At 40.0% G+C, this 48428-nt stretch carries 37 protein-coding genes and 1 pseudogene (1 of these 38 only partly in view); 12 read left to right on the top strand and 26 right to left on the bottom strand.

The window, feature by feature from the left end; translation table 11 throughout:
• Positions 1 to 305 carry the final stretch of a HEPN domain-containing protein gene (locus tag BQ7314_RS05240; protein ID WP_174482657.1) on the top strand. It extends 379 nt beyond the left edge of the window, so only the last 305 of its 684 coding nucleotides appear in the window; the start codon falls outside the window, past its left edge; its stop codon occupies positions 303 to 305.
• A 321-nt stretch (positions 306 to 626) separates the two neighbouring features.
• Here BQ7314_RS05240 and BQ7314_RS05245 read toward each other — a convergent pair whose 3' ends face one another.
• The 16 genes and pseudogenes from BQ7314_RS05245 to nirB all read right to left on the bottom strand — a co-directional run bounded on the left by BQ7314_RS05245 (position 627) and on the right by nirB (position 21038).
• Entirely contained in the window at positions 627 to 1727 is a 1101-nt protein-coding gene (locus tag BQ7314_RS05245) for an IS91 family transposase (protein WP_174482658.1), read from the bottom strand.
• Positions 1724 to 2631: pseudogene (locus BQ7314_RS05255) on the bottom strand (tyrosine-type recombinase/integrase). The gene BQ7314_RS05245 and the pseudogene BQ7314_RS05255 overlap by 4 nt, the downstream one beginning before the upstream one ends.
• 254 nt (positions 2632 to 2885) lie before the next feature.
• Complete coding sequence (locus BQ7314_RS05260; RefSeq protein ID WP_174482660.1) at positions 2886 to 3740, bottom strand: HDOD domain-containing protein; 855 nt, start codon at positions 3738 to 3740, stop codon at positions 2886 to 2888.
• A gap of 96 nt (positions 3741 to 3836) precedes the next feature.
• On the bottom strand, positions 3837 to 4679 hold the full coding sequence (locus BQ7314_RS05265) for a PA4780 family RIO1-like protein kinase (protein ID WP_174482697.1): 843 nt from the start codon (positions 4677 to 4679) through the stop codon (positions 3837 to 3839).
• Between the two features lie 240 nt (positions 4680 to 4919).
• Complete coding sequence (efpL, locus tag BQ7314_RS05270) at positions 4920 to 5489, bottom strand: elongation factor P-like protein EfpL (RefSeq protein WP_174482661.1); 570 nt, start codon at positions 5487 to 5489, stop codon at positions 4920 to 4922.
• Positions 5490 to 5544: 55 nt separating this feature from the next.
• The gene (locus tag BQ7314_RS05275) at positions 5545 to 7260 is read right to left on the bottom strand and encodes a proline--tRNA ligase (RefSeq protein ID WP_174482662.1); all 1716 of its coding nucleotides are present in this window, start codon (positions 7258 to 7260) and stop codon (positions 5545 to 5547) included.
• A 141-nt stretch (positions 7261 to 7401) separates the two neighbouring features.
• A complete protein-coding gene (locus BQ7314_RS05280) occupies positions 7402 to 8121 on the bottom strand; it encodes a dienelactone hydrolase family protein (protein WP_174482663.1) in 720 nt (239 codons plus the stop codon).
• 9 nt (positions 8122 to 8130) lie between these two features.
• On the bottom strand, positions 8131 to 8514 hold the full coding sequence (locus BQ7314_RS05285; protein ID WP_174482664.1) for a Dabb family protein: 384 nt from the start codon (positions 8512 to 8514) through the stop codon (positions 8131 to 8133).
• A complete protein-coding gene (locus BQ7314_RS05290) occupies positions 8515 to 9006 on the bottom strand; it encodes a low molecular weight protein-tyrosine-phosphatase (protein ID WP_245394919.1) in 492 nt (163 codons plus the stop codon). It abuts the gene before it with no gap.
• A 324-nt stretch (positions 9007 to 9330) separates the two neighbouring features.
• On the bottom strand, positions 9331 to 11019 hold the full coding sequence (locus tag BQ7314_RS05295) for a VWA domain-containing protein (RefSeq protein WP_174482665.1): 1689 nt from the start codon (positions 11017 to 11019) through the stop codon (positions 9331 to 9333).
• Positions 11019 to 12536, bottom strand: a complete 1518-nt coding sequence (locus tag BQ7314_RS05300; protein WP_174482666.1) for an AAA family ATPase — start codon at positions 12534 to 12536, stop codon at positions 11019 to 11021. Before BQ7314_RS05300 ends, BQ7314_RS05295 begins: the two co-directional genes overlap by 1 nt.
• A gap of 136 nt (positions 12537 to 12672) precedes the next feature.
• Complete coding sequence (locus BQ7314_RS05305) at positions 12673 to 14580, bottom strand: DmsC/YnfH family molybdoenzyme membrane anchor subunit (protein WP_174482667.1); 1908 nt, start codon at positions 14578 to 14580, stop codon at positions 12673 to 12675.
• Between the two features lie 266 nt (positions 14581 to 14846).
• Positions 14847 to 17048: a molybdopterin oxidoreductase family protein gene (locus BQ7314_RS05310; protein WP_174482668.1), complete on the bottom strand. Its 2202-nt coding sequence runs from the start codon at positions 17046 to 17048 to the stop codon at positions 14847 to 14849.
• Between the two features lie 195 nt (positions 17049 to 17243).
• Positions 17244 to 18164: a PhzF family phenazine biosynthesis protein gene (locus BQ7314_RS05315; RefSeq protein ID WP_174482669.1), complete on the bottom strand. Its 921-nt coding sequence runs from the start codon at positions 18162 to 18164 to the stop codon at positions 17244 to 17246.
• A gap of 4 nt (positions 18165 to 18168) precedes the next feature.
• Positions 18169 to 18501, bottom strand: coding sequence for a nitrite reductase small subunit NirD (nirD, locus tag BQ7314_RS05320; protein ID WP_174482670.1), 333 nt, complete (start codon positions 18499 to 18501; stop codon positions 18169 to 18171).
• The gene (gene nirB, locus BQ7314_RS05325; protein WP_174482671.1) at positions 18501 to 21038 is read right to left on the bottom strand and encodes a nitrite reductase large subunit NirB; all 2538 of its coding nucleotides are present in this window, start codon (positions 21036 to 21038) and stop codon (positions 18501 to 18503) included. The genes nirD and nirB overlap by 1 nt, the downstream gene beginning before the upstream one ends.
• Before the next feature lie 303 nt (positions 21039 to 21341).
• Between nirB and BQ7314_RS05330 the strand changes: the two genes are divergently transcribed.
• The 4 genes from BQ7314_RS05330 (at position 21342) to BQ7314_RS05345 (ending at position 26254) form a co-directional block, all read left to right on the top strand.
• Positions 21342 to 22820, top strand: coding sequence for a NarK family nitrate/nitrite MFS transporter (locus BQ7314_RS05330; RefSeq protein WP_174482672.1), 1479 nt, complete (start codon positions 21342 to 21344; stop codon positions 22818 to 22820).
• Positions 22821 to 22926: 106 nt separating this feature from the next.
• Positions 22927 to 24657 (top strand): bifunctional protein-serine/threonine kinase/phosphatase, encoded by a 1731-nt coding sequence (locus BQ7314_RS05335; RefSeq protein WP_174482673.1) that lies wholly within the window; start codon positions 22927 to 22929, stop codon positions 24655 to 24657.
• Positions 24658 to 25011: 354 nt separating this feature from the next.
• Positions 25012 to 25491, top strand: a complete 480-nt coding sequence (locus BQ7314_RS05340; protein ID WP_174482674.1) for a DnaJ domain-containing protein — start codon at positions 25012 to 25014, stop codon at positions 25489 to 25491.
• 7 nt (positions 25492 to 25498) lie between these two features.
• Positions 25499 to 26254 carry a peptidoglycan DD-metalloendopeptidase family protein gene (locus tag BQ7314_RS05345; RefSeq protein WP_174482675.1) on the top strand — a complete coding sequence of 252 codons (756 nt, stop codon included), beginning with the start codon at positions 25499 to 25501 and terminating at the stop codon, positions 26252 to 26254.
• A gap of 293 nt (positions 26255 to 26547) precedes the next feature.
• Here BQ7314_RS05345 and BQ7314_RS05350 read toward each other — a convergent pair whose 3' ends face one another.
• On the bottom strand, positions 26548 to 26784 hold the full coding sequence (locus BQ7314_RS05350) for an SDR family NAD(P)-dependent oxidoreductase (protein ID WP_174482676.1): 237 nt from the start codon (positions 26782 to 26784) through the stop codon (positions 26548 to 26550).
• A gap of 400 nt (positions 26785 to 27184) precedes the next feature.
• Here BQ7314_RS05350 and clpB point away from each other — a divergent pair, with 400 nt between their 5' ends.
• Positions 27185 to 29761, top strand: coding sequence for an ATP-dependent chaperone ClpB (gene clpB / locus BQ7314_RS05355; protein WP_174482677.1), 2577 nt, complete (start codon positions 27185 to 27187; stop codon positions 29759 to 29761).
• Between the two features lie 27 nt (positions 29762 to 29788).
• Here clpB and BQ7314_RS05360 read toward each other — a convergent pair whose 3' ends face one another.
• From BQ7314_RS05360 to BQ7314_RS05385, 6 genes are all read right to left on the bottom strand, one after another.
• Entirely contained in the window at positions 29789 to 29977 is a 189-nt protein-coding gene (locus BQ7314_RS05360; RefSeq protein WP_174482678.1) for a hypothetical protein, read from the bottom strand.
• A 102-nt stretch (positions 29978 to 30079) separates the two neighbouring features.
• Positions 30080 to 31417: an IS701 family transposase gene (locus BQ7314_RS05365; protein WP_174482679.1), complete on the bottom strand. Its 1338-nt coding sequence runs from the start codon at positions 31415 to 31417 to the stop codon at positions 30080 to 30082.
• Between the two features lie 306 nt (positions 31418 to 31723).
• Positions 31724 to 34822, bottom strand: coding sequence for an efflux RND transporter permease subunit (locus BQ7314_RS05370; RefSeq protein WP_174482680.1), 3099 nt, complete (start codon positions 34820 to 34822; stop codon positions 31724 to 31726).
• A 1-nt stretch (position 34823) separates the two neighbouring features.
• A complete protein-coding gene (locus BQ7314_RS05375; RefSeq protein WP_174482681.1) occupies positions 34824 to 36191 on the bottom strand; it encodes an efflux RND transporter periplasmic adaptor subunit in 1368 nt (455 codons plus the stop codon).
• Between the two features lie 202 nt (positions 36192 to 36393).
• A complete protein-coding gene (locus tag BQ7314_RS05380) occupies positions 36394 to 37059 on the bottom strand; it encodes an alpha/beta hydrolase (RefSeq protein WP_174482682.1) in 666 nt (221 codons plus the stop codon).
• Between the two features lie 17 nt (positions 37060 to 37076).
• Positions 37077 to 37895 carry a DsbA family protein gene (locus BQ7314_RS05385; RefSeq protein ID WP_174482683.1) on the bottom strand — a complete coding sequence of 273 codons (819 nt, stop codon included), beginning with the start codon at positions 37893 to 37895 and terminating at the stop codon, positions 37077 to 37079.
• Positions 37896 to 37982: 87 nt separating this feature from the next.
• Between BQ7314_RS05385 and BQ7314_RS05390 the strand changes: the two genes are divergently transcribed.
• Together BQ7314_RS05390 and BQ7314_RS05395 are read left to right on the top strand one after the other, a co-directional pair.
• Positions 37983 to 38588, top strand: a complete 606-nt coding sequence (locus BQ7314_RS05390) for a DUF5610 domain-containing protein (protein WP_174482684.1) — start codon at positions 37983 to 37985, stop codon at positions 38586 to 38588.
• A 304-nt stretch (positions 38589 to 38892) separates the two neighbouring features.
• Positions 38893 to 39675 carry a GlcG/HbpS family heme-binding protein gene (locus BQ7314_RS05395; RefSeq protein ID WP_174482685.1) on the top strand — a complete coding sequence of 261 codons (783 nt, stop codon included), beginning with the start codon at positions 38893 to 38895 and terminating at the stop codon, positions 39673 to 39675.
• Positions 39676 to 39868: 193 nt separating this feature from the next.
• Here BQ7314_RS05395 and BQ7314_RS05400 read toward each other — a convergent pair whose 3' ends face one another.
• Together BQ7314_RS05400 and rnt are read right to left on the bottom strand one after the other, a co-directional pair.
• Positions 39869 to 41833: a TIGR00341 family protein gene (locus BQ7314_RS05400; protein WP_174482686.1), complete on the bottom strand. Its 1965-nt coding sequence runs from the start codon at positions 41831 to 41833 to the stop codon at positions 39869 to 39871.
• 52 nt (positions 41834 to 41885) lie between these two features.
• Positions 41886 to 42512 (bottom strand): ribonuclease T, encoded by a 627-nt coding sequence (gene rnt / locus BQ7314_RS05405; RefSeq protein ID WP_174482687.1) that lies wholly within the window; start codon positions 42510 to 42512, stop codon positions 41886 to 41888.
• A gap of 256 nt (positions 42513 to 42768) precedes the next feature.
• Here rnt and BQ7314_RS05410 point away from each other — a divergent pair, with 256 nt between their 5' ends.
• A complete protein-coding gene (locus BQ7314_RS05410; protein WP_174482688.1) occupies positions 42769 to 43533 on the top strand; it encodes an MlaA family lipoprotein in 765 nt (254 codons plus the stop codon).
• Between the two features lie 54 nt (positions 43534 to 43587).
• On the opposite strand, the gene pyrC is transcribed toward BQ7314_RS05410, so the two are convergent.
• Positions 43588 to 44625 carry a dihydroorotase gene (pyrC, locus tag BQ7314_RS05415; RefSeq protein ID WP_174482689.1) on the bottom strand — a complete coding sequence of 346 codons (1038 nt, stop codon included), beginning with the start codon at positions 44623 to 44625 and terminating at the stop codon, positions 43588 to 43590.
• Positions 44626 to 44774: 149 nt separating this feature from the next.
• Between pyrC and BQ7314_RS05420 the strand changes: the two genes are divergently transcribed.
• From BQ7314_RS05420 to nadA, 3 genes are all read left to right on the top strand, one after another.
• Positions 44775 to 45020 (top strand): FmdB family zinc ribbon protein, encoded by a 246-nt coding sequence (locus tag BQ7314_RS05420; RefSeq protein ID WP_174482690.1) that lies wholly within the window; start codon positions 44775 to 44777, stop codon positions 45018 to 45020.
• Between the two features lie 83 nt (positions 45021 to 45103).
• The gene (gene aspS, locus BQ7314_RS05425) at positions 45104 to 46894 is read left to right on the top strand and encodes an aspartate--tRNA ligase (protein WP_174482691.1); all 1791 of its coding nucleotides are present in this window, start codon (positions 45104 to 45106) and stop codon (positions 46892 to 46894) included.
• Positions 46895 to 46963: 69 nt separating this feature from the next.
• Entirely contained in the window at positions 46964 to 48055 is a 1092-nt protein-coding gene (gene nadA / locus BQ7314_RS05430) for a quinolinate synthase NadA (protein WP_174482692.1), read from the top strand.
• Positions 48056 to 48428: the final 373 nt, after the last annotated feature.

Raw genomic sequence — 48428 nt, forward strand, 5'->3', positions numbered from 1 at the left:
TATTTAATATGGAGTTTCAGCTGAATTTTCAGCACGCCGAAGGGCATGAAATTTATTCTATGTATCGTAGTGCATATAAAGCAGGGGATACAAGGTTGTTTTCAGATAATTATTTGCTATTAAAGCAAGATAAACAGATGTTTTTATCAAATCCAGATGTAGCATATGGAATGAGAAATAGACCAAATAAAGGAATACTGGAAGTGGAATTTAAAGTATTTGAAAGTATTAAGGATGGTAAGTTTTGTCGTGAAGCCGTAGTACCTGTACAAACAGAGCAACATGAGAATAAACCTAACGAATAAGGTTAGATTGTGATCGCGAAGCGAGCCACAATCTGAACCGTTTGTTGGACAAGCCCGGTTTACCCTTTGAGATGAATTCCGCTATTGCAAATAGCTTTTTGCTGAACAGCCCGAATAATGCATTGAGCTTCTATTTTTTAACCCTTTTACCGAAAACGGATGGATTTTCATTGCGATCATCCATAAAGCCCCTTTTTTTACTCATTTTCACCTATTATCCCTGTTTTTAGAGCAGACAATTGCCTTGGCTCAAGATAGGCCACTTTTCCCCTTTACCGGTGAGTGATTGAAGATTACATAATCAATAAATGCCTCCAGTGCTTAAGTCGGCACCAAGACTTGTCCGTTCATTTTTACCCTGAATACTTCGGCAATGGGAATCCGAGTTCGGCCCACCTGCATCTTTCCACCACAGCAAGTACAGGTCATCTGGGGACGCTGTCGCAGGCCTATTTTTTCCAGCATCTTTTTGGGGGTCAGTTTACCTAAGGTAAGTAGAATGTTGATCATTTTCTTGCTATTAGGGTGCAAAAAGCCATAGTTTCTGGCACGGCGAAATCCCGTTGGCAGAACATGCTGTAATACCCGCCATAAGAATTTTGCGCCTGTTTCTGTTCGGGTTTCCCAACGCTTGGTCTCACTGTTCTGATAGCGGAAGGTGACCTTGCCATCCTGGACAGACAGAATATCCTGCTCGCGGATGACACCACGATAAAGATAGCGCCCCAGATAGACCAGCGCTTTGCCGCCTGAACCGACTTTTTTACAATTAACAATCCATTTTTGGGGCACGGATTGAGGCAAAACTAAGTTTTCCTTGGCCAGTTTTGACAATAGTTTACCGCGAAAAACTTTGGCGAGCGCTTTATGGTTAAACAAATATTTCCCGTGTTTGGTACGCACAAGCTTATTGAGCTTATCAACCGCAATAGCAGGCATGACGGTATGGATATGCGGGTGATAGTCCAGATTCCTAGCATGGGTATGTAAAACGGCAATCAACCCCGGATCTCCCCTTAATTTTTTGTCATTGCGACTGAAGGATTGCAAGGTCTCCCAAACACAGTCAAACATGAATTGATAAACACGTTTCTGGTGGTTTTTAGCCAAAGGCCTCAGCTGTGCAGGTAAGGTAAACGTGATCATAAAGTAGTCGCCCGCCACCTGTTTCTTCAGCTGATTCTCAATCCACAACTGAGATTCATGATGTTGGCAATGCGGACAGTTGCGATGACCGCAGGAATGCGGAACAAAAGATTGATGGTCACAGTCGATACAGCTGACCTGCATAACAGGGCTGAATTTTGTTCGGCAGATTTTAAGCGCATTCAACGCTTTTCGCTGAACTGGCAGAACCTGCCCTTGATAGCTGTTAAGGAAATCCGCCTCAAACTGATCAATGATAGAGGAAAGTAAAATCATCTAATCGCCCCCCACGACACGTTAAAACCACCGATCAGCTGATTGATACGCTGTTCAGAATGATCGCAGCTCACATCGGTCAGATGCGCATAGCGTGCCGTTGTCAACAGAGAACTATGCCCCAAGAACTGCTGGAGTTCCAGTAATCCAACGCCGGATTCTAAAAGATGTGTGGCATAGCTGTGACGTAGCGAGTGACAGGAAATCTTTTTTTTAGTCCCATTTCCTTAGTCACAAGTCCAATTGTCTTCTGCACACCTCCACGATCAAGCGGTGATTCAGCCAGATGCGCACCTTTTAGCCCCCGCGTCCGATTGGGGAACATCAATATGGGGTGCCGATGCAGCGCCCAAAATTGACGTAGCACCTGCAAGGTAGCGAGGGGCAAAGGGACAAGACGATCCTTGTTGCCTTTTGCATTGCGGATATGCACCCGCATTCGCGTGGCATCAATATCCCCTACCTTCAGGTTTAAGCCCTCGCCCAGACGCAAGCCCATACTGTAAACCGTAAAATAGAATACGCGGTAGCTTAACTGACGTGTCGACATAAACAGCTGCTGTGCCTCTGCAACCGTCACGATATCGGGAATACGCGTACAGCGTGGTGGTTTTATCATCGGAATATCGACCCAAGGCTTAGCAAGGACATGAGTGTAGAAAAACTTCAATCCATAGAGGTCTAGCTTAACGGCACTCCAGGAAAGGCGGCCAAGCAGATCATGAAAGTAATCCAGCAGCTGATCTTGAGACAGATTATCCAGATGCCCGTTAAAATAGGTTGCAATACGACGAATAGCCCGTGAATACGCCTCAATCGTTTTAGGTTGTAAGCCCTGAAGTTTTAAATGCTTGCAGTGGAGAGAATAATAATGGTTGTATTTTGATTCAAGAGATGGTTTCATAACGACGTAACCTCATTGTTAGTTTAATGAGCTTGCAGGTTACCTTCCTATGCGAATAGAAGGAAGTGAGGTTACAACTTTAATTACCGGCGTGGTGGTTCTTTTCTCCGCGTTAGCGGCTTCGTCCAACAAGGCAAATCCAGCGGATAGTTTAAAGGGGCGATGATTTGGTCGTTAGAATCTTTTGCCATTTTAAAAGCATAAGTCACGATAAGTTTCGGGGCTTATGCTTTTTTATACTGAGATTGCTAACTTTATCCGTGATAAAAAACTTTAAAAATTTGTTCAAATTTTTCATGTGTTGTATCAAGGATCATACTTATTTCATCAATCGACATACCTAGGTTGTTTTGCCCTAAGTTACTCCAGTCTAAGTCTATTCGGCTATAAGTGTCTGCGACACGAATGATAGAGGCTAGCTTATGGTAAATACCTGTATTATCTGGATATGCGTGTAATCTTATAGAATCCGTAATTAGGTCTGGAAGGTTCCATAGTTTGGTCAGTGCCGCCCCCGTTTGAAAGTGGTCGAAGCCAATTAAGCTTTTTTCAATATCTATCTCAGTGAGGGCTGATTGTTGTCCCTCTTGTGCCTGAAACGCTAAAAAAGACTTTCTTGCTAGCTCAGGAATACGTAGAAGAAACACCAATTGACCAATGTTATGCACGAGTCCACAAAGAAAAGCGGAGTCAGAGAATTCATTACTCAAGTGCTTGTCCAGCTCTTGAGCGATAAGTGCGCAGCGTAAGCTTCGTGCCCAGAAATCATGCATATTTATCATGTCTCCTGGCAAATTAGAGAATTTATCTATAATCACAGTACTAAGAACGATACTACGTAGTTCTTTAATGCCAATCATAGTTATTGCTCTGCTAATTGAAGTGATTTGTGCAGGAAACCCATAAAATGCACTGTTCACTATCTTAAGCAGTTTTAGCGATAAGGCTGCATCTTGTTCAATAATAAAAGCTGCATCCGCTAATGACTTATTAGGGTCTTCAGATACTTTTTGTAGTTCAAAGTAAATGTTAGGAGGTGAGGCTAGTTGTACGTCACCTTGTAATAAGTCGGCAATGGTTAAGCCGCTATGTAGTAAAGTGCTAGGCATAGGTTATTAATCAATTAAGGGGCAGAAGACAACTTAGTATAAGGTGAATTTTTCTGTATGGATGAGGCAACTGTCATTTATTTTGTATAAATAGTGCTAATTATTTTGTTCATATTTACGTCTAATGGCCTCATCTCGGGCATCATCGATTTCACGCATAATACTTTTGACATTAGCTTTTTTATTGCTTGTTTGAAAAATTCCCGTCAACTTTGTATCAGGGCTTAGCTTGCCAGTTTGATAAATTTTCCAGATTTCTTTGGCATATTGAGTGTTTAATAGCTCTGGGGCAAATCGACCAAAATAGCTTGCTAGATTATTAACATCTCGTTCTAGCATTTTAGCGGCATTATTATTCGCAGCAGCATCAACAGCTTGAGGTAAATCAATAATAACGGGGCCGAGTTCATCAATTAATATATTGAATTCAGATAAATCACCGTGAACGAGCCCAGCACATAGCATTCTGACCACTTCGGTTATTAATAAGCCATGATATTCAAGTGCTTGTTCTTGATTCAAAACAAGATCATTCAGTCTAGGCGCGGCAGCTCCATGTCCATCGGTCACAAGCTCCATAAGTAATACGCCTTCGACAAAGTTATAAGGCTGCGGTACGCGTACGCCAGCTGCTGCAAGTCTATATAAAGCATCTACTTCGGCATTTTGCCAAACTTCTTCTTGTTGTTTACGCCCAAACTGGGATTTTTTTTGCATTGCACGTGCTTGTCGGCTATTGCGTACCTTGCGGCCTTCTTGATACAAAGCTTGCTTATGAAAACCGCGTTTATTGGCGGCTTTATATACTTTGGCGCAGCGAATTTCACCTTCAGAAAGCACCACATAAACAGCTGCTTCTTTGCCGCTTTTTAGTGGGTGAATGACTTCCTCAATAAAGCCATCGGCTATCAGTGACTCAAGACTTTTTGGGGGTTTCATTGCCATTTTTTATTACCTATCTTAAAAATTTGGAGGTAGAGCTTTTAGTTTACTCGCTTCAGTCAAGAAAAAACAAATCATAGAGAGTATAAAGAAATGACGTTTAGATATTTCTTTTCCATATCTAAATTATTTATCTTTATGGGGCATTCCCTAGCTCTTTTATCAAGAGTTTTCTTTTCTACAGGAGGTTTCTGTTAGAGCGTGCAGAGAAATGAGGATATATAGTATTGAGCTATATTACGACGCACGCGACATATATTTCCCCGTCGTCGTATTGATTTTTATAATTTCACCAGTTTCTAGATACTCAGGTACTTGAACTTCCAATCCTGTAGGTAAAATTGCAACTTTAGTTCTTGCGGTTGCTGAGGAGCCTTTAATACCAGGCGCTGTTTCTATGATTTCTAAATCAACAGAAGCTGGAAGTTCAATACCTAGAATATTATCCTCCATAATAAGAGCAGTAATCCCCTCTAAGCCTTCAGTAATATATTCTTTTTGGCCTTCAAGGTCATCATCATTTAAGTTGTACTGGCTGTAATCATTCATATTCATAAACACATAGCTTTCGCCATCATTGTAAGAATATTGCACCTTTACTTGAATACAGTCTGCTTCTTTTAGAAAATCGTCTCCCTTGTAGACTTCGTCTAATTTTTGGCCAGTTTTTAAATTGGTATAACGTACTTTGTAGGCTGTTCCTGCTCCACGTGAAGAAGGGCTACGGGCTTCAAGTTGTTTTATGGCATGAGGGACATCATTAATATCAATGATCATTCCGCGTTTTAAGTCTGTCGCTTTAGGCATGGTTATTCCTGGTTATGTAAAATGCCGATTTTGTCACCGGCATCTCATGTGGTATTTATTCAGCTGTTTTTTCTCTTATAAAAGCAACAATCTCATCTAATGAAATATCACGGTTTTCACTATCAGTACGCGCACGATATTCAACGCTATTATTATCTAAACCACGATCACCTAAAACAATTCGATGCGGAATACCGATCAGCTCCATATCAGAAAACATGAAACCTGCGCGTACTTTACGATCATCAAATAAGACATCAACCCCCGCCTCTAATAAATCCTGATACAGTTGATTAGCTGCAACACGTAAGCGTTCTGATTTGTGCATATTCATTGGACATAGAGCGACGGTAAAGGGCGCGAGTTTAGCAGGCCAAATAATGCCGTTATCGTCATGGCTTTGCTCTACTGCCGCAGCAACAATACGAGAAATTCCGATACCATAGCATCCCATCGTCATCACTTCGCTTTTACCGCCTTCGTTAATCACAGTCGCATTCATCGCAGAGCTGTATTTAGTACCTAATTGAAATATATGTCCGACTTCGATACCGCGCACTATATTTAGTACGCCTTTGCCATCTGGACTAGGGTCACCAGCAACAACCGAACGTAAGTCAGCAATTTCAGCAGGGGGAGCTAAATCCCTTTCCCAATTAACGCCGGTATAATGTTTACCTTCTTGATTTGCACCACATATAAAATCAGACAAAACCGTCACGCTACGATCAGCGATAGTACGAATACTTAGACCAATAGGGCCTATTGAGCCAGGCTTACATTGACAAGCAGCTGCCACTTCTTCATCACTAGCAAATGCTAATGGCGTTAGAATGCCGTCAATTTTTTCTACTTTGATGTCATTAAGTTCGTGGTCTCCTCTTAATAACAAGGCAACTAAACTACCTTCCTCTTCACCTTTAACTATCAGCGTTTTAAGGCATTGCTCAGCAGAAACATTTAAGAATTGAGTCAGCTCTTCGATACTATGTTGGTTTGGCGTGTCAATCAATGTTAAATCTTGTGTTGCTGCACTGCGTGAAGCTGTAGGCATCAGTGCTTCTGCTTTTTCAACATTGGCTGCGTAACTGCTTTCTGTAGAAACCGCAATGGCATCTTCACCACTCTCAGCCAGTACATGAAATTCATGTGAAACAGCACCGCCAATGGAGCCCGAATCAGCAATAACCGCACGAAAGTCTAAACCAAAGTTATTAAAAATAGCATGGTAGGCTGTGTGCATAATATCATAGGTTGCTTGTAGTGATTCTTGGCTTAAATGAAAAGAATAAGCATCTTTCATAAGAAATTCACGCGCACGCATAATCCCAAAGCGTGGGCGAATTTCATCACGAATTTTAGTTTGTATTTGAAAATAAGTGATGGGTAACTGTTTGTAACTTTTTAGTTCATTACGCGCTAAATCAGTGACAATTTCTTCAGCAGTAGGCCCTAAACAAAATTCTCTATTATGGCGATCTGTTAAGCGAGCTAATTCAGGACCATATTGTTCCCAGCGTCCCGTTTCTTGCCATAATTCAGCGGGTTGTAAAGATGGCATTAATACTTCCAGCGCCCCTGTTTTTTCTATTTCTTTGCGCGTAATCTGTTCAACTTTACGCAGTACGCGCAAACCTAAAGGCAACCAAGTATAAAGACCTGAGGCAAGCTTACGAATAAGCCCCGCACGAATCATAAGTTTATGGCTGGCAATTTCTGCATCGGCTGGCGTTTCTTTAACGGTATTAAGGGGGAATTGTGAGGTACGCATGTATATTTAAGAAAGTGAAATAAAAGAAAACAACTATTTTACCTAGCCTAATCCTATTTAGTCATGTTTTGTTGTATTTTTGTTTGCTGGCTGGGCTTTATAGGTGGGAGTTTATGCTTACCGACTAAAGTAGCAGCATTGCTAAGCAAAAATCTCTTCAAGAAAATTCTGCATACTTTTCCAAGCGCGTTTAGCGGCAACTTCATTATAAAGCATGCCTAAATCAGGAGCATTAGCTTGTGGGTTAGTGAAAGCATGTACGGTATGCCCATAACTGTGTAATTGCCAGTCAACGTTTAAATCGGTCATTTCTTGCATAAAAGCATTGCATTGTTCCGGTGAGGCCAAAGGATCATCATGCCCGTGTAAAGCTAATACTTTAGCAAGGACGGGTTTGTCTGTGGTATGAATAGGGGGATTTAATAAGCCATGAAAACTGACTACGCCTTGCAGGTTAGCGCCCATACGCGCTAGATCTAATACGCAGAGACCACCAAAACAAAAACCGAGTGCAGCAACTTTATCGTCATTAACCCAAGGTAATAATTTAACAGCATATAAAGCAGCATGAATACGTTGCTGTAATAGCTTACGATTATCCATAAAAGGCTGCATAAGCTGTGCATTTTCTTCCGGAGTAGTGCCTATTTTGCCCTGACCATACATGTCTAAGGCAAAAGCAACATAACCCAATTCAGCAAGTTCTTTTGCCTTTGCATCAACAAAAGCATCTCGCCCGCTCCAAGTATGGCTGATTAATACCGCGGGGCGCCTGTCTGAATTGCTATCGTCATATGCGAAAAAACCTTCTAATAAAGTATCGCCATCTAAATAGTTAATTGTATTAGATACTATTGCCATTTTAGTAGCCTATTGATTACCGAAATTATAAACAACCACTCTATTAACTAAAGGTTTTAGTTGGTCTTTGAGCATTTGTTTATGTTTTTTACTTTTCATATAATTTTTAAACGCTTTTGTATTTTCAAAAGTTACCGTTACCGCAACATCAAAAGTATCATCGACTTTTGGACGATTACTTGGGATAACTGCACTAACATGGCGTGATAAAACGCCCGGTAATGCTTCTAATGCACGACTTGCTTTAATAAATTGCTCACGCATTTGTAAATTTCCAGGTTCTTTTAACCAAACGACAATAACATGACTAACGCGTTGATCTGCTTGAGCATGTGCAATGTTAGCGCTAAAAAATGAACTGATAAATAATAAGCTAATGAATAATTTTTTCATTTATATTTCTCCTGATGCTCTTAAATAGGCTAAAAAGCCGGTTGAGGCTTCTTCGATTAAATCTAATACGTTTTCAAAACCATAAGCTCCCCCATAATAAGGATCGGGGACTTCGCGCGTTTTTAAGTGGGGCGCATAATCTAAAAATAACTTCAATTTATATTGGTGTTCTTCAGGACAGGCTTCGCGCATAATACTAAGGTTATCTTCATCCATGGCAAGTAAATGATCATAATATTCAAAATCACCCATAATCACTTTACGAGCACGTAGTTTACTTAAATCGATCCCTCGTTCTTTAGCTACTTTTTGTGAACGCAAGTCAGGGGCTTCGTTAGTATGGTAGGCATGGGTTCCTGCAGAGTCTATAGAAAATCTATCATGCAGTTGTTCATCTAATAATAACTTATTAAATACACCTTCTGCGCTGGGAGAGCGACAAATATTGCCCATACAAACAAATAGTACATTTATCTGTTTTTTGCTATTCATAACTATCTGATTCCTTTAGGTGTTTATATGTTGTTATTTATATTAGTATTGAGTTGTTTACATCTGGCTTGGACACAAATACTTAACATGAATCCTTATTCTAATGATTAAAAAATAAATTGAAAGCCTTAGTTATTGTGGGCATGATAAAGGTGATGGTCTTAATTATGGTTATATGGTCGCGTTCGTAAAGCGGAGCTTCAAAGGTCTAGATTTATTGCGGCATCCTACAGGGTAAATGACTGAGTACAGCAAGAGTTCACCCTGAAGATATTTAAAGTAATGATTACTTTAATGATGCTTATAAACGGCATTGTACATGTCTTAATTTGACACTTGAATTTGCTTATTCGTATCCCATGCAGAATAATAATGTAGTGGCTCACATAATTGATGAATAGCATCACTTTTCCAGTTACCTAATAACAAGCCATGCAAACGCAAACCCTGTTGTTTTTTTAATTTTTCTACCCGATTAAATAATAAGGTTTGCACGGGAAAGCGGCCATCAGAGATTAGTAAAATATCGGCATCTTGCCAGCCTTCCGTTTTTTGTTTCTCTAAAGCCATCAATAAAGGATGCACGACATCAGTACCACCATTAAAAGACTGTTGTAAAAATTTTAATAATTTTGTTAATCCACCTTGCGTTAAGTCCAGCTCATGCTCAAGGACTTGCTCTAATCCCCCAAAAGCATAGACAAAACAATGCCGCTGCTCATTAAAGGCAATGCGTAACCCTTCTAGAATAAGAGCTTTAGCAATCGTCTCTGGCATACCTTGCATAGAAGCTGAAGTATCTAGGCAAATAATAATGGGTCCATAGGCCTTACTGCTTCGATCCTCTTTGGGTGGTCCATTAATATCTAGCTCTTGCTCAACGAGCATGGGGTCAGGCATTAAGCCACAATGACAGTAGGTCAGTAATTTTCTTTCAGCACGCTTGGCATACCAGAGCATTTTTAATTTAGGGTGCCCGAGCATCGCAAGTTCACTTGGGAGTAGGCGGCTCAGGTCATCACTTAACACAATACCGCCAGTCTCCATTGCCGCTCTATCTGTCCAAGTCTCTTGTTCGACTGTCACTTCTCTGATGATAGGATTAAATACCTGTTCACTAAGCGAGTTTATTGCATCTTCACCAGCAACATGACGTAAACGCCCTAAAGTTGCCATCAGCTTTTGTAATTCGGGGAGTTCTTGCAGTAGCTTTCGGTAACGGATAATATCGCGCCAGCCTTGCGCAGATAATATCCCCTGGCTTAAGTCCCAGCCTTTGCCTAATAACTCACCAAATTCAGTATAAACAGTAGAAAGTTCATGCCAGCTATCGGCCAGTTCCTGCCAGTTTTTATCTAACTGTTCCGTGATGATAATATTTGCTTGTATGTCATCATCTGCTGTGGAAGCTGCGTTATGAGAAGAAGCTGGGCTTTGTTGGTTTACAAAAGGCGAGGTTAGTTCTGACTCACTATCGTTGGAAGTTATCGGCTTTGTAAGATTTATTCCTTGTGTAGCACTTTGGTTTATTTGAGTTGATGCGCTTTGGCTTTGCGGTTGCGCTGAAGGTTTGGGCTTATTATTGCTTGGTGGTATATGGTCGGCTAGACCTTCTTTATCTTTAAAAGATGAGTCTTTATTGTTGATTTTTTGCCGTTGCGCTAATTTATCAACAAAACCACCGGGCTTTAATGCGAAGTAATCTTCGGCACTGCTAATACCGCCTAAAATATCCTTTAATACGCTGTCTGTGAGTGTTTCCTGTTCTCGACAAAAGGGGGCAATATCTAAGGTTTCTAAACGCATTAAAATAGTACGTTTAATAAACCCCTCGGGCCAATCTAAGTCGCTTTCTTCTGGTAAAATTCCCTTTAACAAGCATTGCCGCCAGTGTAAGATCGCTTTAACTCTTGGCATAAGGTCGCCATGAGTATGGGTAACAATATCTGTATAAAGCGCATCAGGAATATCATCAAGAAGCGCAAATTTAGCCTCGATTTCCTGAAAAAACATTATAATCTAGGCAGTTGCTGATAGCTGTTCATAACGGCTTGCAAACGAGACAATAACGTTTCAGTTTGTGCTATCGCTTTATTTAAACTCGATGAGGCTAGCTTAGCAAAGTCATCTAATAGCCATAAATGTTGGCCGATAACTTGTTCAAGTGTCGCGTGCTGCTGGTGTAAATTTTGTTGTAATTGCACTATATCTTCAGCTAAGTTACCGGTTTCTTTTAGACGTCCTTCAATAAAGGCGATACTGTGCTTTTTTGCCATCATACAAGGTTCATTCGTGTATTCTTCTATATAGCAATTTTCTGGATCCGCGATATACTGATTGAAATGTACCCATTGGCCGTTAATATGAGTTTGCTGGTAACGATCATCAAAGAACTGGTGTTTTAATTCTTCTGGTGTATAGCCTAAACTATTATTACTTCGATCTTCTTGGTCCGGCGGCGCTAAGTAGAGAGGATCCCCGTCACGTGTTCGTTTGACTTGAGTTATTTTATCGGTACTGATTTCCCCTTGCCGATTAATAAAAAGTAGTCGGTTCTTATTATCAACTTGTTGAACTTTGCTATCTTGGTCTTGTTGCAAAACATGCTCCCAAGTCAGGGTTAGCTTATCCAGCGTCTTTAAATTGACCGTACCATTCATGCCAACTTGCGTGTGATACCAATCAATAATTAATTGCCGTTGCTCGGGAGTTTGCCATAAGCAATGCTGTAATAAATAACAATCCCAAATAGAAACAGAGGACTGAGCATTAGTGAAAGCAGCCACTTTTAATAGCTTGATCACTTTACGCCAGCGGCGGTCAGACACATAAATCTGCTTCTGTTGCATAAAATCTCGTAAATCCGCTAAAAAGGTTAACACCTCATCCGGGAGGTTTATTTTCTCTGCCTGCGTTTGAATATGTTTTAATTCTAGTTTAGTAAATAACTGATTATCCGCTAGCATTACGGGCTTATCTTGTAACTGTAATAGGCTAGAGAAATGTTGTGCTGAAACTGGCTCGACCTGATAACGGCACAGAAACCGGTCGTATAATGCAGCTAAACCTTCATCACTGGGTAACTCATTACTCGCAGCTATAACGGAAACGAGAGGCACTTTGACACGCGCATCTCCATTATCAAATTCACGCTCATTCAGTATCGTTAATAAGGCATTAAGAATAGCACTATTCGCTTTAAAAATTTCATCGATAAAAGCAATACTGGCAGCGGGTAGATAACGATCTGTTAAACGTAAATAACTATCATTTTCTAAGGCTTTAATGGATAAAGGCCCAAATAATTCTTCGGGAACAGAAAATTTAGTCAATAAACGTTCAAAGTACTCACCGTCTTTGAAGGCTAAATGTAGCTTTCTGGCAAGCACACTTTTAGCAGTACCGGGCTCACCGATCAATAATAAATGCTCGCCCGATAAAGCCGATAATAAAGCTAAACGAATAGGTTCTTCTCTTTCGATTAAGCCTGTATTAAGTTGTTCAAGAATAGTTTGAATGCGTTGTTTCATATGACTTAGGATAAACCTTGTTCTCATGCCCTTAGGCTATAACAGTATTTATTATGCGTAGGAATACTGTTTGTGAGGCTGAGGTTTTAGTTTGATTGCCCCACGGAGGCCGTGGGGCTAGAAGAGGGGGGGGGGGTTATTTCTTGCCAAAAATCCACTTAACATGCTCAAGCATATCATGCAGTGAGTTTTCTTTAATAGTTTGTATAAGTTCATCGACTTTAAAGGCGTGATGCCGCTCATAAACAACACCAACTTGTGGAGATTCGGCTAAACCTGTTTCACGAGCATGATCGACAAAGCCATCATTTTTCCAGAAAAAAGCGCCTGGCATCGTGGTTGGAATAACCAGTACAAAAAATAATGAACGCCCAAAAGCAGACATAATTATCATACTGACCGTTAATAAACTCGCTGCAATCAGCCCCAACATGCCAGATAAACCGGTTATTATAATGACACCAGCTAACACGATGCTAAAGGCCAATAAAGCATTACGTAATAGGTAAGATTTACCATATTGTGTTGTTTGACGGTAATAAGATACGGCACCTTCATTATCAATAGCGCTCATATCACGGGCGTGCACTATATGACCAATAGCCTCAATAGTAAGACCTAGGGTCATTAACATCGCCAATGATGGAATCAATTCAGATAATGCTGATAAAGGTAGCATCACTAAACTGACTATGGCAATGATTAATGCCCCTAAACTCAACATAGAACCGACAAAAGCAGTCCCCGTTTGTAAATGATCCCAAAAAGGACGGGCGGGAATACGGTAAAGTTTGTACATAAAGAATAAGCCAATCGGACCACTGATCACCGCTAAATAAGCAAAGATATCGGCGAAAAAACTCATAAAGGTATTATCAAAAAAAGCAAAAAAGACATAACCAAGCAGCCCCGTGTAAAACATGGAAACGCCTGCTATTTCACGACTAACAGGTGATAATCTCAAGTTATTAAAACCCCGATAAAAACGATGCGGTTTACCTAGGTGCATATTCAATTTATACAAGCCAATGGTGCTTAGAACAAAAATTGTCACAACCAGACTCATATGTAAGTTGTATTCTTGTAATAAGTCAAAACCTGCTAAGCCAAACAACGGCCCTAATATAAGCATTAAAAAAGCACCTACGGTCGCTTGAGTAAACAGGGTGAAAATGACGTGAGCACTTTCATGACTGGTTAACAGGTGGCGCAAATTCCAGTGTTTTTTCTGGCCCATTTTTTCGTCAACAACAGGCTTATATTTTCCTTCTTTATCATCTTTATGATATTTCAGTGGCATTGAATCAGGACGTGTCATTTCACGATGATTCTGCTTTTTTTGCTGAAAACGAATATTCGGGTGGGTAATATCGGTAGTCGGAAAACCAGGAATTTCTGTAATGGCCTGATCGCGTTTTTCAGGGATGTTTTCAATCACTCCAAAATCCAGTGCATTGCCTAAACAAGCTGCTACACATGAAGGTTTTAAACCAACTTCTAAGCGGTCAACACACATATTACATTTACTTACTTCACCTTTTACTGGATCAAGTTGTGGTGCGTTATAGGGACAAACCCAAGTACAATAACCACAACCAAAACAAATATCAGGGTCTTGCAAAACTGCACCGTATTCGGTGAATTTAGTATATGCACGTGTTGGACAACCTGTTAAACAAACCGGATCATCACAGTGATTACAGGCCATAGAGATATTCAGACGCTGGTAATCAGGGTAGGTTCCCCCTTCGACATAACCAACCGAACGAAAGGCGATATGTGCAGGGTTATCATTTTTCTCACTACAGGCTGCCTCACAGGCATGACAGCCTATACAGTTATCTGCATTAAGAAAAAAGCCATGCTGTTTATTGCGATTAGGGTTGTCGCCTATGCCATCATCACCATTGATATTGAGGCTTTTATTTCTGCGCTCATCCCCTTCTTGGGTTAGCTCAATATCTTTACCATAACGATTTTTTTCTTTGGTTTCTTTATCCCAAAGGTAGGCATATTCCGGTTCGTCACTTCTTACTTTTATCATAATATTTTTTTGACTGTTTTCGTTTCTCACGTGGAGAGACTGTAAAAGAAGGTAGGTTGGATGAGCTTATCTAGCATAGTGCAGATAACGTAATCCGATATTTTTATCGGTGCTGCCCCGCGTTGGATTACATTTTTTTATTGCGTAGCATTTAAAAAACTTACCTAACCTACGATGTAACACTTTGGTTTATCATTATTACTTAACTTAATGGTAGTGCTGCCAAGCATGAAAACCAGAAAGAAAAGATACAAAAACAGATAAAACTAAAAACTGCGTGATTCTTTGTTGATCTTGGCTGCCTCTTCCTGATTGATATGTTCAATACGTACAGCAGACTGTTTAAAGGCAGGTTGGCGCGAATGAGGGTCTAACAGCCCTAGTGTTAAACGATTCACACAGTCAAAAAAGTGGAATGGAATAAACACCATATTATTCGGTACTCGATGCGTTAGCATTACCATAACTACCGCATCACTACGCCGCGAAACGACGCGCACATAAGTCTGGTGTAAAATGCCCATTTCAGCTGCCACATCAGGATTCATTTCCATAAACGGAGTAGGGCTGTATTTGTTGTTATTGCCGATTTTTCCAGTACGGGTGCGGGTATGAAAATGCTCGACCAAACGGCCTGAATTTAGCCAGAAAGGGTATTGCTCATCCGGGACTTCATTATTATCAATAAATGGCAGAGGAATGAGTTTGGCCATACCATCTGCAAAACGAAAAGTACCCGATTCCGTATACAATCGCTTTCCGCCTTTCGGTGGCTCTTCACCATTTTTTGCTTGTGCTTCGGTGTAAGGCCATTGAATGCCTCGATTTTTCTCAATTAAATCGTGTGTCATACCCGATATATCGACTAAGCGACCTTTAGATAAATGACGCATTTCGTCAAAGACTTCAGCTGGCTTATCAGGGAAGTTCATTTTCTCTGATTGCTCAAATTGTTTGGCAATTTCATTAAAAATATGTAGATCCGTTTTGGTGTTTTCGTAAGGCTCTTTAACCTTTCGAACAATATTGACTCGCCTTTCAGTATTGGTAAAACAGCCTTCTTTTTCCGCCCAAATAGCAGCGGGTAAAAATATATGGGCATATTCGGTCGTTTCTACATCAAGATAAGAATCCTGAACGATGAGACATTCCAGTTTTTCCAATGTTTTGCGAATACGTGCGGTATTAGGCATCGAGGTCATCGGATTCGTACCAACTAACCACAAGCCTTTAATTTCACCGGTTTCAATGGCAGGAAAAATATCTGTTTGCGCCATACCGCGTTGCTTAGGGAAAAATTCAGGGTCAACATTCCAGAATTTACCGATCTCTTCACGATCAGCTTTATTCTCCAGCGCACGATAAGCAGGTAAACCCGAACAAGAAGACCATTCTCTTGTCCCCATGGCATTACATTGACCGGTAATGGATAAACTTGTGCCACCTTTTTTACCGATATTACCGGTCAGCAGGCTTAAGTTGTTTAAACCCACGACACCATCAGAGCCGTGGGTACTTTGATTAATACCCATAGTCCAGATATTCATTGCCGCACCTGCCTTAGCGTAAAGCCTAGCAACATGACGAATAGTATCTTCATCAATACCACAAATTTTTGCTGCACTGGTAGGATCGTATTTCTGAACTTCTTTTTCTAGCTGTTCGAAGCCATTAGTGTTTGCTTCTATGTATTCTCTATCTTCCAGTCCTTCTGCAAGAATTACATGCATTAAGGCATTTTGTAAAACCACATCAGTGCCTGGAGTAATTGCTAAATGCATATCTGCATTTTGTGCCAGCATAGTGACTCGGGGATCTACGACAATCAACGGAAAAGGGCGCTTTTCTTGTGCTTCCTTCATACGCCAGTAAATAATTGGGTGTTGCTCAGGCAAATTTGACCCCCAGGCAATTAAACATTCTGTGTGTTCAAAATCTTCATAACACCCAGGCGGACCATCAGACCCAAAGGAACGCTTATAACCCGATACCGCAGATGCCATACATAAGGTGGTATTACCATCATAGTTATTAGTACCAATAACACCTCGCGCTAACTTACCTAAAGTGTAAAAACCTTCGGTTAAAATCTGACCTGTGGAAACAATTGCAAAGGCATCACGCCCGTAAGTAGATTGAATGCGTTTTATTTCAGAGGCCATTTGAGCAGTTGCTTCATCCCAGTCAGAATTCTGCCAAGGTTCATGAAAATCACTGCGGATAAGTGGCGTTTTACCTCGTCCAGCAGACTCGAATAACTCATGTTCAAAAATACCTTTTAAACATAATTTACCTTGATTAACATCTGCGCCACCGACGCCGCGCGAAGAAACTGGAATGCCTTCTTTATTTGTACCGATTTCAATGGAGCAGCCAGTAGAACAGTAGCCACAAGTTGAATAAGTCCATTTTTCAATCTTTTTATCGGCAATAGTAATAGGATTTTTTTTGTTACGACCAAATAGCATAATTTTTCAACGATTTTTATATTTAAGTTAAGCAAATTGCTGGAGGATGTGCTGAGGCACGAAGTATATCGTCAGTTATCTATCGATAGTAAGAGGACTGAATGATGACTTCGCACTTGTTATTACGCTTTGAATATAAATAAAAATTCTGCGTCATAAGGTATAAGTTATTGCATTCCCATTCCTAAATAAAAATTAGCTTTGCGGAATAAAGATAGTTCCTTCAGCAACCATTACTGCTTCGCCACCAACACGTAAATTTAATGTATCTTCTCCTTTGTGATCCATTTCTAGGTTTAAAATACTACGGCGCATTTTGTCATCACCTCGCTGTACTGCAAATGTATAAGTTCCTTTTTGCATGTGCTCGAAAGAGCATAAATAGGCGGCTAACGCGGGTATTGCCGAACCTACTGGAGGATCTTCATGAGCACCAATATTTGGCCCAACTAGACGCGCAGCAAAATCTGAGTCTTGGTAGGGGGTTTTGGGGGAGACAATTAAAATTTCTTGTGCTGCTGTTTGTGGCGCGATAGATTGGCTCCACGCAGCAAAGTTAAACGTTGCATTACGTACTGTTTCATAATAATAAACAGGCACAATTAAATAAGGAACATCACAAGAAACAAGGCGTGCTGCATATTTTTTTGTATCTATATGCGCTTGATTTATCCCTAAGAAACTAGCAATTTCATTTTCGCTAGGTGCGTAATAATCCACAACAGGGGAGACTGTGCGTGCAAACTGAATAAAGTTTTGCTTATCTTCAGAGTGACTGATGCTAGCCTGAATTTCTCCGGTGTTTTGTTCGAAAACAACCGCTGTGTGTGCCTCACCAGCCGGAAGCTTACCGCAGGCTGCTAAAATATACCCAGCTGCAATAATTGTTTGACCTGCAAAATCTACTTCACCTCGGGGGGTGAATATTTTCATGGTGTAGTGATTCTCTACACCCTTTTTGTGGGTCAAGAAAACGGTTTCTGATAAGTTTAATTCACGGGCTACTAATCCCATTTGTGTGAGATTTAACCCTTCAGCATTAGGGAAAACTGCAATTTGCGCACCGCTAAAAACCTGATTAGTAAAAACATCGGCAATATAATAAGTATAATTCATTCTGTTATTCCTCTAGACTGACTGCTACGCGGTTATCTTTAATACGGGCTGCATAGACAGGTATACAGACGTTTTCATCTTCAAAACATTTGCCAGTTAGTAAACTGAAATGCTGTTTATAGAGAGGTGAAGAAACCATCGGTTCGCCTTTAATATCACCTAATAAGCCACGTGATAATACGTGAACTTTGCCAAAAGGATCATAATTACTTATTGCAAATACGGCATTGTCTTTTGGCATATAAAAAATTGCCACTTGTTTATCTTCAACCAAGGCGCAAACTCCCGAATCCGCTGGTAGGTCAGTGACTGCGCAAATATCCACCCATTTACTCATTATACCTCCTCCACTAAGGCAAAATGCTGCCGTTCATCTTCATTAGCAGGACGAATTTGTCCTCGCTCTTCAACAAAAATAATATTTTCATCTGTTTTATCACTATTAATAAAGTGACGAAAACGCTTTAACTTACTTTCATCTTCAATTGTTGTTTTCCATTCGCATTGATAGGTATCTACGACATGTTGCATTTGTTCTTCTAAATCAGCGCAAATATTCAACTTGTCATCAATTACAACTGATTTCAGGTAATCTAAGCCACCCTCCATATTTTCCATCCATACGGAAGTACGCTGTAAGCGGTCAGCCGTTCGTGTATAAAAGATTAATACACGATCAATATATTTAATTAATGTTTCTTTATCTAAATCTGTAGCAAATAAATCACCATGGCGAGGTTTCATACCACCATTACCACAAACATAGAGATTCCAGCCGCCTTCGGTCGCAATCACACCGATGTCTTTACTTTGTGCTTCAGCACACTCGCGCGTACAGCCCGATACAGCAAATTTAATTTTGTGCGGTGAGCGTAGCCCTTTATAACGATTTTCTAGTTCAACCGCTAACCCAACGCTGTCATCAACACCAAATCGACACCAAGTACTACCAACACAAGATTTAACGGTTCTTAAAGATTTTCCATAAGCATGACCTGACTCAAAACCCGCATCAATCAACTCTTTCCAGATAAGCGGTAATTGATCAACTCGAGCACCAAATAAATCGACTCGTTGTCCTCCAGTTACTTTGGTATACAGTTTATATTTTTTCGCTATTTTACCAATAGCGATCAAGCCATCAGGTGTCACTTCGCCGCCTGTCATCCGTGGTACGACTGAATAAGTCCCGTCTTTTTGCATATTGGCTAAAAAGGTATCATTGGTATCTTGCTGGCTGAGGTGTTCAGGCTGCAAAATATAATCATTCCAGTAGGAAGCTAATATAGAGCCAATGGCTTGGCGGCAAACTTCGCAACCTCGGCCTTTACCGTATTTTTCTAATAATTCATTAAATGATTTAATTTTATTAACCATAATCAGGTTATATAAATCCTGGCGCGTATAAGCGAAATGCTCACAGATATCCGTATTTACTTCAAAACCTGATTTTTCTAATTCACAATCGAGTACAGATTTTAATAATGCAGCACACCCGCCACAACCTGTAGCAGCTTTCGTGCTATCTTTTAATTCAGCCATGGTATGGCAGCCACTTTCTACTGCTGAACAAATCTGCCCTTTAGTAACATCAAAGCATGAACAAATTTGCGCAGACTCTGGTAGCGCATCAGGGCCTAAGCCAACAGATTCATCAGATCGAGCTGGTAAGATTAAGCTATCCGGGTGTTCAGGTAGTTCGATGCCATTAAGATAGTATTGCGATAAAGTGCCATAACCTGAGGCATCACCGACGAGTACTGCACCCAGTAATTTTTTCTTATCTGCACTCACAACTAGGCTCTTATAAATTTCATCTGCGCCATTTTGGTATTGATAAACAATGGCATTTTCTGTATTCGCATGCGCATCACCAATACTAGCAACATCAACACCATTTAGTTTTAACTTAGTGCTCATATCCGCACCTTTAAAGCTAGCTTCCTGCCCTGATAAATCAGCTATAACAGTACGCCCCATATTATAGCCTGGAGCCACTAAACCAAACGTTTCTCCTTTCCAGACAGCGCATTCACCAATCGCATAAATATCAGGGTCAGATGTTTTACATTGGTCATTAATAACAATTCCACCGCGCGAACCGACCTCAATGCCACTTTGACGTGCAATTTCATCGCGGGGGCGGATACCCGCAGAAAATAAAATAATATCTGTTTCTAAGTCCGTGCCGTCAGCAAACAACATTTTGTGTTTGCATTCTGATCCATCAATAATTTTTTGCGTGTTTTTACTGGTCAATACTGAAATATTTAATGCTTCAATTTTAGCGGCCAGCATTTGTGCACCACCCGCATCAAGTTGTGCAGACATTAAACGGGGTGAAAACTGAATAACATTAGTCTTAAGGTTTAAATCTTTAAGTGCTTTTGCTGCTTCCAGCCCTAATAAGCCACCACCTACGACTGCACCAACTTTTGCATTTTTAGCGGCTGCTGTTAGCGCTTCTAAATCTTCAATCGTTCTATATACAAAACAATTTTCACGGTCATGTCCTTGGACGGGGGGGACAAAAGCATAAGATCCTGTTGCTAAGATTAATTTGTCGTAACTGATAGTGATACCTTTTTCAGATGTCACAAACTTATTGGCCGTATCAATAGCGACAGCCTTATCATTCAAGTGAATTTTTATATTATTTTTTTCAAAAAAACCTTCTGTGACCATTGATAAGTCTTCGGCTGTTTTGCCTGAGAAAAATTCTGTTAGATGCACTCGATCATAAGCAGGTCGCTGCTCTTCACAGAAAGTAACAATTTCATAATTATCACTTATATCACTAGCAACAAGGCTTTCTAGGAAGTTATGTCCTACCATGCCGTTGCCAATGACGATTAATGTTTGTTTATTGCTCATGCCTTACCTCATGTGTGCCTTAAGTCTTGTTGCTGTTATGTAAGCACATATTGTGCCATATCATAATATATTGATTTTCTGTATCTATTTTGGACCTGAAAGAAGAAGGTGCACCGATATAGTGCGATTTGAGTGCTTAACTGGTGCATTATAAGTTATTTGCTTAAGGCGCCTCACTAAATCGATACTTGACCCATGATATTACCTCTTTAATTCAATAATATATATTAAATATCATTGGGTTATATTTTTGGCATATATAGTGCTTATAAAGATGTTATTAATCTTTAATTAGGAGGACGCATGAGCGCACAATCGTTAAACTTTTTTTCTTTTTCAGGAAAAATGAAAATCCTGCATACCACTTGGCTTGCATTTTTTATCTCCTTTGTTGTCTGGTTTAGCCATGCTCCTTTAATGCTGGTGATTGCTGATAGCTTAGGAATGAGTAAAGCTGAAATTAAGACTATTTTGATCTTAAATGTTGCGTTGACAATTCCTGCTAGAATTGTCATTGGTATTTTGGTAGATAAATTTGGTCCTAAACGTACCTTCTCTATATTATTGGCGTTAGGTAGTTTACCGACTTTTATGTTCGCTTTTGCTGATAGTTTTGAACAGCTTGCCTTAGCTCGATTTTTATCGGGCTTTGTTGGTGCTGGCTTTGTGATTGGTATTCGCATGGTCGGTGAATGGTTTCCTGCTAAACAAGTTGGTATTGCTGAAGGTATTTATGGTGGCTGGGGGAATTTTGGTTCTGCGGCAGCAGCAATGACATTACCCACTTTAGCGCTGATGTTTGGTGGACCTGAAGGCTGGCGTTATGCGATTTCGATAACGGGTATTATTGCATTAATTTATTCAGTGATATATTTCTTTAGTGTCACTGATACGCCTAAAGGCTCAACCTATTTTAAACCGAAAAAAGCAGGGGCAATGGAAGTCACAAGCATTTGGGATTTATTCTTTTATATCCTAATGACAATTCCTTTATACGCAACGCTAACCCTATTAACCTGGAAGTTATCACCTGCTGGCGTAAGCTTATTATCAGGCTTTTCAGCTTTATTAATTTATGTCGGTATCTGGGTATTATTCTTTTATAACGTATACAAAATCGTACATGTTAATGAAGAGCATTTAATGCAGCCGATTGATGAAATCCATAAGTATAAATTTAAACAGGTAGCTATATTGGATTTAGCTTATCTGATTACTTTTGGTTCTGAATTAGCGGTCGTTTCGATGTTGCCGATGTTTTTCTATGATACCTTTCATGATTCGCAAGGTATAACTATGATACAGGCAGGGCTTTCCGCATCAGGCTTTGCTTTTATGAACTTAATCGCCCGTCCTACAGGGGGTTGGATTAGTGATACATTTGGTCGTAAATTATCTTTATCTATTTTCATTATTGGCTTATCAGTCGGTTATTATTGTTTATCACTTATCACGCCTGACTGGCCAATTGTTGGTGTTATTATCTTAACTATGGCATGCTCATTTTTTGTGCAATCAGGCGAGGGGGCTGTATTTGCGATGGTACCTTTAATTAAGCGTCGCATGACTGGACAAATTGCGGGTATGGTCGGTGCTTATGGTAATGTCGGGGCAGTTATATTTTTAACTGTATTATCGTTTGTGGATCCTTCCGTATTTTTTACTGTTATTGCTGGTGGTGCTTTGATTGTTTTGGTTGCTGTACAGTTTATTGAAGAACCTAAAGGGCATATGGTTGAAGTTCAAGAGGATGGAACAGTGGAAATGATTGAATTGGATTGAATTTAATTAATATTTTTAAAATTTCTACTTAACTTTCTCAGTACAGAAAGGCTAATAGTAATAATTAGCTAACTGGGTGAAAACTTATAAGTAATTGGGGTAAATCATGACAACATCAACTCTCAAAATATCCATCGGTTCCAGCAGTGACAAAGGTATTAAGGAGAGAAATGAAGATTTCCTAGGTGCTTTAATTCCGGAAGGAGCGCAATTAACACACAAAGGCATTGCTATCGCAATTGCGGATGGTATGAGTGGCAGTGATGCTGGGCATGAGGCGAGTCATTGTTGCGTCGCTAGTTTTTTAAGTGATTATTACAGTACGCCTGACTCTTGGTCTGTTAAGCAAGCTGGGCAAAAAATCTTATCTGCAACTAATTCTTGGCTTTATAGTCAGGGGCAGCAGCGCTATGAATCAGCTAAAGGTATGGTGAGTACCTTAAGTATTGCAGTACTTAAATCAACTACTGCTCATTTATTTCATATTGGTGACTCACGTATATATCGTTTACGTGAGGGTAATTTAGAGCAATTAACTCGTGATCACCGTGTTTGGGTTTCAGATGAAAAAAATTATTTGAACCGCGCTATGGGGATAGAGCCTAGGTTAGAAGTTGACTATAAGGCCATTCCTTTAGAAAAAGGCGATATGTTTTTTATGAGCACTGATGGTGTGCATGATTTTATTGCCGAAAAAACACTGAAAATATTATTACAGTCAAATGATAGCTTGGAGTCTATCGCTCAGAAAATTGTACAACAAGCGAGTGATAATAACAGTGATGATAACCTTAGTTGTCAGCTTTTTAGAATTGATAATATTCCACTAGCGAAAGAAGATGAGGTATTACGTCAATATGATAACCTACCTTTTCCGCCGCCATTAGAAGTTGGTATGGTATTAGATGGTTATAAGATTGAGGCTGAATTACATGCGAGCACGCGTACACAAATTTATCGTGCATTTGATACCAAAACCAAGACTAAGGTGATTTTAAAAACCCCTTCTGTTTTATATGAAGATGATACTCACTATATTGAGCATTTCTTGCATGAAGAATGGGCAGGAAAGCGAATTAAAGATAAAAATGTACTTCAGGTATTTGGCTCGGATCGAGCAAAAAGTTGTATCTACTATGCGACTGAATTTATTGAGGGTGAAACCTTAAGAGAATGGATGGATAGCCACCCCAAGCCCTATATACGAGAAGTCAGGCTTATTATTGAACAGATTGCCAAAGGCCTGCGTGCTTTTCATCGAATGGAAATGCTACACCAGGATTTAAAACCTGAAAATATTATGATTGATAAGTCTGGTACGGTAAAAATTATTGATTTTGGGTCAGTAAAAATTGCTGGTATTTCTGAAATAACCCCTTTGGATCAGCAGGAAGATAATGTCTTAGGGACGCTTAATTACACGGCTCCTGAATATCACTTAGGGCAGCGTGGTACCGTTAAATCAGATTTATTTTCTTTGGGTGTGATTACTTATGAAATGATTAATCGTGCTTTGCCTTTCGGGGGGGATATACCAGAGAAGCCCAATAAAATTAACCTATCTAAGTTAGTGTACGTGCCAAGTTTTCAAAAAAATGCCATGGTGCCAGCATGGATTGATGGTGCGCTAAAAAAAGCTACATCAATTTCTCCGCAAGGCCGCTATGATGAGTTGTCTGAATTTTTATATGACTTGAATAACCCCAATGCTAGTTTTTTAAGTGAAGCAGACAATATACCCTTGATGGAACGTAACCCACTAGTATTTTGGAAGGGTTTAAGTGGGGTGTTGATGTTAGTAAATGCAGTACTGCTATATTATCTTTTCGCGCGTTGAGTGAGTGCTGTAGTGGCGTTTATCTTCATCTTGACATGTTTTGCCTGCAATATAGGAAGCAGGTAACTGTCGTTATGAGAAAGTTGTTTATTGGGTGGTAAAAAGGCCCCTTTTTCTTAAAGGGGATGAAGCAGTTGTAACAGATTTATTTTGGGGGGATTCAATAATACTCCAGAGTACTACTGGTGTTCAATCTTGGTGTTTAATGTTGATTGTGTAGCGAAGCATTTTTTTGCTGTATGAGTTAGAAAATCTATCGCTTGATGTATCAAGTATTTTAATACCTTGATGTTGATTTTATTTATTGGGCAATGGAAAATGGTCAAGTCATCGTCTATAAATAAAGGGAAAACATTGATTAGGATTTATTTTTTAGTTATTGTAATTGCTGCTTTTTTCTGGTTTAGAGTAGGCTTAAAAAAAGAGTCTCATGAGCGTAAGCGGTATATGCAGAAAAGCGCCTTGCTAGGCTTGTTATTATGCTTCATCATTTTGGCGCTTAATGGGCGCTTGAGTTGGATTTTGGCGGTGTTAAGTGTTTCCATTGCATTTGTACTGCGTTTTATACCAGTGATTTTGCGCTATGCGCCTCAATTGCAGCGTTTGTGGGCTTTGTGGCGTAATAAGCAAAAGGAAACAGGAAGGCCTGTTAATCAAGGCGAAATAACGGTTAAGGAAGCTTATAAAATCCTGGGTATTGATGCAACAGCAACAAGGCAAGAGATTATTGATGCGCACCGGAAACTAATTTTAAAAAATCATCCTGACCGTGGTGGGTCTAGCTACCTTGCTGCGCAAATTAATCAAGCGAAAGATGTTTTGTTAAAGAAATAGACAGGCGATGTTGCTTTGTAATGTTCTTTTTAGAGGTAAGGTGCTTGGCTGGCAATCCTTTGCGTGTTCTTTAAATCGGTGGTTTCTTTTGCTTTTTTTAAGTTTTCTTGTGAGTGGTTGTGCGGGATTTCAATCTCAAGCGCCTATTCAGCCGAAAAAACGTGATTTGACGAGTAGTTCATATTATAAGGTAAAAAAAGGTGATACTTTATATTCCGTTGGTTTTAGGTCGGGGCATGGCTATAAGCGACTTGCGGTATGGAATAATATTTATTCGCCATATAAACTTTATATTGGGCAGAAATTAAAGTTATTTAAGTCTATGCCGACTAAAGAGGTATTGAAAAAAAAAATAAAGAAAAAAAATACTAGTATTTCAACGGGTAATAAAAAGGTGTTAAAGTTACACTGGCAGTGGCCAGTGACCGGAAAAATAGTACGAAATTTTTATTCTACAGGAAGTAAGGGGATTGATATTTCTGGGCGTGTTGGGCAGAAAATTAAGGCGGCTGAGTCAGGGGTTGTAGCCTATAGCGGTAGTGGTTTACTTGGGTATGGGAAACTTCTTATTATAAAGCACAATTATTTATATTTGAGTGCTTATGCGCATAATCGCCGCTTGTTAGTCAAAGAAGGACAAAAAATTAAAAAGGGACAATTGATAGCTGAAATGGGGGTGGGCGTGAATGGTAAGCCCGCATTACACTTTGAAATTAGGAAGAACGGAAAGCCCGTTAATCCCGTGATATATTTATCAAAATAAACTTTATTGTAAGTGCTTAAACTTTCTAGGGTTTGGTGCTTTATTTCTGTGAATGACAAGAAGTAGGAGTTAATAGTGAAGGAAGACTTAATGAGTACTGAAGAAAATAAGACGTTTATTGCTGAGCTGAAGTTTCCCAGAAATTCATCAAGCCACCATGCGTAATAGCGTGGCGACGAGAGAATTAACTGGGGAGTTGCTAGGTTTGGGGCAAAGCCTACTAAAATCCGGATCCAATCCCGCTTCCGCAATCATACGCCGAACATCTGAGAAGGCAAAACTTGTCCTTCCTTTCACTTTATGTCTGCGTTCAAATCAACATGCCGATCGCTCAATTTAGCAACTAAACCAGCAATACTTTTGAGGTCACTCACCTCAACACTCTCAATTACTTCCACACCCAGAGCATCCAGCGCCGGAGAACTCTGTCGACAAGCAGCAATAACATCAAAATCTCGTTGTTTTAATTGAGCACATAATTCAAGCCCTATACCACGGTTACTGCCTGTTACTAGCGCTATTTTTGACATATTCTGCTCCTGTATTTTTAATTTTATTTCTTTAAGATAGCAATATACCTGAATTCAAATTATAAATGCATAACCCAATAAGTTTTTAGTACCACATAGTTTCAATCCCACTCTTAAAACATCAAAAACTTCATTTCGCATAAGAAATCTTAAGAAAGTCAGTCAACATACATTAACAAGCCAAGTCAGATTTATTCTAGTTATGGGATGTTTAGACCGGGTAAGGCTGAAAAAAACAATAGAACAAAATCCTTCATACCGGCATGGATAGTACTAAAAACCATCACTTATCCCCCCCTCTATTCACTCTGGTTGAGATAAAATATAGAAAAACAAGCTATACTCCTGCTTGAAAGTCCCCTGCCCCAAGCTAGTAGTATCAGTTTTTGAGGAGTAAATCATGAATCCAGAAAAACTAACCAGAAAATTCAAAGGTGCTCTTAACGATGCACAGAGTTTAGCATTAGCAAAAGACCATCAATTTATTGAAAGTACACATGTTCTTTTAGCTATGCTTGAGCAACAAGGTAGCAGCATTAAGCCTTTATTGGCACGAGTAGGCGCTAACACCCCAAAACTAGTGAATGCACTGAAGAAATCGCTCAAAAGTATGCCAGCAATTTCTGATACGGACACTGCTGTGCGAATCTCTAATGACTTAGCAAGGCAGCTCAACCTAACTGAAAAGTTAGCACAAAAACATAATGACAGCTTTATCTCTAGTGAGATTTTTTTATTAGCCGCGTGCACAAATAAAGGCCAACTGAGCATTGCTTTACAGCAAGCAGGCGTAAACCAACAAGCAATTAACAAAGCAATTAATGACGCTCGAGGCGGTGAACACCTCCATGATAAAAACTCAGAAGATCAACTTAATGCGTTAAAAACGTATACGATTGACATAACGGAGCTCGCCGAACAAGGCAAGCTAGACCCTGTTATCGGCCGTGATGATGAGATACGCCGCACTATTCAAGTCTTGCAGCGTCGCACAAAAAATAACCCTGTGTTAATCGGTGAGCCAGGCGTTGGTAAAACCGCCATTGTTGAAGGTTTAGCACAACGCATTATTAATGGCGAGGTACCTGATGGTATCAAAGGTAAGCGCCTTTTAGCACTGGATATGGCGAGCTTAATTGCTGGGGCAAAATTTCGCGGTGAATTTGAAGAGCGCCTAAAAGCAGTGCTTAATAACTTAGCCCAACAAGAAGGTCAAGTCATTCTATTTATTGACGAATTACATACCATGGTCGGTGCCGGCAAAGCTGAAGGTGCGATAGATGCGGGTAATATGCTTAAACCTGCCTTAGCGCGCGGTGAATTACATTGCGTTGGCGCAACCACATGGAATGAATACCGCCAATATATAGAAAAAGATGCAGCATTAGAACGGCGCTTCCAAAAAGTATTAGTCGACGAACCTTCTGTTGAAGACACTATTGCGATTTTACGCGGCTTAAAAGAGTGTTACGAGCTGCATCACGGTGTTGCTATTACTGATCCAGCAATTATTGCTGCAGCACAATTGTCATCTCGCTATATTGCTGACCGCCAACTGCCCGATAAAGCCATTGATTTAATTGATGAGGCGGCTAGTTGCATTCGCATGGAGTTAGATTCCAAGCCTGAAGTCATGGATAAGCTAGAGCGTCGCTTAATTCAATTAAAAATTGAACATGAAGCGACGAAAAAAGATTCTGATAAAGCCTCCCAAAAACGCCTAGCCACTCTAAACGATAAAATTCAGGAATTAGGCAAAGAATTTATCGATTTAGAAGAAGCTTGGAAAGCAGAAAAAGCCGCGATACAAGGCTCAGCAAATATTAAAGAAAAATTAGAGCAAGCCCGTACTGAATTAAAAACAGCACAGCGCAGCAATGACTTAATACTTATGTCTGAGCTACGATACAGTAAAATTCCCGAATTAGAGTACCAGCTTGATTTAGCTTCTCAAGCAGAAATGCAGGAAATGACATTATTACGCAATAATGTCACAAAAGAAGAAATCGCTGAAGTTGTGTCTAAATGGACAAGCATTCCAGTCGCTAAAATATTTGAAGGCGAGCGCGACAAACTGCTAAATATAGAACAAGTCTTAGCAGAACGCGTTATCGGCCAACCTGAAGCGCTTAAAGCTGTCAGCGATACTATGCGTCGTTCGCGTGCTGGATTATCTGATCCAAGCCGCCCTAATGGTTCTTTCTTATTTTTAGGGCCAACTGGCGTTGGTAAGACTGAACTTTGCAAAGCTTTAGCTAACTTTTTATTTGATACCGAAGATGCCATGATTCGTATTGACATGTCTGAATTTATGGAAAAACATTCAGCCGCACGTTTAGTTGGCGCTCCCCCAGGTTATGCCGGTTATGAAGAAGGCGGTTATTTAACAACGGCTGTGCACCGCCGCCCTTATTCCGTTGTTTTATTAGATGAAGTTGAAAAGGCGCATGTCGATGTTTTTAACATTCTATTGCAAGTGCTTGATAATGGGCGTTTGACTGACGGTCAAGGGCACACGGTTGATTTTCGTAATACCGTTATCATCATGACCTCAAACCTTGGCTCTGCCCTTACTCAGGAACTAGTAGGCGAAGGTAATTATGAAGCCATGAAACAAGCTGTTATGGAAGTGGTCGGTAGCCATTTTCGGCCTGAGTTTATTAACCGTATTGATGAAACTGTCGTCTTCCACCCTTTAACAGCTGAACATATCCGCTCGATTGCAAAAATACAGATTGAACATTTACGCACTCGTTTATTTGGTAGAAATATACAGCTAACTATGTCTGAGGCCGCCTTAGATAAAATCAGCAAAGCTGGGTTTGATCCCGCTTTTGGCGCAAGGTCGCTTAAACGCGCCATTCAACAAGACTTGGAAAACCCGCTAGCACAAGATATCTTAAGTGGTAAATTTGCCGCAGAAGATACCATTAATGTTGACGAGCAAGAAGGAGTTCTTAGATTCATAAAAACCTAAATACGCTCCTACAGAAACTCTGAATATTTACTCATTATTTAAATATCGCTTTATCTGAGGTGCAAAATACCATATCAAAAAGAACATGACAGCAGCTCCGAGTACAGGAAATGCAATATCAGGATTAGTACGTAAAGTAACTTTTGCAATACCCAAAATAAATAATACGACAACGGCTTTTAATATCGCCAGCAACCAACCCAACGTAGAGTTCACAATCTTTTGTCCTAACTTCATATTGATTTTCTTATTCAGTAATTAATTTATTTAAAATACTAGCGCAGCACTCACTTAAATCTGAAGTTTCCCAAAAATTCATCAAGCCACCATGCGTAATAGCGTGGCGACGAGAGAATTAACTGGGGAGTTGCTAGGTTTGGGGCAAAGCCTACTAAAATCCGGATCCAATCCCGCTTCCGCAATAATACGCCGAACATCTGAGAAGGCAAAACTTGTCCTTCCTTTCACTTTATGTCTGCGTTCAGGGTTGGTCTTTAATCGGTCAGCATAAATCCAAGTGATCGTTGTCGCCATCATGCAGAAGTTCAAATGATTGGTGACCGATTGAGCTGTACGGCACTGACTTTTCTGACTCCCCATATCCTGCTTTAATTCCTTGAAACCCGATTCTATCTTCCAACGCGCACCATAAAATTCAATCATCTGGATGACCGTTAACTCCAAGTCAGTAGAAAATAAAGCAATCCATTGTGTCCGACGAAAAACCCATACAACACGGATTGGACATTTCAAGCTCTTCGACATGACAATACGATCATAAGCACGAGCGGTACGCTGTTTACCATAGAGATTAACTGAATATTCAATGGCTTCTGCCTGAAAAGTGCTGGCCATTTCCGTTGCTGAACCCAGCCGTTGACCGTATTTTTTACGCCGTCCGCGTTGTCCTGATTTTCTTGGCTCTGGAAAATCATACAATACATTATTGCAGCGTAAACGCGATAGCATATCAAAACGTTCACCTATCACTTGACGGACTGGCTTTAACAAACCGGCATTGCCAAACCAGCTATCGGTTACGGCAAGTAGGGGAGGTTCTGAGAAATGCTCGCCAATATCAACGATCATCTCAGCGGCTTGAGATAACTTGGTTTTAAAAGGCAGTATTTTTCCTTTCATCTTCACTCTATCGTATTTAGCCTCAATCGTTTTCTTGGGCAAGTAGAAACGAAAATCTAAAAACAAACAAGCCCAGCGCGCATGTACTCGTTTCAGCAGTCCCACCGAAACAATATTTTGTGCCCACGGGTAGTCGCTTTGGTTAGCTTTCGCGGCATGATCAAAGATTTGTTCACAACCAAATATTTTCTTCCCCACTTTTGTATTGATGGAGTCATCAAGTGCAAGCAATAATCTGCCCTCTGTTTCAGGCGAATCAATAAGCCCCCAAGTGGAGCGCCATAGCTTTTTCCACGGTAGCGTTGACGAGGCCATAAAAGTATAGAATCGTTTCTTTTTAATGTCGATCCCAAACAAAACACCTAATCCTCGCCATAAATTAGAGCTCATGGATGACGTAAACGGCACAATAATGGCCAAGAGCGTGTAGACAAATAACGACGCACGTTCCTTGCCAAGTTTGGTGTCGGAAAAATGAGTTTGCAGGGGGAGAAGAAGATCGCGTAAAATGAACATGAATGAGGTCTTTTGTTTGTATAATCAATTGCTTAGAACAATGTATTATACAGGGTTTCGAGGCCTCATTCACCAATAAGTTGTTGTTTTAAAAGAAATAAAATTCATTTCAGAAAGAAACATTAGATAATGCTAATATTTTTCGAAAATTAGCATTTCCTAATGTTTCTTTGAATAAAAACTGGGAAACTTCAGTTTGTTGTCTTCTTGACTATTTTATTTTTTTAGTCTATGTGATTGATATATTAATAATATGTGAATAGACTGGCGCTTTTTGGATGAGATACTTCGCGTTTTTTTTTAGATTTACAATGGATCTGCCTTAGTCATTTTGGCTACACCAAAATCCTCCAAAATCGCATACAAGCACGGTGTGACAAACAATACCAGCAAGGTCGAACTGATAATTCCAAAGACAATGCTGGTCGCCAGTGGAATTAAAATTTGTGCTTGTGAGCTTTGCTCAAATAATAGCGGTGTTAAACCAACCGCGGTAGTTAACGAGGTTAAGAATACGGCACGAAAACGTTCACTACTTGCTTTTGCAGCCGCTTCATGTGGTGTTATATCAGCTTGAATATGTTTTTTGACAAATTCGACTAATAAAATTGAGTCATTAACCACGATACCCGCTAACGAAACAAAGCCTAATAACGATGGCATAGTAATATCCAAGCCCATAATTAAGTGGCCGAAAATGACACCGATAAATGCCAAAGGAATATTAGCCATGACGAGCACAGGTTCGATATAAGAGCGAAATTGCAGGCTGAGTAAAATAAAAATCCCAACCAAGCCCATTAACATGCTTTTACGCATAGAGCTACGTGTCAGTGGGCCTTCTTTTATTTCTCCTTCAAAAGAAAGGCTAATATCAGGATAGCTCTGTTTAAAGTCAGTAAAAAATGAGGCTTCCATATCCTTAAAAATAGCTTGGGTATTATTCAATGAAGCATCGATATCTCCATAAATAGTCACCGCTCGTTGTGCATTAATGCGCTGCACACGTGAGAAATCTCGATTAACACTAATATCTGCAATATTAACCAGCGGAATCATCATGCCAGTTTGTGGGTGAATAATCGGGAAATTGTCAAAATCGGATAATTCATCTTTAGAAGCATCATCCAACTTTACGATCACTTCGTAGGTTTCTAAATTAATTGCGGTTTCTAGCACCTCAATACCTTGATAAGCGGCACGTAATTGTGTCGCTATTTCCTGTGATGTTAAGCCTAGTGCATAAGCACCTGTTTTTAGTTTTAAGGTAAATTCAGGTTTGCCAGGGCGTAGATCATCCATTAAATTACTGACACCAGAATAGCCAGATAGCCATTTTTGTAGCTGATGTGAGGCTGAGGATAGTGTGTGCAAATCATCCCCTTGCAAACGGATATAAATGGCACGGCCTGCAGGACTGATCCCAGGTTCTTTAATGCTGATATTTAAGGCTTCGGGCACATCGCCAAGTTCGGTACGCCATTGTTGCGCAATCTGGGTAATAGACAGCTGACGTTGCTCGCCCGTTAGTAGGTCGACACTGAGCGTAGCCAGGTGTGCTCCGCTTTCAAAAGCATCTATATTCATCCCATAATGTACAGTCACCCCTTGTATTAATGAGACTTTATATTTTTCTTGATAATGCTTATTAACTGCTTGTAAACTGCTGTTGATTTTTTCTACAGTACGCTGTGTTTGCGCCAAAGAACTGCCTACAGGCATCAATATCCGCGCTTGTAATAAATCGCCTTCTACATCAGGAAAAGCAGAAAATTTTACGACACCTGATACTAATAAACTGACTGATAAGATAAATACACCGACGACTGAGCCCATAAATAGGTAACGATAAATAATCAGTTTTTTTACCCAGTCATTGACTTTACTGTGCAACCTTTCAAAAGCATCAGCAAATTGTTGTCTGATTTTAGGGATAGGCTGACCAGCCCCTTTTTGCAATGAATGTTGTAAGTGATGTGGGAGAATCAAAAACGCCTCCAGCAATGAAATGGTAATCACGGAAATTAAAACCGCTGGAATGGTATACAGTAATTGTCCTATATCGCCATTGAGAAATAATAAGCCAATAAAAATACACAAGGTAGTGACATAGGAGGATAATACGCCATTTTTAATTTCCAGTGTGCCATCAATCGCTGCTTGGGTCGGTGTTTTTCCTAATGAAATATGTTTGCCAATACTTTCACTAATGACAATCGCATCATCCATTAAAATACCCAGTGCTAACAGTAATGCGACCATCGATAACATATTAATGTTAATCCCCCATTGCACTAATAAAAAGGCACTAGCCAAAAAAGAAACGGGTAAACCCATAACCACCCAAAATGCATAACGTGTGCCAAAAAATAGCCACATAACGGTAAATACTAAGAGTAAACCTTGCCAGGCATTGGTTATTAGCATAGCAATGCGGTCATTGACGATACTGGTGAAATCCTGCGTTAGGTTAAATTGCACTTGTGCCGGCAAACGTCTTTTTTCATCGCTAATAAATTGTTTAACGGTCTCTAAAATACGTAAACTGTCATCTTGTGTATTTTTGCGAATTTTTAGAAAGGCGGTGGGTAAATTGTTATAGGTTACTTGATCTTCCGCTTTTTCAAAAGTGTCAATAATGGTGGCTATATCTCCTAAACGCACTTCATTACCATACTTGCCTTTTATAATGACTAAATCTCTGAGCTCATCCGGTGAGCGACGCTCATCATTGACACGAATTTGGTAGTCACGTTCAGCAGTTTGAATTTCACCGACAGGTAAATCCAGATTTTGTTGGGCAATTCGAGTCGCTATGGTTTGCAAGCTTAGCCCGTAAAGGCGTAATTTATCTTGCGTTAGCTGAATTTGAAACTGGCGTTTAGAAAACCCTTCAACACTGACCAAAGGAATGCCTGGAACGCGCAAAATACGTTGTTTAATATTTTCGGCGAGGTCTTTTAATTCTGTTTTCGGTAAATTGGCACTTAAGGCAATCGTAACTACATCTTGTGTGCGACCTAATTCGCGAATAACCGGCTCTTCGCTATCAATAGGAAAATTGTCGATTTCATCAAGCGCACTGCGTATATCATTGTTAAATTGTACAAAGTCACCATTTTCCTGCATTTTAACAGTGGCAATGGCTAAGGACTGGCGTGCTTCGCAACGGATTTCATCAATAAAGCTAGTGCCGTCAATCGCATCTTCTAAAGGGCGGCAAAGTTTTTGTTCAATTTCTAGGGGTGTTGCGCCAGGATAAACGATTTTAACTTCAATCTCATAGCGTTTGATTTCTGGAAAGGTTTCGCGTTTCAGTGTAGGTAATGTAATTACCCCTAAGATAATGAGTAAACCCATTAATAAATTGGCAGCGGTTGGATGCAGAATAAAATAACGAATCATGTTATTGCTCCTGTGCCCAGTTTTCGATGTTTTTTTGTAATTCTGGTTGCGCTATTATTTTAACTTGCATCCCCGTTATTGCTGGAAAAACATCGGATACAATCAGCATTTCACCTTCTTTTAAGCCTTGAGTTAATAACACCATTTTACCTTGTACTTGTGCCTTCTCAATTGTACGGCGCTCTAGTTGTGCATTTTTATTAACGATAAAAATTTCATTTTCATGTAGTGCATCGCGTGGAATGACAAAAAAGTTTTGCGCTTTACCTTGTAGCATAATTTCGGTATACATGCCTTGCATTAAGGGTGGGTTAGTGCCTGGGATAATATTTTTATATGGATTATCAACGCTGACTACAATGCCTAAAGTACGTGTTACAGGATCGATCTGGCTACTAATGCGTTCAACATTAGCAGGCCAATAAGGTGAGTTATTATCAGCAAGACGAACCTTTGCTGTTAGACCTAATTGCTGAAAAATTTCACTCGAAAAGCCAGATGAAAATGCTTCTTTGAGTAAGGCTTCATTCCCCCGAAAGCCTTTCGCTAAGGATCTAAAGTGCTGTAGAGAAAATTGCGCATTAATTAAAATTTTATCGGTGGTTTGCGCACTAAATAATAAAGCACCTTTGGCAATATATTGGTTTTCCTCAACCACGCGCTCGGAAATGCGCGCGTTAAACGGCAGTTTAATTTCGGTACGTTTAAGGTTTAATTCTTGTGTCATTACCAGCGATTTGGCATTCGTTAGTGCCGCCTGAGCACTGGCTAATTGTTGTGGTAAAGTTTTCAGTTGACTGCTTAAATTTTGCACTTCTTGTTGTAAGCGTAAAACGCTGGACTGTTGATTATCGCGACTCGATTTTGAAATGGATTGCTTTTTAACTAAGGATTCTATGCGAGCTAATTCAACTTGTGCTAGTTTTAGCTTTTTTTGGACTAATTTAAGGTCGGCCTGAACATTATTTTTCTGTAATTCGATTTCCCTGACTTTTGCGTGGCTACTAGCGACGATGGTTTTCGCCTGCTGTAAGGCTAACTGATAGTCTTCGGGGTCAATGCGAATAACGACAGTACCTTTTTGTAAAATTGCACCGTTACGTAATTGCGGGTGTACATAGCTAATTTTTCCTGAAATCTCTGCTTTAGAGGCCAGTGAAATATCTGGCTCAACAGTACCAAAACCAATAATTGCCGGTTTAACCGCATAAGATTTTACTGCGATAACATTTACCGGCGTGATTAAACCTGCGCTGGATTCATGTGTCATTTTTGGCTGTGACTTAATAATGACAATCGCTATTATCAGGCTGGCAATAATAGCGATAGGGAAAAAACGGCGTAAGGTGAGGTCTTTTAGGAAAGGCATAGGCTTATTTTATGGCTCTGGTTTTGGTTCCTAGGTGAGCATCACTGTCATTAAGTTAAGACCAATAGGATATGGGGCGCAGTGCTTTAGCCTGCTATTTTCAGCTATGAAAGCAGGCTAAAGCACTGCGCCCCAATGAGCTAATTTCTTAACTTAATGGCAGTGAAGCGGCGCGCGGGAGCGAAAGGAAAGTGTTTGGTTTTTAAAAAATTTTATTAATAAACCCCGAAATATCTATAATCTCTTCTATGCAAAGTGAATGTTGCATCGGATACTCATGCCAGCTTACTGGGTAATCCATCGCTTTTAAGTCGCTAAAAGCCTGTTTGGCTATTGGCAGGTGAACTACGGGATCCATCGTGCCATGTGCCATAAAAATAGGCGTATCATTATTAATGGCAGCACGTTCAGTTTTTAATTGTTCTGTGGTTGGCAAATAAGTGGATAAAGCCATGATACCAGCTAGTTTGTGTGGATAACGCAAGCCGGTGTGTAAGGCAATAACACCGCCTTGTGAAAATCCAGCAAGTAAAATATTTTTCGCTTTAATACCCTTATCGATTTCTTTTTGAATGAGCAGTTCAAGTTGGGCGGCGGAGGTATAAATGTCATCAACAGCAACTTCACGATCTAAAGAGGCATCAATAATGTCATACCAAGAAGGCATTTGCATGCCGCCATTAATAGTAACGGCTTGAATAGGTGCATTTGGGAAGATAAAATTAATGTGTGCAGCTTTATTGAGCCTTAGTTCAGGTGCGATACTTTCAAAGTCATGGCCGTCCGCACCCAAACCATGCAGCCAGATGACTGAATAAAAAGGCGTGGAGGTCGCGGGTATTTCTACGCAAGTGAGTAATGAAGTCATAATATAGTGGCTAGTTTTTATATTAGGTTTTTATTATATAGTGTTTTACGTTGTGTTACCTGATCTAGTACCTGTTGTTTTTCAGTATTGCTATAGTATGCCCACTGAGTAATTTCATTCAGATCGCGAAAACAGCCCAAACAAATATCCTCATTATTTAAGCAGCATTTGCGGATACAAGGTGATTCAATGCTTATGCTTTTATGCCTATTCAGTAACGTGCTGATTTGTGTGATTATTGGCGTTACATCTGAGTAATTGATAGCAATATTATAAACTTCATTTGTTAATACTAGGCGTAAGGACGGATAGGAGTTTACTTCTAGAGTTCGCGTAAATTGTATATGCTCAGCGAGTTTTATTTTTATTGTCGTGCTATTTAAAGCGGCGCTAAATTGTTCAATATTTAACCCTGTTTGTGCGGCGCAATCTATTAATATGTTGTCTAGTGAAGGGTTTTTGGCTTTTTGGTAATAAGCTTGTTGAATATTTTTGCGTAGCATGGGTACAAATTCAGGTGCTTGTTCTTCAGCAGCTAATAGTGCCCGGCAGGCTGGATAAGTCGAGCGTAGCGGGATATTTTCGCTCCAAAAATCAAAATTAAAATATATTTCGGGGACGGTTTGCTCTATACGTCGCCAGGCTTGCTGAATCATTGCTTGAGTTTCGCCAAGCATAGGTTCAGTGCTATCTGCAGCAAGCCCTCCTAAAATAGCCTTAAAACTTAGCGATTGAGGTAATTGCTCTTGTAACTTAGTTAAAGTCCGCTCAAAAGCATAGCACCAGCTACACATGGGGTCATATACATAATAGAGGGTGTTGTTTTCGATCTGCATGTTAATGTTTTTTGTAGGTGTTTAAGTTTTTAAGCAAGTTGTCGATATACTGATTATTAGGTTCTAGGCTTTTAAAAGGTACAAATTATGGATATTAAATCATTTAGTCAAGATGTGCGATCTTTACCCAAAGTGGATGATAACAGAGTAAAGCAACCGAAAGAGGAAGAAGTTTCGGAAATGGCGCAGGCTAAAAATACAGAAAAAATACAAGAGTCTGCGGCAACGATTGTTAAGAAACAAATGAATGCACAGATATTAGCTTCGGCTGTTGAAGTCAGTGTTAACGCAGGCGATCAGCCTTTGTCACTAGTTTTAAAGACGGCTCTGGAAGGTATCAATGAAGCTTTAAAAGAAACCATGGGTGATAATGCCATTCAAAAAGGCTATGACGCGGGTTTAGATGTGACTCCTGAAGCAACAGCAGGACGTATTGTGTCATTAAGTACGGCATTTTTTGGTAAATATCAGGAGATGCACTCAGATATGAGCCAAGAAGAGGCACTCACTTCATTTACCGATATTATCAGTGGAGGGATTGATAAGGGTTTTGCTGAGGCGCGTGATATTTTGGATGGCTTGGGGGTTCTGGAGGGCGATATTGCGACTAATATAGATAGAACTTATAGCTTGGTACAGGATGGGTTAAAGTCGTTTGTTGAGAGTCAGGGAGGTAGAGCTGTAGCTGAGTGAGTATTTTTGGGTAAGAGTTCCGAGTATTTCATGAGACGGGATGTCGCTCTCGCCCACTTCGTATTGGAGAGGCCTACTTCTTGACACTTAATAAGGATTGTTAGTACTATTAGTTACTGAATTTTTTCAGTTTTTATGGAGTGAATGATTGGTCGGTCGGGGAATTTTTGGTAGGTTTGCCTTATTACATTTAGCCTCAATAAATATTCATATAGCCCTGTGTTGCTACAGTTCGCTTTTCAATTATTGAGAAATTTCAGTTCTTAATAATCAACTATGATTAATAATTAATGGAGTTACCTAAATGCAATTAAAAATAATAAAACTATTATCTAGCAGTTTATTGCTTGCTGTTAGTTCAGTATCAGCAAATGAGACTATCAATATCTGTCCAGATGATAGCTCTAAGGCAGCCATTCATTCAGTGCTAACCACTTTATTACAAAATGCTCAGGCTGAAGAGAACGGTGGCTTTGGCTTTCATATGTGGGCAAGCGTTGTAAATCGTGCCGGTGAAGTTTGTGCTATCGCACGTTCAAGTAAGGATGGTGCTGGTGACCAATGGCCAGGCAGCCGTGTTATTGCTGCACAAAAAGCCAATACAGCTAATGCTTTTAGTCTACCAGGCTTTGCGCTATCAACGGCAAATTTGCATGAAGCAACACAAGATGGCGGCAGTCTTTTTGGACTGCAAGCAAGTAACCCAGTGGATGTCTCAGTCGCCTATGCAGGAGACTTTGATGCTTACGGCACAGTAAATGATGCCATGTTGGGGAAAAAAATAGGTGGTGTTAATGTTTTTGGTGGTGGTCTTGCTTTGTATAATAGTGAGGGGTTATTAATGGGTGCACTCGGTGTCAGTGGTGATTCATCTTGTGCTGACCATAATATTGCTTGGCGCATTCGGCATGCTGCAAACCTTGACTTTGTACCAGCAGGCCCTAGTCCAGAGGGTAATGATCAGATTATCTATACAGGAGAGACTGGTGATGCTGGCTCGCCAGGTTTTGAGCATCCAGATTGCGGGCATACTGAAAAAACTGTGGCGACAACACTTGCCATTACTCAGGCTATCATAGGACAGTAAAGCTCAATTCAAGAGCAAGTGAATAATGGTATGGTACTACTAAGCCCCTAAGTTTGCTTGGTAGTATCTTTTAGTGTTGTTGAACCTTTCCTGTAATTATTATTTAGGAACGAGAGTTATTGAGCTGAAAGGCTACGTATATACATTACTTAATATTATGACCTTAAAGCTAAAGTAACAGCTTATGGAGGTATTAATACGTAAGTTCTTTTTTCTGAGTTAAGGGCATTTGCTTAAAATAATGTTTAGTCACCAGTCGAACTGAAAGGTCAATGGTTACCGTTGTGCTTAATTTATTGCTTAAATATTGCTCAAAGGCCAGCAGTGTTTGTGGGGTAGGTGTGCTAGTGGTAATTAAGTCACCATTGATTCTCATAGGTGTACCTAAGCGAACTTTGATATTTTGTAGTTGTTGTATTTGACCGTTAATTTTATAGTTCTGGCTAAGTAGTTGTTTTTTGACCTCCGCAATCGTTTGCATATTGGAGAAAGATAAAACTAATGGCACGGAAATAATTGCGACCATAAAAATAGAGAGAGCAATGCCTTTTTTGGCGCGTGAAAAAGGGGCAAAACCAATAGCCATAAAAGATACACCGGCAGCCATAATAATACCGGTTAAGTTGGTTAGAAATAACAACATCGCACCATAAAAAACATCGAAATTCAGCCAGCCGATACCAATGCCGGAAACACATAAAGGCGGCACCAAGGCAACCGCAATAGCCACGCCTGGCAAACTTTTGGCAATATTCTCACGGGCGTTGGCAAAGGCACCCGCTATGCCTGAAAGTACGGCAACCAGTAGGTCTAATGTCGATGGGTGTAATCGACCTTCAATTTCATTTGTGATTTCTTGAAATGGCAAGATAAAAGCCATCACGGCGGATAGAGAAAGGGCAATAAACATGCCTGTTAATAAAGTGCTAAATGAACTTCGACTTAAATCGGAATCTGAACGCAATAAGCCCATAGATGAGGAAATAATAGGCGACATTAATGGCGCTAAAACCATGGCACCAATCACTATTGAGGGGCTGTTGAGAAATAAGCCCAAGGTTGCTAATAAGGCACTTAATACCATTAATAGCACAAAAGTGCTGGTGGTTTGAGCATTTTCTTTTAAGGCTAGGAAAAGATCCTTAAAGTCAGATTCGAGGGCGTGCGTAAAAAAAGGCAGTGTAGTGCTTAAATATTTAATGCGACTATCTTGTTGTGGGAGGTGTTCGCAAACTACATTTTCTTTATCATCGGTATACTGTTGAGTGTCGCGAAACTTCTCACCGGCATTAACTTTGACACCTTCGTTGAGTACTTCTATATATAACTCACGGGTTGTTAACGGCTTATTGTTGACTAGAAAATGGGTATCGACAGGTGATTTAACCGTTAATGAGGCAGTACGAATATAGCCTAGCTGTTGGGGGACATGTTTTTTCTGAGTCGTTGCTAAAAATGATGAAGATAACCGTAGATAGGACAGAATAGACTGCGGGGCAAATAAAGCAATAGAAATACGCCTGTCGCGCAATGAGATGGATTCCTCAAATAAATCAGTAAGTGGGCCATTTCTATGGAAGTCTAGCAAGACCATGCCTGTAATGGCCGTCGAAATAGTTTTCCCCTTTGCTGTTATTAAAGTCACGGGGTGTGGCGTTAGAGAAAACGCATGGATAATACGATTTACTTGAAATTTAAATTTGGCGAAGGCAGTGAATTCTCGGCTATCACCCATGAATTCAGCCATTGCTGTTTGGTTCTCTAGGTTAACACCGTTGGTGATAACTTTTTTATTACAAACAATGATATCAATAGACAGCGGGTCGTCTTGTAAAGCAATTTCTAGGCAGGCATCAAAGTTTTTTGGTAATTCTAAGCTTTTATAGAATTGACAGGGTGGATCGTTGGCAATTGGCAAAAAACCGAGGGACATTTGTTGTTGCTCGGCAAATAACAGAATATGTGGATAATCTTTTTGTTCAACCCAGACTAGGGCGTGACTTAGGTTATCTTGAATAGAAATAGTCGATAAATTTGCGAGCTTTATTTTATAGACTTCAATGTCTAGCTCAGCGATTAGTGAGTGATTAAGCACATCCTCTAATTGCTCTTCTACGCAAGGGGCATAAATGAAATATACTTTTTTCAGTAAAGTCATGTTTTAAATATGGAGTTTCATTAAAAAAATAGTATAATTTTTTGGTTGATATTTATTTTTCCAAGGATTCTAGCTGCTTCCAGCGGTTAACAATTTTGCAAAAGATTTCTGCTGTTTGTTTCGCATCGTACAGTGCCGAGTGAGCCAGTTCATTATTCCATTCTATACCTGCTGCTTTGCCTATTTGAGCTAGCACTGTCTGTTTGTACATTAGGCCACCTAAAGTAGCGGTATCAAAAGAGCTGAAAGGATGAAATGGGCTGCGTTTTATTTTTGTACGTGCAATGGCTGCATTAAGAAAAGTAATATCAAAAGTTGGGTTATGACCAACGAGAATAGCGCGCGTGCATTCATTGCGCTTAACTGCATTTTTTATAGGTGTAAATAGTTTTCCTAGTGCTTCTTTTTCTGTTATTGCCATACGGAAAGGGTGGTAGGGATCAATGCCTGTGAATTTTAAGGCCGCTGGGTCTAAAATAGAGTTCTCAAAAGGAATGATATGCGCAGAGTGGCTTTCCGTGATGACTAGTTCTTCATTGTCATCATACTCAACAATCACGGCGGCTATTTCTAATAAAGGGTGTTTTTTAGCATCAAATCCTGCTGTTTCTATATCAACAATTACGGGTAAATACCCTCTGAAGCGTTCTTTCATTAGTTGCTTAACAACGGTTGTCATGATGCTAAAATAATAAATTGTTAGGAAAAATATGCTATGTTACGCGAACTTTCTATACGAACCTAGAAAAATCAGTTGCTCATGGATTCTAGCACAAGCTCTTGATTCTACCGTACTTCCAAAAAATCTTCACTTAGCCTAAGAATTTTTTGTAAGCACTGTGCAATCTATCTTGCACTATAAATTCGCGCTTAATTGATTTTTCTGAGATGAATAAATTTTTAACCCGTATTTTATTGGGTAATTTAGGTAAATAATGAAAAATAAAATTAAAAAATACCAATGGGTACTAGGTATATGTTTACTGCCAGCCTGTACCGTGGTGCCGCATACTGATCCTGTTGACCCTTGGGAAGGGATGAACCGTGATATTATGCAATTTAACGATAAGCTTGATAAAGATGTGCTTAAACCTCTGGCTAAAGGCTATCAATGGATAACGCCTGAGTTTATGGACGTGGGTATTACTAATTTCTTTTCTAATTTAAGAGATATTGGCGTTAGCGTTAATGATTTTTTACAGGCAAAACCAAAGCAAGGTAGTATGGATATAGCTCGATTTGTCGTTAATAGTACCGTAGGTGTGGCTGGGTTTATTGATGTGGCTACTTTAATAGACTTGCCTAAACATGATGAAGATTTTGGCCAAACATTAGGTGTATGGGGTGTACCCATGGGGCCTTATTTTGTTTTGCCTTTTTATGGGCCAAGCTCGGTGAGAGGCGTTGGTGGGCGAGCAGGCGATATGGCTTTACATCCGCTAACCTATACTGTCCTTTTTGCAAATCCTGCCGTGGGTTGGGGAGCTGTTGGTGCACGTACATTAGATGTAATTGATGAACGAGCAGATTTTTTAGATGCAGAAGCGGCTGCTTCAGAAGCCGCTGTGGATAGATACTTATTTTTCCGTTCTGCCTATATACAGCGTAGAAAATATTTGGTCAATGATGGGGCTGCACAGCCGCTAGATCTTGAGGGTATAGATGATGAGTCGTTATATGATGGTTTAGAGTTTGAGTAAGTAACAGTAGCCGTTGTTTTTTAATGTCCGCTACTGTTTAATTTATATCGGGAATTAATCTTTTAATTTCCAGTGTAGAGTTTCCCCTGCTTTTAGCGGTGTTAATTGTAAACCTTTAGCGATAGAGTAACTAGCCGGTACCTGCCAGTCAGTTTTTTCCAAGGTGATTTTCTTGGTGTTACGCGGCAACTCATAAAAATCTGCACCATAAAAACTGGCAAATCCTTCTAATTTATCTAAAGCATTAGCCTGCTCAAAGGCTTCAGCGTAAAGTTCTAGCGCACCATAAGCTGAGTAGCAGCCAGCACAACCACAGCTGTTTTCTTTTAAATGTTGCATATGTGGTGCGCTGTCTGTGCCTAAGAAGAATTTAGGGTTGCCACTGGTCGCAGCTTCAACTAAAGCTAAACGATGCGTTTCTCGTTTCAATATAGGTAAGCAGTAATAGTGGGGTTTAATGCCACCCACTAAAATCGCATTGCGGTTATAAAGTAAATGTTGCGGAGTAATTGTTGCGCCTATATTGGGCGGGGCTTCCTGTACAAACTGTACAGCTTCACGTGTGGTAACATGTTCAAGTACAATACGTAAGGTAGGAAAGCTCTGATGGATGACGCGCAGTTTTTGGTCAATAAAGAGACGTTCGCGGTCGAAAATATCAACTTCGGCATCGGTGACTTCGCCATGTATCAATAAAGGTAAGTGGTATTTTTCCATGGCCTCGAACACTGGAAATATGGCCTGTAAGTCGGTTACACCTTGATTAGAGTTAGTTGTTGCGCCTGCTGGATATAATTTAAAGGCATATACTGCAGCTGATTCGGCGGCTTTTTTTACCTCTTCAATAGTCGTGCTATTGGTTAGGTAAAGCACCATTAGTGGGGTAAATTCATATGCACTAGAGGTTGCTTTTTGAATTTCTTGCTGATAGCAGAGTGCTTGTTCAGTATTAGTGACTGGGGGTTGTAGGTTAGGCATGATAATGGCACGAGCAAACTGTCTAGCCGTGTGATTAATGACTGTTTTGAGCATGTCGCCAGTGCGTACATGTAAGTGCCAGTCATCAGGTTGAGTAAGGATTAATTGTTGCATTGTCATTACCTTTAAGATAAGTAAAAGTGAAATAAATTGCTTGTATACTATCTTATTATTAAAATAGTCGGTTAATTTTGGGTTAGTATCTTGAAAAAAGGCGAAACAGTCGCCATATTTTTAGTTATTTTCCTCTTTTGGAGTAGCAAATGCCAATTTATGAATATCAGTGTCAAGCTTGCGGTTATGAGCATGAAGCTTTGCAAAAAATAAGTGCAGAACCACTGACTACTTGTCCTGCGTGTAACAAATCTGAATTAAAGAAAAAGATTTCAGCAGCAGGCTTTCGCTTAAAAGGTTCGGGCTGGTATGAAACTGATTTTAAAAGCGGTAATAAGAAAAATGTAGTGGATACTAAAAAGCCTGCTGCAACTGCCGACAGTTCAAAGGATTAAGTCTGAACAATTCAAAATACGAGCTTGAGTGAGTTATTATTTAAGCCATTACCTTAACTTTTTAGATTAAATAGAGAAAAACTATGCGTACCCACAAGTGCGGAGAATTAAACAAAGAAAACTTAGGTGAAGCTGTAGAACTGTGCGGCTGGGTACATAGACGACGTGACCATGGCGGCGTTATCTTTATTGATTTAAGAGATCGTGCAGGCTTAGTGCAAGTCGTCTTTAACCCCGAATCAGAAGAGACGTTTGCGCTTGCTGAAAGTGTGCGTAGTGAATACGTATTACGTGTTGAAGGGGTTGTTAGAGATCGTTTGGAAGGTACGGTTAATTCCAATATGGCGACGGGCGAGGTTGAGGTTTTAGTGCATCATATTGAGGTGTTGAACGAATCGGAAACACCACCATTCCCGATTGAAAGTGATATTGAAGTGAATGAAGAAATGCGTTTACGTTATCGTTATATTGATTTGCGTAAAACGGCGATGTTAAGAAATATGACGATGCGTAGAGATGTGACGCGCAATGTACGTAATTTTTTGGATGCGCAAGATTTCTTTGAAATGGAAACGCCTATTTTAACTAAGGCAACGCCGGAAGGGGCGCGAGATTATATTGTTCCTAGTCGAACTCACCCGAATAATTTTTTTGCTTTACCGCAATCACCGCAGCTGTATAAGCAACTGTTAATGATAGCGGGTATGGATAAGTATTATCAAATTGTACGTTGTTTCCGTGATGAAGATCTACGTGCAGATAGGCAGCCTGAATTTACGCAATTAGATATTGAAACTTCATTTATGAATGAAGATAAAATCATGGCCGTGATGGAAGATATGATGCGTGGCTTATTCAAGGATGTGATTGATGTTGATTTAGGGGATAAATTCCCACAAATGACCTATGCAGAAGCGATGTCGCGTTTTGGTTCGGACAAGCCTGATTTGCGTATTCCGTTAGAATTAGTTGATATTGCTGAGGAAATGAAAGACGTAGACTTTAAAGTTTTCTCTGGTCCAGCAAATGATCCTAAAGGGCGTGTTGCCGCTTTAAGAGTTCCAAAGGGCTCATCATTGAGCCGTAAAGATATTGATGTATATACTAAATTTGTTAGTATTTATGGTGCACGCGGATTAGCTTATATTAAAGTTAATGATCGTGATGCCGGTATTGATGGGTTGCAATCACCGATTGTAAAATTTGCTCCTGCAGAAGTTTGGGAGGCTGTTTTAGAAAAAACAGGTGCACAAACGGGAGATTTGATTTTCTTTGGTGCAGATAAAACCAATATTGTCAATGAAGCTTTAGGTGCATTACGGGTCAAAATAGGTCTGGATTTAGACTTATTAGAAGGTGAATGGAAGCCATTGTGGGTCATAGATTTCCCAATGTTTGAATGGGATGAGAAAGGCCAGCGATGGAATGCAATTCATCACCCCTTTACTGCGCCGAGTTGCACTGAAGAAGAATTGAAAGCGAACCCAGGAGCCGCATTATCTCGTGCTTATGACTTAGTTTTAAATGGTACAGAAGTCGGAGGTGGTTCGATTCGTATTAATAAGACAGCAATGCAGTCTACTGTTCTAGATATTTTAGGTATCGGTGAGCAAGAGGCGAATGATAAGTTTGGTTTCTTATTAGAGGCCTTAAAGTATGGCTGCCCTCCGCATGGCGGTATGGCTTACGGTTTAGATCGTTTAGTGATGCTAATGACGGGGTCAAGTTCTATTCGTGAAGTGATTGCTTTTCCTAAAACGCAATCAGCAGCTTGTCCTTTAGTGGATGCGCCTGCCATTGTGAACGAAGCGCAGCTAAAAGAATTGAATATTAAGCATCATAAAATAGTAAAAGACGAAGTTAGCGCTCAGTAATATGAGCAGGGGACGGGTATTTTTCGCCCCCGTTTTTTACATATTGTCTTACACCTTAGAATAAATGTTATGACAACAGCATACTCGATACAAGATTACGCATTACTTTCTGATGAAGAATGCGCCGTAAAAATTCAAGCAGCCAAAACAATACTGGGTAAACGTTGTATTGTTTTAGGTCATCATTATCAACGTGATGAGGTTTTTCAACACGCTGATATTTCAGGTGATTCATTGAAATTATCCAAAGAGGCTGCAGAATCCGATGCTGAGTATATCGTCTTTTGCGGTGTACATTTTATGGCGGAAGTGGCAGATATTTTGTCGCGTCCTGAGCAAATTGCTATTTTGCCTGATTTAGCGGCGGGTTGTTCGATGGCAGATATGGCGAACAAGGTGAATGTGCAGCGTTGCTGGGATGAACTGGCGACCGTTATTGATGTCGAAAATGAAGTGACCCCCGTGACTTATATTAATTCAGCTGCTGATTTAAAAGCCTTTTGTGGACAACACGAGGGGATAGTGTGCACCTCTTCTAATGCGCAAAAGATTCTGGAATGGAGTTTTGCTAAGCGTGAAAAAATTCTATTTTTCCCTGACCAGCATTTAGGCCGTAATACGGCTTTTCAAATGGGTATTCCGTTAGAAGACATGGTGGTCTGGAATTTTAATAAGCCAATGGGGGGCTTAACAACTGAGCAGGTTCGCAATGCGAAAATGATTCTTTGGGGAGGATATTGTTCTGTGCATCAGTTTTTTCAGCCAGAACAAATTGATGCTTTTTTAGAACGTTATCCAGAAACTAAAGTTATTGCTCATCCTGAAGCCTGTTTTGAGGTGTGCCAAAAAGCTGACTATATTGGCTCTACAGAATATATTTTAAAAACAGTACGTGAAGCTGAGCCTAATACGCGTTGGTTAGTCGCTACAGAATTAAATCTAGTTAATCGCTTACATGAAGAATGTCAGGCGCAAGGTAAAAATGTGCATTTTATGTCGCCTGCATTAAGTATGTGTTCGACTATGTTCCGTACCGATCCACAGCATTTAGCTTGGATATTAGAAAACTTAGCGGCAGGCCATGTTGTTAATCAAATCAGTGTAGCGCCGGAAGAAGCAGAATTTGCCAAAATTGCTTTAGATAATATGCTGGCTCTATAGTTTGCTTACCTAGTACAGTGCCTTTGATTTGTGATATAAAAACAGCATCAATCTATTTCTAATGAATGAATAACCTTATTATTTTATCGCTTATTTCGATCGCGTAGTTATTCGTAGCTTATTTCAAAAAAGCCTTATTCCTGAGTATTTTATCGGGGATGAGGCTTTTTTTTGGTTTTTACTCCAAGTTGCTTATACGTTTGATTTTATTGTTTATGTTTTCTGAGGGGGGGGGGGCGGTAAATTTTGGCCGCAGTGGGTGACGATAAGTGTATTTTTTGTCATTGGTTAATTTATTTGTAACTTCTCATTATCCACAGGCAGCGGCCGCACGGATGACTTCCGATAACGGAGGAATATCGCCTATACCCAA

The organism is methanotrophic endosymbiont of Bathymodiolus puteoserpentis (Logatchev) (genome assembly GCF_900128525.1).
GTDB lineage: Bacteria > Pseudomonadota > Gammaproteobacteria > Methylococcales > Methylomonadaceae > Methyloprofundus.

Excerpts from the sequence above, each read along its gene's own strand:
- BQ7314_RS05290 (WP_245394919.1), bottom strand. The coding sequence starts at position 9,006 with ATGAATAGCAAAAAACAGATAAATGTACTATTTGTTTGTATGGGCAAT.
- BQ7314_RS05380 (WP_174482682.1), bottom strand. The coding sequence starts at position 37,059 with ATGACTTCATTACTCACTTGCGTAGAAATACCCGCGACCTCCACGCCT.
- nirB (WP_174482671.1), bottom strand. The coding sequence starts at position 21,038 with ATGAGCAATAAACAAACATTAATCGTCATTGGCAACGGCATGGTAGGA.
- nirD (WP_174482670.1), bottom strand. The coding sequence starts at position 18,501 with ATGAGTAAATGGGTGGATATTTGCGCAGTCACTGACCTACCAGCGGAT.
- nadA (WP_174482692.1), top strand. The coding sequence starts at position 46,964 with ATGACAACAGCATACTCGATACAAGATTACGCATTACTTTCTGATGAA.
- BQ7314_RS05315 (WP_174482669.1), bottom strand. The coding sequence starts at position 18,164 with ATGAATTATACTTATTATATTGCCGATGTTTTTACTAATCAGGTTTTT.
- BQ7314_RS05400 (WP_174482686.1), bottom strand. The coding sequence starts at position 41,833 with ATGACTTTACTGAAAAAAGTATATTTCATTTATGCCCCTTGCGTAGAA.
- BQ7314_RS05260 (WP_174482660.1), bottom strand. The coding sequence starts at position 3,740 with ATGCCTAGCACTTTACTACATAGCGGCTTAACCATTGCCGACTTATTA.
- BQ7314_RS05375 (WP_174482681.1), bottom strand. The coding sequence starts at position 36,191 with ATGCCTTTCCTAAAAGACCTCACCTTACGCCGTTTTTTCCCTATCGCT.
- BQ7314_RS05345 (WP_174482675.1), top strand. The coding sequence starts at position 25,499 with ATGTTGCTTTGTAATGTTCTTTTTAGAGGTAAGGTGCTTGGCTGGCAA.
- BQ7314_RS05295 (WP_174482665.1), bottom strand. The coding sequence starts at position 11,019 with ATGTTTTTTCAGGAAATCGAGGCTAAATTTGCGCTTCTTGATGATATT.
- BQ7314_RS05365 (WP_174482679.1), bottom strand. The coding sequence starts at position 31,417 with ATGTTCATTTTACGCGATCTTCTTCTCCCCCTGCAAACTCATTTTTCC.
- BQ7314_RS05330 (WP_174482672.1), top strand. The coding sequence starts at position 21,342 with ATGAGCGCACAATCGTTAAACTTTTTTTCTTTTTCAGGAAAAATGAAA.
- BQ7314_RS05395 (WP_174482685.1), top strand. The coding sequence starts at position 38,893 with ATGCAATTAAAAATAATAAAACTATTATCTAGCAGTTTATTGCTTGCT.
- aspS (WP_174482691.1), top strand. The coding sequence starts at position 45,104 with ATGCGTACCCACAAGTGCGGAGAATTAAACAAAGAAAACTTAGGTGAA.
- BQ7314_RS05285 (WP_174482664.1), bottom strand. The coding sequence starts at position 8,514 with ATGAAAAAATTATTCATTAGCTTATTATTTATCAGTTCATTTTTTAGC.
- BQ7314_RS05305 (WP_174482667.1), bottom strand. The coding sequence starts at position 14,580 with ATGATAAAAGTAAGAAGTGACGAACCGGAATATGCCTACCTTTGGGAT.
- BQ7314_RS05275 (WP_174482662.1), bottom strand. The coding sequence starts at position 7,260 with ATGCGTACCTCACAATTCCCCCTTAATACCGTTAAAGAAACGCCAGCC.
- BQ7314_RS05420 (WP_174482690.1), top strand. The coding sequence starts at position 44,775 with ATGCCAATTTATGAATATCAGTGTCAAGCTTGCGGTTATGAGCATGAA.
- pyrC (WP_174482689.1), bottom strand. The coding sequence starts at position 44,625 with ATGCAACAATTAATCCTTACTCAACCTGATGACTGGCACTTACATGTA.
- BQ7314_RS05410 (WP_174482688.1), top strand. The coding sequence starts at position 42,769 with ATGAAAAATAAAATTAAAAAATACCAATGGGTACTAGGTATATGTTTA.
- BQ7314_RS05300 (WP_174482666.1), bottom strand. The coding sequence starts at position 12,536 with ATGAAACAACGCATTCAAACTATTCTTGAACAACTTAATACAGGCTTA.
- clpB (WP_174482677.1), top strand. The coding sequence starts at position 27,185 with ATGAATCCAGAAAAACTAACCAGAAAATTCAAAGGTGCTCTTAACGAT.
- BQ7314_RS05370 (WP_174482680.1), bottom strand. The coding sequence starts at position 34,822 with ATGATTCGTTATTTTATTCTGCATCCAACCGCTGCCAATTTATTAATG.
- BQ7314_RS05385 (WP_174482683.1), bottom strand. The coding sequence starts at position 37,895 with ATGCAGATCGAAAACAACACCCTCTATTATGTATATGACCCCATGTGT.
- BQ7314_RS05310 (WP_174482668.1), bottom strand. The coding sequence starts at position 17,048 with ATGCTATTTGGTCGTAACAAAAAAAATCCTATTACTATTGCCGATAAA.
- BQ7314_RS05280 (WP_174482663.1), bottom strand. The coding sequence starts at position 8,121 with ATGGCAATAGTATCTAATACAATTAACTATTTAGATGGCGATACTTTA.
- BQ7314_RS05245 (WP_174482658.1), bottom strand. The coding sequence starts at position 1,727 with ATGATTTTACTTTCCTCTATCATTGATCAGTTTGAGGCGGATTTCCTT.
- BQ7314_RS05390 (WP_174482684.1), top strand. The coding sequence starts at position 37,983 with ATGGATATTAAATCATTTAGTCAAGATGTGCGATCTTTACCCAAAGTG.
- BQ7314_RS05350 (WP_174482676.1), bottom strand. The coding sequence starts at position 26,784 with ATGTCAAAAATAGCGCTAGTAACAGGCAGTAACCGTGGTATAGGGCTT.
- BQ7314_RS05335 (WP_174482673.1), top strand. The coding sequence starts at position 22,927 with ATGACAACATCAACTCTCAAAATATCCATCGGTTCCAGCAGTGACAAA.
- BQ7314_RS05265 (WP_174482697.1), bottom strand. The coding sequence starts at position 4,679 with ATGAAACCCCCAAAAAGTCTTGAGTCACTGATAGCCGATGGCTTTATT.
- rnt (WP_174482687.1), bottom strand. The coding sequence starts at position 42,512 with ATGACAACCGTTGTTAAGCAACTAATGAAAGAACGCTTCAGAGGGTAT.
- efpL (WP_174482661.1), bottom strand. The coding sequence starts at position 5,489 with ATGCCTAAAGCGACAGACTTAAAACGCGGAATGATCATTGATATTAAT.